Below are 51,576 nucleotides of genomic sequence, written 5' to 3' on the forward strand. Positions count from 1 at the left end.
CGTTAAGCTAACCATTACTACTGCCTTCATGGCTCGGGACTTGCACCCTATAGACTGCACCCATGCCGGGCGCACAGTTTAAAGATCAAAGGTCTCCCTTTGATCTTTATAGGTAGCGACTATCAAAATCAGTTTTAAATAAAAAATATTTCAATCCCAATAAACATAATAAATAAAGCTGAACTAGTTAACATACTTAAGACATGCTGTTTAGAGTCCTTCATATACTTTCTTTCAAACAATGCACAAACAAGTAAAATTGCTGATAAAATGACGACAGGATAGTGTGGTTTTAAACCATAATTAAATACAAAGCCAATTAAAAATAAAATTATTAATGCAATTGCAGCAATTGTTATTTCAGTTATTTTATGAGTTGTATTAATGTGTAATTTTCCTTCGTTACTTTTAATATGAAGCTTGTTTTTTAAAATAAAGTACGTAATTAAGTAGGCTAGAAATACTAACACTGTGTAAACATACATGTTAAAATCTCCCCCAACTGTATTTCTGCCTGTTTCAATAAAAATGCTGTCTATTGGTATCTGAAATTTGTTGAAACTTTAGTCCTTTTCCTTTTTTAGGAGAATAGCGATTATTAAAGACGATTGCATAATCACGATTACCATTAGTCCTAATATATATGCGCTATCAAGTGAAGCGTCAAAAGTAAATAAGAAAAATAAAATTGCAGATATTACTAATACTATAATAAAGTTAATGACAATTTGTTTCATGTCTTTATCCACTCCCTTCTTTTACAACATCAGGTTTTATTTCCCATTAATATCAAAGAATTCAATTTAATTCAATGAGTATATATACTTAGATATAAAAGGAGATCCGACAAGATACTCGGACCTCCTTTTAAATTAATAGCTCAAAGTTAACGCATAAGAAGCTGTATCAACCGTGCTTGTAGGAGTAATAGCTAAACCTGCAGGATACACAGAAACTGTTGGACTTCCAGAAATTCTTTTATGTCCATATTCAATTTTTATGTTAATTGTTCCGTTTTTAGATGTTGGTACATAAACATACTGGCCCATATAGCCTTTATGCTTTGTATTACTAGTAGAAGCCCTCAAATCGAAATCGCCAGCTACACCTGCACTTGGTTCCCAATCGCTTGGAGAATAATCGATAGCATAGTCGATCCAATTCCCATTCCCTTGTTGATCTTGCGAATATCTGTGTTGATGTTGTGTTACCTTACCGCTGCTAGTAGGTAAGTATAATCCTGAGCTTGATGGGAATCCAAAAGTCATCTTATCTACTAAATTAAAAGATGGGGTTTTTAGCCAGTTAAAATTACCATAGATATAAAACTTATCGTTATTTGCTTTATCACTAGTAACTTTATATACAGTACCTGCTAATTTCATTGTTGAAGAAGAGATAGAACCCATTGTTGAAATTTGGCCAGGCTTAATATTGACACCTTCTATAAACTCTACTATTTCTGAACCCTTATCAGTTATTACGGCTTTCTCTTTCACTAGCTGTTTTGCTACTTCTACTGGCAAACTTTCAATTTCTTCTGCAGTATGTCCAGCATCAAGTAAATAACTTTTCTCCTCTTCCGTTAAAGAAGTTGAATTACCTTCTTCAGCAAAAGCTACCCCTCCTATACCAATTAACAATAAGAACAGAATACTACTAAACAATTTCTTCATTTGCCAACCTCCATTCGATAGAATAATTACTAAAAATACCATCTTTAGTATACATGGGAATATAATTTAAAAAATGGAAATTATCTGATTTTCTATTTCTTGAACTACTTTCGTGATTTTGAATAAATATTTATGGAAAAAACCGCATGGAGTTCATCTTTTTTCTTAATTACAGTGTCGGTATAATAAAAACCCTGACCAATGTCAGGGTTAAAACGTAAAATATATTTGGAATTAGGGTCAGTATCTAAGCATTTATTATATTGACTTCTTTAACCCGCAATTTGAACATTCTCTAATAAATTTACCTTCACCCACTGAACTCTTGAAGTGAGCACTATTGCAGTTGTCGCATCGACCGCTATTCTTATCTGGCATTTATTTATAGTCATAAATTTTGTCGAAATCAAAGTCTATAAAAACTTCAGATGTTTTTTCCATGGTTGCCCCCTGTATATATGCCTCTAGATTTAATGCCCTTAGACAATAACTCCAATTATACTTAAAAATTTGAAGAATTTCTTCACTTTTATTATTGGGGAGTCAATAGATGTTTTGAACCAAATGTGAATGTTAGAACACTAATTAGCATTAACCAAATAAAATATCACCATTAATGTAAACAAGGTCATTATTAGTATGCTTCCTATCTTTTCTATACTTGTTTGCTTAGAGGAAATATAGTCGATTAGACTCGAATTGATAATAATATCAGTGTTTTTACTTAGAGCCACTTTGAAAAAATCCTTAGATTTCTTCGTTGTAAAGAGGTAGGAAGGAATACAGAATTGATTACCATCAGTCAAGATTACATCAATCCAAAATTTTCTTAAATTATTGTTACCATAGTGCTTGTCTACCCTTAAGAATATTTTATTTATTTCCTGGTACTGAACACGTTTCCGCGAAAAATCTTTGTAAATAAAATGTTCATCTTTAACAATGATTTTGTGTTGTAGCATCAAATATAATATACCAGCAAAAATTGCTCCCATAGCCAGCCCTATAATAAGGTGTAGTGTAAGTAATTTATAAAATAATAATGCGAAAACAACGATTAACCAGCCTGTAAACAAAGGCTCTCTTCTTATTACCATTGGATAATTCATAATTTCATCTACCTCTATAAGCTATTTAGTTCTTTCCTAAGAATTCTATGTATTGATTTGATTTTATTACAAGTTCTGACGTATTTTTCCCCTTATACTCATTCTTTTTTAATCGGGAACCGTAAGCTAAAACTTTTCTTCCTATAAGTTGTTCATCTTTATAAGTGAAGTGTTTAAAGTATTTTGAGAATATCACCAAACTAAAAACCACCCCATTAATTGGCTCGAAGTTAATATAATACACTGACTCTCTTCTTACAACATTCTGGATAACCCCGTATACAAAATAACTAAGGTTAGGGTCTGCTCGGTCGGACCATGCTAATTCATGTGCTTTATCATGGCTTATTACAATCTGGGAAAGAGGAATTTTTCGCCCATTAATGCTAACCAATATTGTTGCCAGAGTATCTGGTTCATATGAAGTAATGAGTTTAACTATAGCCTTTAAAGTACCAATACTGTTAGGCGTCTTGCTTTCCTGCTTTACTTTTACCTCATTTGGATCTTTCGCCTTTTTTTCACTCTCCTCTTTTTCAACTGTTCTTGCAACATAATCAGGATCTAATTTTTTTAAATTTAGCCGAATTAGGGTTTCTTTTATGCCTTTCTCCATTAAGTCAGATTGATATTCTTCTACCTTTTTTATACTTTCCTCAAAAGTTAATATTCTATAAAATCCGCATTTTTCATTGTGTTTTGAATGATCATTCTTGCCGGTTGTTTTAAAGTAAGGCACAGATGAATCTGTTCCAGGAACAAAAATTAGGTCGGTATGACAACTTTTATCAATGCATCTAATTCGTTGGCCATTCTTATCTGGATTGTACTCAGCTGCGGTAATAATTTGGCCATTGTGAAGCAGGGCTGAATTCATTTTTATTCCTCCTATTCTCTTTATTGCGGAAATTTAAATATAAGTTTGTTTTTATCCTCATCCCAAGCTAAAAAGGCTTCGAACATTTTATCTGGTTTCTTCTGACTTTTAAATCCCTTTATTAAAGAGGTTTGACCAGTAGTAAACAATTTCTTTATGTTCTCCTTACTGATCTGTTTTCCCGCGACAACCTTGCTTATTCTAAAATCACAGTTTGTCTTTTTAAAGTTGCTACAACTGTAAAACGTTTCACGCTCTAAAACTGGTGCACCGCACTTTTTACATAGACCTACTTCTTCAGCTTTTCGAATAACTTTGGCATATTCAACAAAATTCCAAGAAGCGGCATCCTTAATAAGTTTTTCAACTATTTCTTTCGTTATGTCTTCCGTTCTCTTAACGAAGGAGGAAACAGAACCTTCTCCTTTTTGGATTTGTTTTAGATAACGATCCATCCTACCGCTGGTTAATACAGAAGTTAGATAGTTGTTTTCCCCTAATGCTTCAATTAAGACACGGCCCTCGGGCAGCATATAAACTAGGTTTTTGCTTGCATTTACATACCGCTTGGTGATAATAGATACGATGCCGCTCCTGGTTGCTTCCGTTCCCAGCTGCAACTCAGAGTTCTTAAAATCTTCTTTATCAGCGCAATATGGGGCAGGGTTACACATAATTTTGATCAAGTCTCCTAGTGAAAAACGAGAAGGGGGATTTGTTGATCCAGCTTTAATTTGACCTGAAAGCATTGTTCCGACTTCCCCTTCTTTTATATCTGGCAATTGAATCTCTTCCTCCGCCGAATTTGTGGAAAGCCCCTTATATATCTTTTTCCACCCCTCTTCTTTAACTAGAGTACCACTGCTTCTAAAACCAAACTTTTCTGCAACCGTAATAATGATTCCAGTAGTATCGTATATGTAGTCTTGATAGTGTGCGGCAATAATGGATTTAGCAATTAGGTCATATATTTGTTGTTCCCCTTTTGGCAAAGTAAGCGGGTTTACCTTTTCTTCCGTCAATATGATTGCATAATGATCACTTACTTTATCAGAATCCACATATCTTTTATCTTGAGAAATATCTCGAGTTGCCCCCTTTATTAAATCTTGGTAGGACTCCAGCTCTCCCAAATTTTTTATTATGACTGGCATCCAAGATGCTTCCCCAGGAGTTAAGTGCTGACTGTCGGAACGTGGATATGTAATCAGGGATTTATCATATAATGCTTGAGCAAAACCTAAAACATTAGCGGGAGTCATTCCATATAAACGATTAGCATGCATTTGAAGGGAAGATAAGTTGTAGAACATAGGAGGTCTATTCTTTTTTTCTTCTTTTTTAATGGTATTTACAATAGCTGGTTGACTTTGACAATACTTAGAAAAGGCTTCAAGCATATCTTCATCCATGTCAAAGATGTGCTCTGATTCATTACTAAACCATTTGGCATTTAATTTGGCCTCTCCAAATTGAAATTCACCGATTAGGTCGAAATATGGTTTACTAATAAAGTTCTCAATTTCCTTTTCACGCTGATAAATAATACTCATTAAGGCGGTCTGTACTCGTCCCGCACTAAATGTTTTTTCAATTCCTTTTTGATTAAGCAGACAAGTTAAGGCTCGGCTAGAAGACATGCCCACTAACCAATCGGCTCTTTGTCGGGCTAATCCCGCATAATAATAATGCTGATAATGCCTATTGTCCTTCATGCTACGAAATGCTTCAACCACACTATCTTTGGTCAGGCTACTAGTCCACAATCTTTTTACTGGCTTTCTATTATTCAAATAGTAGAAAATCTCATCTAATAATAAACATCCCTCAATTCCAGGATCAGCAGCATGTATGATGACTGAAATGTCGGGGTCCTTTAAGAACTTCTTAAAATTATTGAAAATGCTTCTTTTACTTTCAATAACCTTTAACTTGTACTCGTTTGGAATAATAGGCAAATGTTCTAAACTCCATTCCTGGTGCTCCTTTGAGTAGTCCTCAGGACGATAAAGTTCTAGAATATGTCCCACAGCCCAAATAACCACTGCACCTTCGGGGAACATGACACAAGGTGCAATGGCTATATGTGTTTTCATATTTTTATTAGGAAATGGAGCAGCAAGCGCTTTTGCTTGGCTGGGCTTTTCAGCGCAAATGAGTGCTTTCCCCATTAGACCCTTCCTTCCTTCCTAAAAAGAAATTGATTATTACTCCTTTTTGGCCTGGAAATAAGGGATTCTTTTTTAACTGTTTCTTCTTCAGCCGGCTTTTTTAGGTTTCCATATTCCTCTCTTATAATTTTCTTTTGATACTGAAGCTGATCCAATTTCTCTCCCCCCCTAATATACGAAGAATAAGCTATATTTTATTCAGTTAAGCCATATTTAAAAATGCTTCATGGTTATCATTAAATTCTGTTCCAGGCACAATTTTTTGACTACTACATCCGGTAATGATTAAAGCTCCTAAGAGAACCCCTAAAACTATGTAAGCCTTTTTCCCACCTTTAACAGACATTTTGAAATCCTCCGGTTAATCATTTATTCAACAAATGCCTTTAAGTTTTTCTGCAGCTATATTTAACAAGCAATTCTTGATATTGATTGATTGAACATCACAACAGGCGCGAACCAGCTCATCAGGATCTTCAAGATTCCGCAAAGTTTCAATCAACAATAATTCTCCTTGAGTTAGCTCTTTAACATTTACTGAAATCATACTAGTCATGTCTCCTCTTAAGCTGCGGTGTTGAAGTGTTCTACACACCTTTGAATAGCGCCAGAAGCACCAAACCCATTATGATAAAGCACATCTTTACCAAGATCTTTACAAACTTCTTTTACAATATCCATACTTACGTGTCCAACAGCACCTAGTAATACGACTACACAATCTGCCTTCTTTACTACCGTTTTGAACTCCTTTTTGTTACCTCCGTTTCTTGTTTTACCACTATGGAAGATAATGTTTACGTTATTTTTTTGTCCTATTCGCTTGTACGTAGCCTCTTGAGATCCTCCGAAAATTGCGACAGTTTTTTTCATTAAAAATCCCTCATCTCTAGTGTTTGAATTACAAATAAATATAACATATATTACACTAAAAACAAGTGTTTTCTTATATATTTTTCCAATTTAATTATGCATTTATTAACTTCTTCAAAAATATATCACCAAAGTCTGGATGCACATAGCTTTCTTTATAATCCAGTATATCTTCCATGACTTTCAGCATTTCTGAAGTACGCATATTCTTAACAAGAAACGCGTTAAAAAGGTTTAACTCTAATTCAGTTATTTCTGAAGCATCTAAAGTAACTAATATTAATTTGGACCCCATATTCTTCATTTTGATTAGAAACTCAACTGTCTTTGGATTAATTACTTTTTCAAGAATAATTAGTTTGGGAACACAACCATTTTCATAAAGTTGTAATTTACTAGTCTCCGTTTTAATAACTTTGAACAAATGTCCAAACTTCAGATCAATTAGCTTAACCAACCCATCCTGAAACGGTGACTTTTCATGTATCACCATAATGGTATCTCTGTTCACTATCTCCCCTCCTACATAAAAAAACCCTGCTGTAAAAGTGCTTACAAGTAGATGTATGCATTTACAACAGGGTGGTCCCTTTATATATTTTGTTTGATTTAATTATATCAATACTTTTGCATAATTATCAATATCACTTCGTCCAATTTAACGGTTTAGGAGAGGAAATTGAAGAAATTTGGCCGTTAATTAGTAATCCATACTGCCCGTATCCTTCTGCGTCTATTATCCACGCGACTTTGGAGGCCAAAGTGAGAGAAGATTTGTGATCGTGCAGTGGAATTGGGGACTTATATACTTTTGAAGTCCAGCCTTTTACTGCATTTTCAAGGCTTTTTGGATGTAGCAATGGTTTTTTGCACAAATTGACTATCCAGCAACCGTAAGTACCACAAGAAGATACATACCATCTAGCGTCTTCTCTTTGAGCTGGAAAGTCAGGCTTATTTGGATATGTGTACTTTTCCTTTTGTACCGGCTTTCCGATTAATTCATGAAACACATTCGGATCGTCCAATAAATAATCAGCTTCTTCTTCTATTAGTGAGAATTTAAAGCCAATATGATTATTGTTTAGCGGGGGAGAGGCCATTATATCTCTAGATAAGAAAAAGCCGCACCTGGCTGCCTCGTAAGAACTATCGACATTTACGTTTTGACTGATCGAACAAGTTTCTGTAAGTTCATCAAATAGGTCACACGATGTCCGGCATGTTACCGCTGCAGGATTTACTTGCTTTTTACTATTATCTATTACAAGTTTTAACATGGCATTCACCCTTTTCCTAATAGCTTGTTATACAGCACCTAATACAATTGGAGAAATAAACGTCAATAAGGTTAATCCGCCAGCAAAGACCCACATTCTTTTGCTCCACCTGCCGAATTCAGGATGTTTTATCAAGTGATAAAATAGATAAAATACTAATCCAATTGATATCATCCAATCAACAGTAGAGTGACTGGCAGCAGAGATTAACTGAATAAAATCACTTGCGAGTAGTGTAACATTTTCACTATTTGTTGTAAATAATAATAGTATTAAAATTCTAATGAAAAAGAAAGTGATTGGAACCCAGATTAAAAGTCCGGTGGATCCTTTCATCACCTGGCCAGTCTTAGTAACAATTGAGTAACCTAGCCTAACCACTCCAAATAGAAACATTATTGTAAATATGGCAGAGAACAAAAAGGATATTTTTGGTGCAGTATTATTTAGATTTGTAGACCAAACATTGAGCTGTTCATTTAATGTGATACCGTTACCCTGCTGCAACGGACTTGCGCTTGCAGCAGAGGGTATCAAAATCACTAAAGCTAAGAGTAGTAATAGGTAACGAAATTTTAAGACCATCTTCTTTTCCCTTTTCCATCAAAGCGGAAGCAAAGGCCCGTTTCAAAAGTTGCTGTACTAATTCGGCCATTAATGATTGGAAGGTCCACTAAGTGCTTGTACCTTCCTTGATTGTAATCCAGCACTTGAGAAAGAGAAGATAGCCATTGACCAAGAACCTGTGTGTTAACAGTTTGCTCATTGCTTAAAATGGTATTAACCTTTTTACCATCCAAGTTCAACTTAAATCGAATATTGCTTAATCGGTAATTATGCCATCCAAATTCAATCTGGGTAAGAAACGCTCTAAATGGAATTAGTTTCTTAAACAGTGGCGTAACATAACTTAGTATTCTATGATTATCTTGAACTTCACTTGGAAGAGCTGTATGTAATTCTAAATCAATACTATTATGTTCAAAGGATCCATCTGGGTTAACTGCTATAGAAGCATCCAGGTTTACATTTAAATGGTTACTTAGTGGGGTCAACCAGGCCAAATCTACATAGGTTAGGTTATCTTCAATTGATTCATAATATTCTTCTGTTTGAGGTATTCCTTCTACCCCCATCGCATTGATGTATAACTCCCCTTTGACAAACCTGAAATTGATATGCAGTTTATTTAGTCCAATTTGTTTTTTCTTAATTTCTTGCTTTATTTCTAAAATTTGCTTTTCGCCTAACCTTTGAATTATCATAGGATAAATCTCCTCTCATTTATTGTAGCTAAGCCTTAATTTAAAATCCTTTATAAATCTCCATATATTCTCAATCTCTATATTTTGGATAAAAAAAGCTGTTAATGAAAACATTTCCAGGTAAAACTAAAACTGCCATTATTATATTACAATAGACTCATCCTCTCTGTCGAAAAGTGTCGAAAATCTGATTATCTTATCTAAAAATGTAAAATATGAGGGTCTTTATTACCAAAAGAATTATTCTTTTGGTCCAAACCAAGGTTTTGCACCCGGGCTTGGACCAAAAGGCGACTAAAGTCGCTCTTTTGAAATTCTTTACATTGCTAGTGCTCTATCGTATTGAATAAGATGCTCTTCATCTGGAATCATGTATTCCTCTGACACAGATGCTTCAACTCTTACTAGGTTTTGTACACTGATTTCCTTACCAGCCCTTACTACATCTAGAATGAGAATATCCCCATTGCCTATTTTTTTTGCTTTTTCCCCCACATTTACCCATAGCCTTTTTCCATCTGAAATATGGATATAGTTTTCTTCTATACCAACTACAGAAACTACCCATTGTTGAGCACCTTCTAAGCAGTCCATAATTTTTGCAGAGGCAAATGATTCAAAACCATTTTGAGAGGGTGTTGTCTGTTCAATCATTAAGTCATTCATATGAATACAATCTTCATCCTGGTCATCATCCTCTATCCATTCAGAAACGAAAATTTCTTCTTGATCCGATTCTTGGCGGAGACCATCTAATAGTAATTCACCAGTTTTATAACTGTGGTGATAAATATCACCTTCTTCAGCAGCTGTTATCTCTTTTTCAATCTGCATAAATAATTCTTCTGATTCCTCATTTAGTGCTGATTTTAAAATTAATGGTTCCTCTTCCGCATTCACTCTATGCTTCGCAGCACTTATAGGAATAACTTCTGCAAAGTTTGTACAATCCTCGCCAGAATATGAATAGTCATCATCCACGGGGTAATGTAAAACTTTAATTTCCTCTACCCGTACATAAAAATAACTTTCAAGAAACCAATAAAAATAAACAGCCCAATCCCAAGTTATTAAAATTGTCATAACTGTCTCCTCCTAAAAAAGTTCAAACGCGAGTTGCCCGCTTACCGCTGCTGTTCGCTTCTTCTTTGTTTTTGTAGTCGTATCAACTTCAACTTCGAATATCGATATTTGCTCAGCTGTTTCTGCAAATTTTGCTCTTTCATATTCCGTTAAGTAAGCCACGATTTCCCCATCTTGAATACAATCGAATCCAAAAGCTTTTACTAAATCTACTTCCAGGATTTGATTGGTAAACATAAACCCATTGACCTTTCCATCTGCAATATGGCTTGTAATGGTTGCCGCTTTCCGGATAAGGACGTTTTTAGAGGAATCCGCGGAAACTTGCTGATTAACCCAGGCAATAAATTGTTCTTTTGGTGAGTTGCCCATTTTCTTTTTCTTTCCGATACTTGCTAAGATTTCTCTTGCACGATCAGAAGCTTCTGCCGTCCATTCCTCGGTAGATCCCTTAAGCACTTTTCCTTTTTTAATGGACTCAATCAGCATGGACTGCAGGTCTCCTTCATCTCCCAACATTGCATTAAGCCCATCTGAACTTACTTCTCCGTTTATGGCACCGGCAGCTTTATTCTTCTGAGCTATCAAGGTAGCCATTTGTTCTTGGAAAGTTTCTTTATAGGCTAAGTAATAAAGACGACACTCTTCCGTTTGTCCGATCCGCCATGCTCTTCTAGCAGCTTGATTAATCGTGAATAAGCTCCAACTAAATTGGTAGAAAATGAGGGTAGGTGTACATAATAGGTCAAGACCTACCTGTACAAGCTCCTGTGACACAATACAAACATCGTATCCCTCTTTTTCTATCTTCTTTTTTAGCCATTCACTACGCTTATTTGTGGCCGTGGTAGAAGTGTCTAAGATACAAACCTTTGCTCCAACCTGCTCAAGAATGTGTTGTAAACGCGGCCTTACATCTCTGCCTTCTACACTGGAACCTGTATCTCGAACATAGACAATACTTTTCCTGCCTTCCTCTATCTCACCCTTAATGATTTCCTGGAGCTTCTTTTCCTTGTTAAGTATTCGCTCTTTAGGAAATTCATCTGGGCTCCAAATTAAATCTCGGTCCCCATCTTCTGTTTTGATAGAGAATGGGGGATAGGTGAAAGGGTTATCTGGATATGCGATGCCTGTTTGAGTCAATGGAAGATAAAGCTTATGCCCGTCATCTCGTCCATCGATAGCTGATTCAAATGTAGATACCATGTTGTTATAATGCTCCTTTAAATCCTCGTTTAAATCTACAAGAATTGTAGGAACATTGATCAACTCCACAGGGTCTGGCCATACATCTGTTAAGCGGACAAGCACACTGTTTTGGACAAGAAACTTTGAGAACACAAATGGTGATATACCGGGAAGAACCTTTTCTGTTCTCCTGGTGCCTCCTCGCGATTGCTTGTTGCTGTACTCGCCTTTATCGTCCTGATTGTAAATAGTCGTTTCAATGTTTCCATACTCTTCATTCCACTTCCGAACTTCATTGAAAGCGTATCCGTTCTCAACCATAAGGTGTGGGAATAAGCGCCAAAGTGTATAGTAGATATCCTCGGCCTTGCCTCCAAAAAGGGTTCCTGTACCACCTATAAGCTTCTTTGAAGCAGCTGCAAGGCTCCCTAGTGAATTTCCCTGGGCTGACATGCCAGATTTCAGCATATGGATTTCATCACAGATAGTAATATCAAAAAACCATCTCATTTTCCTTCGGATGTATTCAATAGAAGCGATTCTCCTTGGATTCCCGACTTTCTTAGGAATCTCAGGTTGAGAGAGCTGAATTTGTTGGACCAAAGGCTGATTCTGCTTTAAAGCATGTTTAATCTGCCTTTCGTACTTAAACCAGTCTTTTATTGATTGGTATCTAGTAGGTACCTTCTTGGTCCATAAACTTTCACCGCATTCAGAACAAAAAGCATTGGCTGGATTTTTTGAATTGTGAAGTCGCCTGCTTGTTCCAAATTCATCTTCATCCATCGTCCGTTTATTCTGAACCTCTTCTTCCTCTCCATCCTCATTGGTTTCCACTGCAGTAGATTCAATAACCTGGTGTGCATTACCGCAGCTTGGACAATAGTATCCAAAACGATATGGTAAGGAGTTTGACTCACTTTGAAGTACCGTTTTCTTATAATCAAAACGAACTGCAGGAACCATCGCACAATCGCCCCTCATTGTTGTAAAGGAAATGACAAAGAATGTTGGTTTCAATGGCTTAGGCCTTCCTTGACTGGTCCATTTACGATGAAACTCAATGAGTTGCTCTGTCCGTTCAATAACTCTTACATCAGCATGAGGTAAAATTTCTTTTATTTCCTCCGGCCATTTTTTTGTTAGGCTTGGGGGACACATTAGACAAGCAAAATACCCTTTTTTATTTGACATAGCAGCAACTACATCAGGAATTGCTGTCATCATGGTTGATTTACCCGTGCTCATTTCACCTTGTATTAAAGCTACCTTCTGCTTTTTCAAAACTTTAGCGATAGCGGTAGTTACATGAGATTGGACAGGAAAAAGTTCCCGCTTATAAATTGAGATTTGCGGGTGTATAGCGTCTGTCATTGGGTCATGGCCTGGAGTAACTTTATTGCTTACCTTTGTGACCATATCATCCATGAAGGTTGTCATATACTGTGTCAAATCTTCTATGGATTCCACTGCCTGACCAGTTCCTGTCTTAGGAAACTTCAGCATCCCACTTGAAATCATTCCAGAAATAATATCATCCGCTTCCTGCTCTCCAGTTTCCTCACTAAAATTCAGTTTATAGATGGAAAATCCGTCAGGAAAAAGGGCGGAATCATAATAAAATTTGAATTCCTCAATACAACCTCTTCTTAAGAACTCATTTAGAATAATATCTTTCCATTCAGGTAGAATATTAAGCCCATACTTTCCGCCACCTAAAATTTGTCGTAGCCCTTCTCCAGGATCTGCATCGAACGAAAGAATATAATCCCCGTTTCCAAGCAGGTCATCATGAACAATTGCGACCGCTTTTCGGTTTTGATTAATGGTGATTGGGAACTTTGAGTACTTCCCTTTATCAGAGTACATACGGAATTCTTGGGAAAATTTATAGTCAGTTAAATCTTTCTTCCCTTGCCCAAAGGACAAACCACCACTCCCGGTATCAACTGCAGCTTTCATAGCCTGTAAAGTAGAATCATTACCAGCAATAATGGTCATGAGTAATTTAGCTCCTTGCCATTCATGCTTTGGTTCCTCTACCGCTAATGCGTAACAAAAAGCACTTTGCCATGCCTGCTCCAGGTAAATTTCAATCATCTTTGGGTTTTCATCTGTCTCAATCACTTTATTTAATTCCATGCTGCTGACTCCCTGCATCAAATTGAATAAGGTATGCCAGCTGGCGATCCCTATCTCAAATGAGGCAGGGATACACCTCCCTATATAGTTTTCTTAATGAACATACTCTTTAAGCTGTTTGTGGATCTTTAAGAGTGATCGATCAATAGCTCCTCCTACTGTATCCTGAAAAGTCGTTTGGATAGATAGAGGGCTCACAAGAGCTTTAAACTTTCCATTGTGGTCACCTTCGTTGATATAGTAGACTTTTATCGAAAAATCTTCATACTCAGTCTCCAATATGAATATCATCCGTATTAATGCTCCCATCTAAAAATTCTTTAAATGCCGTAATAACTTCTTGCCTTGCCTTTTCAATTGAGTCATAACAGCCGGTAGTCAGATTATGAATTACACCATTACTCATATGGATTCTGAACAAGCTTCCGAGAGGCAGGGAATCAACATACTCCACGAAAAACTTCTGGCCGGCGTACTCCTCTAATTGAAAAGAAGAAACCTGGTGCATTGGTTCTGCACTTCCTTTCTCAGAAAAAACTAAGCTGTTTGAAGATTTTTTTCCTCTTTATTCGCTTCCATTAAAGTTCTAAACTCATTTATGATTCGTCCTGAAATATCACAAATCATAGATCCGTAATTTAAAAGAGAATCGGGGTCATGTTTGCTCCATGAGTTAACATATCGGAAGGAATAATCTGATGTGTCTAAGCCGAAGAACGAACAAACAATAAAGGCTGTTCCTTCTGCAACAACTTCCTTCTCCGATGTAGAAGACTTAGTATCATATCGATGCACCTTTGAATGCACCAATTCATGTACTAATGTCTTGCATTTATGATTAACACTTAAAGTGTCACTAACGACGATTTCATGGTTTGCTCGGCTATAGTAACCATTGGCTCCTTGCGCGTCTCCATATGTGATTGGACAATTATCTTTTTCAGCAATCTGTTCAGCATATTCAATAATCTCTCTAGCTGCCTGAGAATCGCCTTCAAGCTTTATAATCACCTTATCAATAGGAAGCGGATCGCCTTCCGTCTGTTCAAGCGCGAAAACTGGAACAGTTATGAAACCACCTAGCTGTGTTTCACCGGTTTCATTGCCATGTTCATCTTTCACCTTTATGAATTTCGGCTTGAAGATTCTAATGGCTTTAGAACCTAGTTTGATATTGCGGCCTAACTCATTCCAACGTTTGAAGCTCGCTATATAGCTGGCATTTGGAAATTGAGTTTTAGCAACCATAATGTTTTTAAAAGAGTAATTCGGCATCAGTGCTTTCATTTCTAAAAGAGCTTTGAATTCTTCTGGAGAATATTCAAAGTTTCTTACACCTTCATCCAGGACAGAAACAAGTTCTTTTACTCTTTCTTCAACGCTTGGACCTCCTTTGCTCCATCTCTTGCTCTTACCTTGACGATTTGCCATGTACAACAGCCCCTATCTTTTAGTGTGTATATATAAAAAAGAGAATAGGAAACCCATTCTCTTTGAATACGACCATCTTCAATTGCTTTGAAACACAAAAAAGCCATTGAAGTTTCTGAAAAAATAGCAATAAAAAAGCTATTTATCCATCAACCGCAAAGGCTGCTAATGATTAAAAATACCCGCTAATCCTCATAGGATTGCCATAAAATGAAAAAATGAAATGAATATATTGGTATTATATCCTTTGTTTTCTATTTAGACAAGAATGATAAGTGACTCATCTCAAATTATTCCACAATACTACCTATCAAGGAATGACACCTACCCATCATAAGATGACAGGCGGACCCATCATGAAATGACCCCCACCCGTCAGGAAATGACGGGCTACGCCTATCAGGAAATGACGGGCGGACTTATCCACAAGAAATCTTTATTTTGTTAATAAAACTGCCTGTCAGGAGATGACACCCTAGCCCGTCAAGAAATGATAGGCGGATTTTCCGGGCGTCATTTCCTGACCCACCCCCCCATCATAAGATGATGCCGAATAATATAAATCTTTAAAAAGACTTTAATAAATATATTTATATAAAAAAAGAGTAGAGGAAATCATCCCTCTACTCTTCAATAGAAATAATTTTGATATCTAAGAAATTAATATTTAAATCATTCAACGCCTGTGTAATTAAATCTATATGTCTATCATTAATCCAGCTAGCCGCAAATTTATTTTGTGCATAGAGTGTAATCACGGATTCACGGTTTTTAAATAAAGAATCTTTAAACCAGGTATCGAAAGATGGTTTTGAAATTTTAGCTTGTATGTATTCCAATACCTGTTTTGTAAGATTCAAGTCATCAGTGGTCATTGATTCTTTGATATCTAGTTTATATTTTTGTGCCGCGGCATTTCTCTTTCTTACCGGTTTATGGAACGTTTCTCCCTGTTCAATAAAGTCCTCAAAAATCCCTTCATAATTAACGACATTCCCAAGGTTGTCTGGGCTATAAACAGACATATACTTTTCCATAAAGTCATCATGCCTTCTCTTTAGTTCCTCTGGAAGCTCTTCATACAGTTCCTTCGGAAGAAATGGCACCCTTCTTCTCACTTTATAAATTGGAGTTTCATCCATATTTTTTTTCTTCTCATCTGCAGACATGCAGTTAAATCTGAAAACAAATCCGTATTTTTCTAACAGACTTAACCTGCTTTTAACAGTATTTACAGAACCAAAAGAACATTGAAGCTGCAGAGTCTTTAATGCTGGCCAGCAATAGTCTTTCTCAATACAATAGCTTTTAAGTGTGATAAACAGTGCTAAACCATCAGCTTTAAGAAAGTGCTGCCAAAAATGAATAAGGTAGTTATGTATGATTGTAAAATTCCGATCTTCGAATTCAATGTTTTGACCATAACCATCTAAGCTAAATTCTTTAACCTTCTCTTCATTAAAAAGGATTTTATTAACTACAGGGTCATGATAAAAGAATTCTTTAAATTGACCTGTTTTGTCTATTAACCACCTGGACTTTTCTATTTTAAGATCTTCTTTGACAGGACGGTAATAGATAAGGGGATAATTTTCACCCTTTAGATTAGGACGAGCATCTTTCAAAATTAAGACCTCCAAATCATTTACCCTTAAGGCTCTGAACGGAGATTCCTTCTTGAAATAAGTAATTCAAACTGTTAAAATATGAATTAAATTATCAAGTATCAGAAATCCCGCCTATTGAATTTCATTTAATCTTTCAGCGGCCAAACTGGAAGAGATTAAATGAAAGCCTCTGGTGGGTTTTTTTTGCCATTTTATAGTGAATTAACACTATTATGTCTATAGATGCTATATTTTCTATCATAACAAAACTAGACAGGTAATTCTAATATACTTTGGCCTTTTAACCAGATAAATGTTGAATAGACGACAAAAAGCCCCCTACAAAGAAACCGAAGGTATTTCGGCTTGTTTGATAGGGGGCTTCCCTTTTGGTTATCCGGTTGTTGTACCTAAATTAAAACATGACTAGTGGAAATATTCAACACCTAGGGAAGATATTGTTAAGTTTCTATTTAAGGCGGACTCCCGAGGTAAGTAACCTAGTAGAAGATTCTATTATTTCTTTTAGCTTGTTATATTCTTTTTCGATTTTGTCTTTCTCTGCTGATAGTTTTTGGTTTTCCTCTTTCAAAAATAAAAATTGTTTTTTAAGATTATCAACTTGGTTATGTGGTTCCACTTCTTCAAAAGCTTTCTTATACAATAGTTCAATATTATTGAGAAGTATTTGAAGCTCTATAATATCTTTATATGGTGATTGCTCCTTACTAACAATCTGTCCTATTGTCTTTGTATTATTTTCTGCCTGGGTTGGAGCTAGCTCTTTCCTTTGGGTTTTCGCTTGTAAAATCTCCTCTTTATATTGTCTTCTAACACAAGCATTCCACCTAAAGCCACAGGCAGAAGCGGTTCTTGATAGTTGTTTACCTACCTCTTCAAATGCCTTTAATTGTGTTCCCCCAGTTCGAATATTAGAAAGTACTACATTTGCTAATAACTCATCCTCTTCCCCTGTCCAAGCATCTTGTCTTGTTTTAGTCACGGCCCTTCCCTCCCAAAATTTTTATATAAATATAAATATGAATGGATTTACAAATGTAGAAGGCGATATAGCATGAATTAAAACTAAAAACATCATTAGGTTAAAAATTCAAACGATAGGCTGGTTCCATATGTATAATTAAGAATATACGTAATAGGTTATAGGGGATGATGTTTTGAAAACAAAAGATTATTTTTTCGATCTCTTTAAGACTACTAAAGCAAGAGAGTTGGCAAGAGAAGTTGATGAGTATCTATATAGTAAAAGTGCATATAGGGAGGAAGTTGAGGATTATCATGATCGCTATAAGCAAGGCGAACGAACGGATTGTATAGGTTATATTAGTAAAAAAGGCTCCTTTAAATTTTTGTCTTTAACCGCTGCAAGACATGTATGTCTGGTTCTACACCTGGGTAAAAAGCTTCATACCCAATCTGCAATCTCTATGCAGCACGAGATTGATGAATTATTGCAGAGGAAATACCAAGATACAGATGGTACAAAGCTTACTCCTGGGGAGGCTTATATACGATTAGAATGGGTTGATAATTTGGAGGAGATAATTCCTTTCATTGATAAAGCCTATGAATTAAGGTTGTTAAAGTAAACTGACGATTAAAAGAGTATGTTTTGGGAAATTAGTCAAAACATACTCTAACATTCTAGTATTAGTGAAAAATTGTCTTATGTATTTTACTTACTATTTTCTAATTTACTTTTTTCTTTTGGTTTAGAAGCAATAATTATTTTCCCATCATGTGTTATAGTACCGGAACATCCATACACGGTTCTAGCGCCACCTGTTGTAGTTATAGTTCCAGAAACACATGCACGATACTGGCCAGCTTTATTTGGTACCCATGTACGCTCATTTTCTTCTGTTTTACCTAATCCGCCAGAGTAACTGAATAGATGAGAAGCATATTGGTCCCAGGTTAAATCAAGCCAACTCGTTCTATAATTAAGTTTCATAGTCAAATATACCTATGTAATAGTATCCGTATCACCATAATTCCATTGAGCTAAAAGTGAGCCTCCAGACAGTTTTTTTAGAGTTACATAGAATTCGGTGGTCCCATATGGAGTAATAACATTATCTTCTTTTTTATTGTTATCAATTTCTTCAACAATCGAAAAGGGTTCAGTACCATTTAATAGAGACTCATCAACTGTAATGTCTATTGAATTACCTTTACTTTCTGAAGATTGGGCATAGACATTATTTAGTGGTGTTGCCAATGAAAAAGCAATAGTTAAGACAACAATAAACGAAATTAATTTTTTCATAGAAACATCTCCCTTAATAAATTTATTAACAAGATAAATTGTAACATTTTTACATTGGTAAAATATACATATTTTTTTATAATATGGATTTTTTGTATTTTCAAATCCGATAGTTCGTTTTTTTTGACGACTATCAGTAGGGATTCCATAACGTAGGCAAATTAACCCGAATAATAAATAGAAGAAGGAAGTAAATGTCCCAAAGATGAATTATTAAAAGACGTGATATGATTTAGGAAAATATAAGGCATTATTAGGGGGTTAAATAAATGAGTAAAACAGTAACTTTTGCATTTAGTAGTACAGAATATGAAGATATTGAAGCGAAAGAGACCTTCACTTTTGAAAAATTAGGTATAGAAGAGGATATGGATGATAAAGCATTAAAAAAGGTAATAGATGATATATTTCATGCATGGGTTTGGGACAAACTTAATATATCTCATAGTATTGTTATCAACGAGGACAAACAAGCATAGTAGGTACAAAGGGTATTTTTGTAGGTGGATTCAGCTACCCATTTGTATATAAAAAATAATTGTAATAACTTCTGCTGATAATTCTGAATTTAAATTTGCTCTCCTAATAAATTAGGAGAGCAAAAGTTCAAGCTGACCACAATTACTAACACTGTAGCTCTGAACATGCTTCTTTAATGTTTCAGTAGCAGTTGCTGCTTTAGTTTTAACCTTCATAAAAGTATATGCTAACCGATTTGCTATAGCTTTAATAACCCTTCCATCAATACTTTGACCAAGCATTTCATACTTTCTTATTTTTTGTATATTTTCCGTGAAACTAAAACGCTCCGGAATCCCCATTATTCTCTTTATTTCATCAATTGAAAAAAATCGGAAATTCTCACCATTGTCACTTAAAACATGACTATTTGAAGCACACTGACTTGTATACCGTTTCGGAATGCATTGTATCCTTTCTGCATCCTTATCAACAAAAGTTAGATCCAAGCTTCTATCCTTCCAGGCTTCACGACTGTTAAAAGAATCCATAAATTTTCTTACACTCTTCCATTCATGCTGCACACTTGAGCGGTCAAGAAAATCTTTTAATTTTTTCCTTCTGAGTTTAGGAGCAGCTGGGAAGTCAAATGACAGGAATCTCTTTTCATCTTTAAATGCTACAGCATACGTCCTTTTCCTTGTGGCAAGGGATCCAAAATCCCATGCTTCCAGTTCTTTTTGACCCCAGAATGGATAATCATCCTTTAATAGGTTTTTTAGCGATTCCCAGGCATTACTTTTATAGTATTGAGGAACATTTTCAAAGAATAAAACTTCAGCTTTTGAGGATTGAATGATCTTTGCAGTTGCAAGGACTAAATCATTCATTACATTACCCTCTTGGAAGCCTAAACTACTATGTTCGCTGCATGGCGCTGTAATGAATGCCATATCAACTTCTGCTATATCTTGACAATCACGAAGATCACCACAGAAAACCGTCGAATTAGGAAAATTATGAAGTAATACTTCAGCCGAATCATCCTCTAATTCTATTTCTTGAACAGGGGTAAAGTAACCTGTATCTTCCAAAACGCTAGTTCCCACACCTGCTCCAGCACATATAGATAATAATTTGATCCGCTCGTTTCTCGGAGTTGGTATTGTGCTGTTTTCAAATAACTTATATTCAAGGGGACGTATAATTACCTGTCCTTTATTGCCTTGTTTATAAACATTAACTTCTATTTTTTGATTAATATCAAGAAAAGAACAATATTTATCTCCGGCAGTATCAACTAGAGGCCGTTCTTTTCCGCTTATCTTGCTCTTTCTACAAGCCACATGAACAGTATGAACATCTTCTCCATCTTCAAACGGAAAATTTTGCAATACTACCTCTTCAGTTAACTCATTTATTTTAATATACACTTCACCTTTCACCTTAAAACCGGCAGCTTCACATACAAGATGTTGAAGGAAAAGTCGAGGTTTCTCTGGCTTCCCTTTTTTTGATACGGTATATACTTTCTTTAACTTTAAATTCATTTGTTATCCCTCCAGTTTAAATTATCCCTGTAATAAAAAAGCAAGGTTCCAACAAAAGAACCTTGCCTTTATTCCTGTATTTAGATGATAGAGTCCATATCCTCTTGATAAAAAACTCTACGTTTTTCAGAATAATAACCAGGGTTTAATTTTTCCAATGCATCTCCATATGGTTCAATAACGTACAAAGGAGATACCTTAATTTCTGACTTAACTATACTATCCATAGAGTTTATAAATTTCTGTTTGGTTTGGGGTATAGGTAAGTTGGCAGCGGCCTCAATAGTTTCCTCAATCACTTGAGAGTTATAGATATCTGACCAGTAAATATCTATTAATTCTTTTACAACTTTTCCTGTGTTAGAAGGTAATTGGTTAGCACTATTTTTTAACATAATTTTTCCCCCTAATTTAAAGATTACTTACTTGGAGGCTTTACGATATTCTTCCTCCATGATCGGATCATCAAGTACATAGCCATTAAATATGATTTTTAATGCATCTTCACATGAATGATTCCTATTGATTGTCATATCTTTATACACTAATTTTAGTAGTGCATCCTTTGCTACGAGCTTCTTCATTTGCTCTTCCATGAATACTATTTCGTTATGGGTATCCATATTCTTTCCTCCCAAAAAAAAGGTTGATCTTTAGGTTCAGTCTTTCAGAAGGTTTTTGGTTCAGTGTCTCTAAACGAGCTTCAAAATTTTCCCCTGAGGCGTGATTACCTTAACGCTGACTTCACGTCGCGTACGAATTTTTGTAATCGTCGTTACACTGCCATTATCGTGCACTTTCTTTTCCTCATTCGGAATTTTTTTCACAAGCTCTAGCCCCTGTACAAGGTGATAATTATCTCCCTCTCCAATTTCTCCATTAACGGCTCCAGAGGCTAGTAGGAGAGCCAGTTGGCCAACATTTAAGGGTAGAATAGGGTTACCGCCAATCTCTAGCTGGCGTGGTTTAGAACGGTTTTTAAAGGCCTGAAACCCTTTACTGTTTCGAATCCCTTCAACAAAATCTGATTTATTTGCTAACTTGGTATAGAATGTCCTTAATTTTTCTACTCCTGCAGGAACACTCCACTTTTTATTGGCAGCAACGAAGCGGTCTACCGGTGTAACATTTTCCATCACAAATTCATCAGATTCCATTTGAATAAGGAAGTCAAACAGCTTTTGATTAAATTCCTTATGCTTACCTGTCTTTTTATTACCGATAAATATACATTGACGGAAATCATCATAATCATCATCCGAAAATCTCATCATGCCTACATTATAAAAATGTGTGGCCAAAAACCTAGCGATCCGCTTATCGGAATAACGATAAGAAGGAATCACATACATTATGAGACCTTGTTCCTTAAGATATTTGGTGTTTCTGTAAAGCTCAGTCCACTCTTTTCTGTCAGCTGATTCATCATCTATCCCTTTCATTGTGAAATCGTATGGGGGATTTAAGTATAAAAATGATACAGCTTCATTTTGATAGCGATAGGTAAGGTTTTGATCCTATCTCCACCTTTTCCCCCGCTCCACACCGTACGTGAGATTTTCACCTCATACGGCGTTCCACCTAGTTTAGAATCTAATTGGTTTTAGATTACAAGCCTTGCGATATTGGTTAACTTTCTGAATTTGCCTTGCCTTCAGATTTAGTAACATAAGGTATCGCCCAATAGTGTCTTCGTCAGAAGCGTGAATCAGTCTATGCACGTTTTTATGGATGATCCTCAGATTGTCTAAGGAATCATTACCTCCTTCTTTTCTAGGGGTAAGATGGTGACAATGAACATCATCCGCATACAAAAATTCTCCTGTAATATCACAACAACCCATTTGCATTGAATAACGTGATAGACGGTTGTCTAGGTATTCTGCGGTACCCTCAGGGATATGGGATTTCATCAATTTAAGAATTTCACCCATGATTTCGGGTTTCAATTTCTTAGAAATTAGCAATCTCCCTTTTTCCGTGAATGGTGTTAGTTCCTGTGAGAAATTCAGGTTTGTTTTGGTCTTAATAGCTTGCATAGGATAAAGGTAGATACCGTTTATTACCCATGCTCTGTATCTGGACCAGCCATAGAATTTTTTGTATGTTGGTGGTGCATTACTTGTATAAACCCGCTTTCCAACTTTTGAGAACCTATTGTATATCAGTCGGGATAATCTGTGGGACAGGTCGGTAAAGTCGTTACTAACATGAGTCGCATATTTAAAGTAGTTATGGATTCCTAAAATGAAGCTGTTCCAATTCATAAGGTTTTCTCGGGAAGGGTTTTTGCGAATATTCAAGATATGCTTTCTGGCACGTCTCAAAATTTGCTCCTTCTTTTCACTCTTTATATTACTTTTTGAAAAGTAACTGCTAGTAATTCCGTCAGTTCCTGGAGTTTTAGACCCTGAATTTGACTTGATAGTTCTATATGCTAAAAGGATGTTGTCTCGACTGGTAATTATCTCGTAAAGTTTATTAAACTTTTCACCGTTCTTACTTTTCTCATATAACTCAGAAAAGGTCGGTGTTAGTCCGTAATACTCCCACTGTCGCAATCTCGTCTGCACTGTGGCAACTCCACCTTTCTTTGAGTTGTCCCCACATTCATACTCGACCGATGCAGTTCATCTATTAAACCAGTTTTTAGTTCTATCCTAGACTTAGGCCTATCCCTCCACTATGTTTCCATAGTTTCATAGGTACTGTGGCCCTCCTTTCACGACAACGAATGCATTTCGATACAAGGTATCTTATAGCAACCTTCCCAGTAGTGACTGTTATATAGAAGTTTGTCGCTTACGACGTTCCGAATTAATTAGCTATACATATAAACTTAGGTGCTGACTCTGAGCCTGTGAGCTTAATATCCTCATAGTTGGATATATCGGTTTTCATAGTCATCTGCTTACTAGCCGACACTCACCTCGCTGTTGCGAGCAGAATACTTTCGCATTCCTATCATATAGACCCGTTCATTCGCCAGTTCGTCAGTTCTTTTTGGAACATTCTCACCATATTTATTTTGTAGCCCCCCGACTTATCATCATCCATATTCGAAGAACTTAGGTTGACTTCAGCCGACTTCGCCTGGCTTCAAACATCTCTGATTCACTATTAGTAGATGCTTGCAGGAGTCTTAGGGAAAGAGTTTCAGCTCAACATGAAGGCTTTCATTCCTCTTTATCATTAATTCAGTTGTAACTATTCCTATTACGAATAGCCCCTTCTTTTCCTAGATTTTTTCTCTAGTTATAGAAGAACGCCTCGCACAATGACCATAGATTCAATAGGTGCATTAATTGTATGGTCTAATACAGATTTTGCTTTATCCGCTCTTCCCTTATCCAACTCCACACCGTATGTAGTAATCCTACAATCCTCTTTCTGAAAGGCAGCTGATAGTTGTTTAAGGATTTCACCTTCACCGCATGTGGGATCTAGCCACACTCCGCTCCCTTCAACTTCTAATAACTGAGGGAAATACTCACCTTGTCGTTCAGGAGTGGCAAAGAAGCCAGCCCTAATTTTATTTCCTACATGACTCATTTAATAATCCTCCTAGAATATTATTCTTAGTATCTGTCCAAGTCCGAAATCCAGCCTTTTCGTAAAAGTCCTGATAAGGATCGCGAAAAGTATCTAAGTATTCTATAAGCTCATTGAGTTGGTCCCTTGATACCTCACCTTTTTTGTAATGATTCCGTAGGTGGGTCAAAGCAACCACTTTGAACATCTTATCTTTCTCTGCAAACGCACTTTGAATCGCGAAGTAAGCTAAAAAGGGAATGTACTCCTTGGCCTTTTTAAAAAACGGTTCGGTCACTGCTGAATCGAGATAACAATCTGGCAGATTCAAAAGAATTCCTCCTTCATAATTAAAAAGAAAGGGAAACACAAAACCCTTTCTTCATTTTGGAGATCTATTAATTTTCAATCCGAAGCCCTAAGATTGAACAAATGGCTTTTAAGGAGTCAGACTCCGTGATATCCATTTCTTCGAGTTTAGTAAGCTCCTGATCCTCCAAAATTTCATAAGTATCAGTATGGAGGTAAATTTCTAAATAACCTTCATCTTCCGATTCCTGAAACATAGGAAGAAATCCAAACTTTTCTCCAAAACTTACTTCTAGGTATTCTCGTATCTCCTCAGCACTAGCAGAAAATATATTAGACTCATCTAGTACACGATATTTTTTCATTCTATGCCTCCAAATTCTTTCTTAAAAAGGAAAAGCGCTCATTCACAAAGGAACGAACGCTTTATTCTCTCCAATCTTAAAATGGCCATTCCTCATGGGTTTCAACGCTACCAGGGAACGGGTCGTCATCATGGGATTGGTTATATTGATGATGATCTCCATTACTATTTTCATTGATACTTTTCTTTGTATCGAGAAAACGTACATCTTCTGCTACAACTTCCATAGTATAAATCTTCTTATTGTCTTTCATATAAGATCCAGTACGAATAGAAGCAGTAACACTAACTAAACTACCCTTGTCCAGGTATTTATAACAATTGTTAGCAGTCTTTTTAAACGTTTTTATCTGAATAAAATCAGCTTCACGTTCACCGTTTTGGTTTGTATAATTACGATTAACAGCTAATGTGAATAGGCAAACTTTCTGTTCATCACCTTTAATAATAGGCTTTTTTGTAAGTCGCCCCACTAGGTTAAGGCTATTCATTAACAATACCCCTTTTCTTTTAATGAAGTAAAATTACCGTGATGACCAATAATAATGTGATCTAATAAATCGATCCCCACTAGCTTCCCTGCCTCAGATAATCTTTTGGTGACTTCGATATCTTCCCTTGAAGGATACGGGTCTCCGCTGGGATGGTTATGACCAGCTATTATTGATGCTGCGCTGAGTTTTACTGCCTCACGAAAGATTTCTCTAGGGTGTACGATACTTGCATTTAAAGAGCCTTTAAATATTGTCTTACGCCCAATAACCACATTTTTTGAGTTAAGAAAAAGCACCTCAAAATGTTCTTGATCTAGTGTAGACATATCAGCCATATATTTAGCAGCGTCTTCTGGACTTCTGACAATATAGCATTCCTCAAACTTAAATTTGTTGAGTAGACCAGCAAGTCCAATACAGGCAATAATTCGATCCGCAGTTGTTTCGCCAATACCTTCATATTGGAGTAACTCTTCTTTAGATAAGGAAGAGAGCCTTTTTACTCCTAATGAAGACAACTGGCCGGTTACAACTGGATTTGCTTTTGGTCCAATTAATACTGCTAACAAATTTTGTAGAGAAGTATTTTCAAAACCATAAAAGCCTAGCTCCTCTTTCGCAATTGCAAAATGATTTTTCAATGTTTCCAACAACCTTTCTTAAAGTCTCTTAAATGCTTTCTTAAACTAATTGCTCTTACTCTTCGATGTCGAAGAAGTACCCTAGAATGGCTTTTTTGGTGCGCTGAATAAAAGAAGGGCTTACCTCATAATTAGTGCTCATATGATAAGTTTTCGCTCCCTTTAATCTCCACATTACTGTTTCCCCAGTTGCATTCTCGACAGCTGCAATAAACAAGAGTACCTCTTGTGTAGCAGACTTCCTATCAATAGACTTTGCTCGAAAATAGTGACGCTCTCCATTTCTAAGAACTATCTCTGCAGAAATGCGATACCTGTCATTTGAGGGTAAAAGCCTGATTTCCTTTCTACAATCCTCAATAACATCTCCTGGTTTTCCTAATAACTGTGACATTGTAACAGCCATTTTCTTTTCCACCTTTCTGGTATATTTTTTATTAAAACGCAAAAAAGCGTCCTCCAGAATGACTCTAATAAACACAGAAAAATGTGTAAAAGAATCGTTCCAAAGAACGCATACGTTTAATAAACATAGCCCGCTAACCAAAGATTGGTTGCTAAAAATAATAAAATAATAAAATGTTACAAATTTATTTTACTATTATTTGGATTTATAGGCAATATTTAATTATATAGCCCATATGATTCTTTTGGCTATTCGATACCGTTGAAATCGTGTTTCCCTACTTCCATTTTATTTAGCGATGATAGTATATCTATAGAAGTAAAAATATAGTCGATATGAAATGGTCTTGCATATTCTTTTCGAAAATAGTGGGTAGGCTGTGACTCATCACCATGCTCTTCGTTATAAAAATGATGGTATGTACTAGTTATACCCTTACTTTTCAATAGATTGACAACATCCGTGTGCGTACCAACCCTCCTGATATGATCAAAGTTCTTATTGCTGTTCCAATCCCCAGCAATAACACAGGGTTCCTTCAACAAAGTGTCATAATATTTTAGGGCTAAATATATTTGACCAATGTAACTTTCAAATTTTGTTTTTGTATTTTGTGACCATACCGCAAAGAGAATAAAATTCCGTTTTCCAGTTACCAACAACGGAATAATATAGCGGAAGTCCTTGTTATATAAAGGATGAAGTTCAATTCTATAATGTGCATTTAATGTAAATATACCAATCCCTTTATTAACTTTCTCACCAAACCAAAGGAATTGATTAACGTCCTGAAGTTTAGTTTGTCCCCATTTTTCCGGAGATTCGGATTCTGGAACAATTAAAATATCTGCATGATATGATTTTAAGTGTTCCAATTTATCTCTAAAACGCATTGCAGCATTCCAAACAATTAGTTTCATTCTGATACTCCTATATAATAATAGTATTTAAGTACTTATATTTTGGGAATCCTGGTTACTTACTTTCGATAAGAACACTTAATTTCCTTTAAGTACCCAAGAGCAAATGTAGAACGATAATAAAGTTTTTACTTTCGCTTTAATAAACAAAAGCCTCACTACATTTGATATGTAATAAGGCTCTAAGAGTTGTTAAAATTGAAGTGATTTAATAGAATATTGTTGTTTAAAAAAATATTAAAGTTGTTTCATTCTTGTACAACTAACGCACCCTATAGTTTAAGTGCAAACCTTCACAATCTAATCCTAATTATTCTCAATTAACTTTTTTTATTGCACAGACTACCACTTCCCTCAAACAAAATTACGTTAATATTCCGAAATCATTCCTTTCTCACTGTATTGTGAGAGGTGAGTAACTTGATTAAAATCCCTAATATTCCAGGTGTCTTGCGAAAAGTTAATATTACTTATACACGCATTTTTTAACTTTGTTTTACCGGAGCCAACTTTCCCATTTGATAACTGCGCCAATATAGCATTAATTACAGCTCCGTGAGCTACGAGTATAACTCTTCTACATTTGTAACTTTGAATGATTTTCTCTAATCCAATCATAACCCGTTTATTTAAGGAATTTCTGTTCTCTTGGTTTGGGTAGTTTTTATCTGGAAATGCAACAGTTCTTTCTTTTACAGTCATTCCTTCTGCATCACCATAGTCTCTCTCTAAAAAATCAGCCATTTCATAGATCGGTATATTAATTAAACTGCTGATTATTTCTGCTGATTGTTTCGCTCTCTGCAAGGGACTTGTAACTATTAAATCCCAATTAGCTGAAGCTAAAAATTTTCCGCATTCCCGCGCTTGATTAATTCCATTACTATTTAAAGGTATATCAGTTCTTCCTTGAAGTTTACCAAATGAGTTCCAATCCGTTTCACCGTGTCTTACCAAGCATATCTCGGTAATCATAATCACCTACTCTCCCCTGTTATTTTAATAAGTTGGAGTTATGTATACATATAAAATAAAATATTATAGCCTACAAAAATAAGAAAAAAAGCAATTCCAACAATCCATAGCTGAAAATAAATTGTCCACTGGAAAACACTTCGATGACTTTTAACTTGATGTACCTCTTTTGCCGCATTTATATTTGTATAAACTAGTCCCAACGAAAATAACAATGCAGAAAAGAACGGAAATAAAATAGGTGTAGCTAAAGGGAGAGTATTAACAAAGAAAAAAAGAGGAAAACCTAACCATACAAACACAGTAAGGAGACTAACAACAAAAATTGCTATAAGCAAAAATAAATCCTTCTTCATAGCTTTTCTATATATTGAAAATACTTCACCCATAGAAACACTCCTTACTTTCCAGTAAAATCCATCTAAATTATACCATATTAATTAGTTTCTATTATTTAACTAAACTACCCATTCTGCACAAAAAGAAAAGCTGCCTAAAATGACAACTCCACTCTTTGACTTATTCAAGTTGGTTCCAAGTTATTGTTTCTACATTTTTTATCTCAACGTCACCAATACTAAATAAATGTGGAATGAAAGGGAACAAACCAAATCTGTTACCTCTTTCATTTTGAATTTTGTAATATTCAAATGTTTCTCTTGGTATTCCTTTAAGTTCATTATAAATTTCAATTTCCATAACTTAATTTCGTCATCCTCTATATCTTCAGCAGGACCTCTGTATTTTTCTTTTGTGTAAAGGTAATAAGCATTGAGTTTCTCAATGGGGATTTTGAAAAAGAGTTGATCCTCTAGATCCCTTGGTACTTCCAAGATATGACTTCCCTTTAGGTGCAAATGCTTTATATTCATTGTTTCTTTCATAGTTATTAAATATAAACTCTTCTTCTTCCCAAACCATAAAATCCTCCTTTTTTATTGCCAAAAAAATTATAATTTACAAGCTTTGCGAATGCCTATTTTCTTTAAATAACCTAGTCCCAGCCCATTTAATTGAACAGTAAATAAGACTATTCTATGCAACCTTTTTTCACTTCCTTAAGTATCAAGAATGGACAACGTTTTTTTCTCAAAGCCTAAATAAAAAAACAGCATCGATACTTTCGATACTGTTTAGTTCTAGTATGAAATCAAATAAAGTCAATCAGTCTTGTTTTATACGCTTTTCTTAGCCAAGATCGTATCAGAAAATGAATTTGCCTCAAAGAATTTACCTCTGACATCCTCTTTAATAAATGTTTTCTCATAAAGCTGATTTGCTTCATTGATCATAAAATCAATGTCTTCACTTTTTGTAGAATCTAATTTAAGTGGTCTGCCGAGAGTAGGAGAAATTCTGCACAAGTTACCTCCTATTAAATAATTTGAGATGTATGTCGCTGATTTTGATTGGACTTGAAAAGCTAGTTCAATGATATTTGTCTTCCATGATAGAAAGCCGCTTTTTTTGGCGATTTCATTATTAACATTATAAATGGAATCTCCAGTCCCTAAAGAAAATACCTTGATTTGATTCAATGGAAATCCGAGCTTTTGTCCTTCTGTTATCCCGACAAGAGATGGATTGTTTGCCCAAAGCCCTCCATCAATTTTGCATTCTCCTTCACCTATTTCAGCTGCAGGAAAAAATGTCGGTGCTGCAGAAGTCGCCAGTGCCACTTCCCACATATACCTTTTTCCATCCAAAATATAGTCCCGATGATGAGGAGTTTTATAAACCTTAGGCTCAGCTTTATGATGTTCAATGGAAGGAATACAAAGCATAGTAAGAGCATCTTCGATTTTTATATCTCCAAATGTCTCTTTCAAAAGCGACAATAGCTGCTTATTGGTGTATTTCGCAGATAAAAAGCTATTGGAAAATTTATTTTTGAAAAAAATCCGCTTACCTTCTTTGATGTATAAATCAGAAATCTCTGATGCGCTTAACCCAGCAGTAAGTCCTAATGCGATTATGCCGCCTGTTGATGTGCCTGTAATTAAATCAAAATATTTATAAATGGGCTCTCCTAATTGCTGTTCAATGCGCCTTAAATATACCACTGGGAGAACCCCCTTCATTCCGCCGCCATCAATTGAAAGGATCCTAAGTTCATTTTCGTGCTTTGTCGGTATATTACCGTTTTTGTGCTGTGTCCAATCCAAATATATCTTCTCCTATTCTGAAAAATTTGGTGTAGGGCTGTGGGGAGCTTCTTTTCCCCACCAAACCCCGTCTTTTATCCACGCTTCATAAAAATACAGCCACTCGCTTGTCCAGGGAATGAGTGTGTCAGCGATTAATGTTTCCCCGTCAAAATTCTTATCGTTGGGATGGTACAAGCATAAAGATTTATCTGAATAACGATGTGGGGCAAAGGAGATGATCTCAGGTTCTAGAATAAATACTTTTGACTGATAAGGATGATACTCAATTTTTACGGTGTAACGTTTTGAATCCTGTGTTGGCTGCAAATAGCCAATCCAATAAATCGCTTTTCCATCTTTTATTAACTGAAAATCTGGAAATTTGCGTTTGATGTGAAAATCCTGCATCCCTAGATTCAAGGACTTAGGGTTTTTTGGTGGCTTTGGCGGCAGTCTCGTCATTTTGTGTCTGTTCCATAAAATCTATGGTCTTTTATCGGTATGCCACTGTCTTTATTTAGTACACCTGTAGAGCTGACGAAAGCAGAGCCTTTTTGGATGGTGTTTGCCATAGCTTTTGCTTCACCCAGTTCTGAAGGAAAATAGTTCTTCCCAAAGATATCTTGCCATTTTTCAATTGATTTATCTTTATCCGATTCATCTAATGCTTCCTTGCAGCTTTCTTTTAGGCTTTTAAGTTTATTTAAATAGCGCTGAGCTTTAAGCTTTGTCCAGTTTCTTGCCAGGTTTTCATCCTGTAAGGAAGGGTTTCTCACAAATGGAACGTCATCATCTTCTGACAGCCAAAACAGAAGGTCATCGATATCCTGAATCATAATATCCAGAGTTTCTACAAGTGTTTCAGCAATGGAAGGTTTTTTTGTAAAAGCATTTCCAGCGAGCGTGGTCAGAAGAATGGACTTTGGAGCTGTATCTTTTCCAACATTGTCATCCCGCCAATGTTTTAATATCTTCACAACCTGTGAGAAGTAGTGATCTGACTCTTTATTTATATCGTTACACCAATCTTTAAATCCTGATGGGTTGGTTTTGGTCCACTCTTTTTCTTTTTTCGAGGGAATCTTGATGCAGGAATCAAATTCAAATGCTGGCACAACATCTACGTGGAATTCCTTAGCGTACTCTATTCTTACACATCGGTCTTTTACTTTTACGCGGTCTTCAAATTCTTTGTGGCTTTTAATCCGAACTTTAATATGATGCAAAATGTCTTTTGGGTCAGCTTCTTCGTCAATATCCATAACTAAAACGACATCCACATCAAATTCTTCGCCTGATTTTGGTCTGACGCCAGTGTCTGTGCTGTAAGACCCTTGGGTGTAATAATCAACGAAGATATCTTTAATCTCATCGTCATCCTTGAATTTTTTCTCCCAATTACGTACAGCACTTTCAATCTTTTCAATACGAGTTGGGTTCAGTGAAATGTTAGCCACAAATTGCTTAAAATGATCATTCAACTTCAAAAAATCTTCTCCTTTTCCAAAATATGTACTTCATTAAGGATATTATACTATGACATTTCTAATATATCAATATATAGTACAGAATATTTGTTCTTATACGTATATATAGTATGTTTTTAGTCGGGACAATCTTTTTTCTAAATAAAAAACGAGAGCACATGATCTCGTTTTAATGCATACCGACCGGTCTTCTATCTCTATTATTTATCTCATTTTGTCTTTAAAGTAAACCAAAGAACGGTTACAATACCACCAATTCCACCGCCAATAAAAGGTAAAAATACTTGAAAGAAAAGAATACGGTAAATGCTTGATGGTATTTCTTTAGGGGGTTGGATTACATAAAAATGCGTTAATCCTTCTTAAGGTTAAATATGATATAATTAAAAAAATGCCAAACCCTTATATAACATGGGTTTGAACACCTTCTTAACAAAATTTTTGAAAGTGTTTTTTGCGTCATACGTATATTCGTTCGTACACCGGAGGTGGGAACCTCCTCTATTATTTTTAAGTGAGGTGTCCCTCTTGGCAATAACAAAACAACATGAGTATTATGAAAAGCGCTTAGAAGTCCTTTTAAAAGAAATGCCAGAGTTCGTCGAAAAATATGTTGATGACAAATTAGACATTCGCTCCCCTCTAACCCTTTTTAATTATGTTAGAGATTTTAAGGAGTTTTTCGGCTGGTTAATTGCTGAAGGAATCGACACATGCGATTCAATTAAGGATATATCCGTTGGTACATTAGAGTTCCTTTCGCTTGACGATGCTAATAACTACTTTAAGTTTATATCCAGGAAAAAGTACAAGGTTTCTAAAAAGGACAATGAGACGAAGAAAATAGACACAAAGACGGTAAATCGGCATAAATCATCCCTTAGATCATTATTTAAATACCTGACAGTTGAAGCTGAGGTCTCTGCTGGAAAGCCATATTTTGAAAGAAATGTGATGGAGAAGATTCCGATTAAGAAGGTATCAGAGACATTGAATGAACGGGCAAAGAAAATTACAGATAAGATTTTTATTGAGGACAAGGATGTAGATTTTCTAGAATATGTTCAAAATGAGTATGCAGCTTCCCTATCCCCTGCTCAAATGAGGTATTTCAAGCGGGACAAAGAAAGAGATTTCGCAATCCTTTCTCTATTTTTGGGTAGTGGAATTCGTGTAAATGAACTTACAAATTTGAGAATTAAGGATATAGACTTTAGTGCTAAAGAGATTAGCGTTATTAGAAAAGGAGGGAAAAAAGATACTGTATCTATTACTCCATCCTCTCTTGAAGATGTCGAGGCATATTTAGAGGTTAGAAAAGAAAAATATAAAGCTGGCGACGGTGAAAATGAATATATTTTTGTGAAAAACTTAAAGGGTACTCCACAACCGCTTACAAACCGTGCAGTTGAAGATATCGTTTATAAATACACTAAGTCTTTTGATAAGCGTATGTCCCCACATAAACTTAGACATACGTATGCGACTAATTTAGCGGAGCAAACCGGCGGTGACATCCCTTTAATCATGAATCAGTTAGGCCACACTCAATCTGATATTTCTCTTTTGTATATAAACACAACAAGGGAAAAACAAAGGTTAGCTTCAGAGTTGTTGGATAAGCGAAGAAAGAACAAATAGATATCCATTTTGGGGATTAAATAATGTAAACTAGTCAAACGATGGAGATATTCCTACTAGTGTGAAAAAAGCCTCATAAAATACAAAATGTATTTATGGGGCTTTTTTTTCTTTTTTTAAATTATTCTGGTTGGCAGCAGAGCTCACCTTCACCTTTTTCAAGAGAAGATTTTAAACTGCTTAATACACCGGACCAGGCCATCTCATGCCATTTATATGCTTGATCCCACTCTTCTCCATTTTTCCAACCAGTGTGGTTTACTTTTACTTCTGTTGTATTTTCATCAACTTCTTTGAAGCTTACTTGTACCAGTGTCAATTCACCATGGTTCATAAATTCATCGAATTGATCAGGACCCTTCCATTGAAAGTTTAATTCTTGTTGAGGAATGAGTTTCTCTATTTTACAACCTTTTGTACACATACCAGTAGTGTTACCTGGTTCAAAGTAAAGTTCAAATGCTCCGCCTTCTTTAGGTTCTACGATTGCATCACTGGCAAACCACTTAGAAACACGATCTGATATAGTCCATGCATGCCAAACCAAAGATAATGGTGCATTAATTACAACATCTTTTGATAGAACCTTATTTTGAGATGTAGTAGACAAAAAAATCCCTCCTAATGGTAGATAAACACTAACTTATTTTACCATTTCAGGAGGGAGGTTGCTATAAAGAATTTTTAGAATTTTACAAAAGGTACTATTTTACTACGATAATCAATGTTGGTGATTATGCTGATGTCCTGCTTCTTTTTCTTCTTCGGAATGGCCTTTGCAGAAGTCTCCAATGTGTGTCTTTACCTTTTTTAAATAAGCAACCGGTTCGCCATCCGGATCTTCCACATTAAACAATGGAATTCTGACATTACCTGTGCCTCCTCCCTGTCCAACTGGAGGGACATGAGTAATTGTATGCTTTAATTCGATAGGCTCTTTATTGAACGCGGTTAATCCCAAATCTGGTAGATTAAACTTTGCAAAGTTATTCATTTCACACAATTTTGCGCCACCTGTTGGGATATCTGTAAAGGCTGTCCCCTTCTGGACTCTTCCTTGCGACTGTTGAAATTCATTATTTGTAGAAACTTCAACTCTACCAAGTCTTTCACTAACACCTTTTACATCTAATTTTTTCATTTTAATGTCGATTTCTGCTTCATTCCAATCGGAAGAAGTTGGATGCTGCCTTTCAATCTGATAAGTTCCTTTCAGCTCAATGGTTTCTTCTCCTACACCTGGAACCTCGATTGTATCCCATGCCATAAATTCCAGAAGATCTTCACCACCAACTGGCATACTGAAAGGCTTCAATTCTGAAATGTTTTTCGCTGAAGAGCAGCACCCATCTGGAGCACCATTATTGCTTTTAATTTGCTGCAGATCCACGCCAGAAATATCTGCAAGAGACTGTACAAAATCATCCCATCCTACTACAGGTTCAACGTTTGGATGTTCTCCAGTAACAATACACCAAGGAACAACTTTTTTAATTAGATCTTGAGGATTCTCTGTATCAATTACAAGTGTTGCTGCTCTATTTCCGGCATTAACATACCCTACTTCAACATCTTTAGTGAATTCTACAAGCGAAGTAATGAGCTGAGTGGCTTCTTGAGAATTAAGTGTGTGACCAACAAAAGGAGTCATTGTTAAGTGAAGAGTGTATTTCATTTTTCATTCCTCCAAATAAAGATTTTTGTACCAATCGCGATTTGGTAATTTAAGTTTATCAACTGGATAAAACCTTTGTTTCTTCAAAATTGCTATCTTTCATGATTTCAATAATTTTTTCATATATATGTGGTAAAGATGCAAGTAGAGGAGGATCTGTCTCCTGTTCAGAACGCAATTCCAAACCGTACTCTAGAGATATTTTTTGCTTCTTAGTTATCTGTATGGATTTAAAGTATCCAGCTCTTAAAAAGTTTTGGGAAGCTAGAACACTATCAGCAAGAACTTGATGATTAAACCCAGCTGCAAATATATAGTAATTCCCGATCGGTAAATCTTGAAGTAAGAACTCTGTATTTGAATCTGTATTAATTACACAGCATGAAGAAGGTATACCTGAAGGAAGTGCTGAAGTGAAGGCACCTAAGAAAATAGTTCCTGAGAAATTCTCAGGAACTATTATTTGACCTTGAACGCTTCCATAACGACCTTCCCCATAACTAATACCTTCGAAGGAAGAAGACTTATTGTCCTTTTTCTTTCTAAAGTTATTAGGAGAAACAGCTACCTCTTTAGAGAATTTGGAAGTGAAAGTACCTAAGCTGTTATAGCCTACTTCAAAACAGATATCCGTTGAGGTCCAATCAGACTCCAATAATAGCTTTTTACTTTCAATTAATCTAAGAGCCATTAAATACTTTTTTGGAGGGATACCTACCATTTGTTTAAACACTCTATTAAAATGCCATGGACTTAAATTAGCAGATTCTGCAATTCGTGTGAGGTCTAAACTATCATCATAGAAATTCTCTTTCATATTTCTAATACTATGAGTTATTGCTTCTGTTTTTGGGTTGGTTATAGAAGTGGAATTCAAGGTTTATCATCCTTCTTTATTAAAATTTAACGGCACAAGTACATTTCATATTTGCTCGTACTTTCTTGGAAGGAAACATATGTGTCAGCATCGCGATAACCATCGGAACAGTCACGATGGAGTTATAGAATAAATGTAACTCTACTCTTGGGATGATTAATTGCAGAACACTAGTAGGACTATCATATCCAAAGAAACTAATGCCAGTAATAGCTTGGAACGATAGTAAACTATGTTCAACCACATGCCAGGCTTGTATGGTTAGCGATAAAATCCACCAACTTTTTGAAAGTCCCATAAATCCTTTTCTTAATATGATTAAACCGATAATCATTAACCAGGCATACCCAGTATGCAGCCACTCAGATTTTACTAACCAAGGGGCATACATTCCTAAAAATCCATTTGCGTGATGAGTCTCCATATGAAAGGAGTGTATTTGAACGACTTGAAAAATATGTTCTAGCCAATGTCCCAAAACAATAATTGCATAGAGATAAAGAGATCGCTTATGCCAATCCGTATTGCATTTTTCAATGAAATTTTTCATTATTTTTTCACCTCGAATTTTTTTAAAGCCTTGTAAAAAGTGTCAGGGACCGCAATAGGCGTTAAGGTGCCATTATCCTGTTTCTGCAAACACGCAATCTCTTGTTCTCCCCTGCAGACCAATTCCGTAAGTTTAGAATTCTCGTCCATCTTCCAATACTCAAATTTCATTTTTACCTTATTGTGAAATGTACCACCTGAGTACATACGAATCTGTACACGATCAAAGGCAAATAGTTCTGATAAATATTCACAAGAAACCTTGGTAGTGACTAGATACAAGCCTTCACTCAGCCGCTTTAAAACATCTGGAGAATACTCTTTAAGAAACATCTCCCGACATTTGCCCTGCCAACGAACATAATTGGCATAATACACATTTCCAACTAAGTTCGTTTCCTCAAAACTAACAATATGTTCAAGATTGAAAGAGTTCATATTTATACCTCCGCTGCAATAGTGATTACAACTGGTTCGTTGACAGTTCTGATTTCTACCAAAGTGGTAGCTATAGTAACTGAACCGGACTCCAACTCTACCATGTTCCCGCTTACCCTCTTAACTACAATTGGTTGATGATCTGGCAAACCTAGCTTCTTAATAGACTCAAATATCGTCCAAGCCCTAGTGGCAGTTGTATTTAAATCTTCATTTAATGTTTTTGATAAATAGCTTGCTAGTTGAAGATGTTTTTTACCCAACATATCTTCCCATATCTCATTTGGCAGCTTTTGAACCTTTTCAACATCACATCCAATATTCTTAGTGTTAGAAACGGCCAAAACTAAATGATCCATAGTAGAAACGGATAAGGAGAGGTCATCTGAAACAATAGGTTTTCCATCTAAACGCTTCCTTACTTCTTTAGCATTAGACACCATTTGTTTAGCGAACATACTTTGTTGTTTTTTTAAGGAATTAGAATCCAAAAACACCTGGATATTTCCTTCAGGAATCATCTCATCTAGCTTTCTTTCTAAATAAGGGCCTAGAAGAAATGGATTCCATGTCTTAATGCCGATTTCATTACCTACAACTTTAAGCTTTAATGAATCCCAAGTTTCTATTACGGTGCCATCTAAAGAACTGACTTGAATATTAAAGGTTAATATGTCATCTTTCTTTTCAATTTCATTTCCAACTACTTTAATATGCTTATGAAGTTCCATTCCCGGCTTAATTTTTATCTCCTTAACCGAAAGTGGTATGAGGTGCTGATAAGGATATGATGCCTGCAATGAATGAATAATAGAGTCTCTTGTTCCTATATTTTTTGTAATCAAGTTATTAGGTAGGAATCCACCAAACCACTTCTCTCTCTTAACATTTTTAATAAGCGACATATTCTTCTTTGAAGAGAGGTAGTTGATTTCTTCAATATTTTTAAATACACCTTTTTGGAATAATACGTGTTTATATAAGTCTTCAGATGGTCTTGGTCGGTAGTCTTTTAGGAGAATAACCTTATCAAGACTCTTCTCTTCTGTAAGTTGAACGTTTCTTACAAATTGACATATACCTTCGACATGATTAACTGAGTAATTTGTGTCTTCAGATCTAATGGCCACTTTTACCCTATTGATTCCATCTACCAGGCCGCAGATTCTAATTTTAGATCCGATATCATTTACTACAATTGGATGATTGAACCTTACATTTTTAAAGGTCGGAACCATTCCCTTTTTCCCTAAAAGCGCATTAGCGATTTGAGACATTGCTTCTAAAGCCATTACACCCGGGAATATTTTCTGATGTTCAAGTATATGATCATTCAAATACTTGTCAGTTTCAGGATCAAGTATTGCTTGTGTAATAAGTTCCACTCCATCAATTTCTATTAGTGGGTCTTCTAAAAATCGCCCAAACTGAATATCCTCGGAGCGTCCGAGTGAGATTGTAGGCAACCCACCTAATCTGCTGGCACTAACTACACTGGATGAATTTACTTCGTGATTAACTAAATGCATAAAATATTTAGTACCTTGATCAATTGTTAATGGCTGGATTCCTTTTCTCTTTAACTGATCTAAAGTTCCAATTCGATTTCCCATCCCTAAACCTTCCCATATAGACCATTCAATACAGAAAGCCTTTACATGTGGGAACTCCTTAGAAAACATATCTGTTTCTTTCCTAAGCAACTCATTTGCTATCGCATAATGAGCATCTCCTTGCATCCCGGATTGACCAATAATCGATCCAAACGTAATTAACAGTTTTAAATTGTCCTTGTTTGGGATGCTGCTTAAAACATTCTTCAAACCTAAAACTTTCGTATCAATCGTAATCTCTAAATCTTCATAATTTAAATCTGAAATGGCTTTAGGTTTATTAATCCCTGCAGCATGGACTACTCCTCTGATTGTTCCCAGGTTTTTTTCAATATCTAAAACAGCTTCTGAAACAGAGTCTGGGTTTGTAATATCAGCACTTATATATTTGAATTCAATATCTTGTTGAACGAGTAGACTTAAGTTCTTGGCTATTTCACTGTCATTTGTAACTTTTGACCTTCCTAAGATGGCTAATTTAACTCTTTTTTCTTTAGCAAGGTGTCTCACACATTCAGCTGTAATTCCCTTGGCTCCACCGGTTACTAAGAGTACATCTCCTTCATTTAATGTAGTGTTCTTTTCTTTCCGTGTTACCGGTTTAACCTTTAGATATGGAACTCTTCTTTCATTTTTCGAAGTGTATTTCACCTCGACAAAACCATCAGATGATTGAATTTCTTTTAATATAAGCGGAAGGTTCTTCTCAGTTAGTTTTGCATCAATAATACAAACAGTTGAATTGGGATTTTCAAGGTAAAATGACTTCCCAAAAGACTTTAATCCATCCCCATTTTGTATAATGACAAGCCTTTGTTGTTCTTTACTTTTTTGGAGCTCTTTTACAAGCTTCCAAACCATCGTTTTATCATTTGGATCTTCGAAATATGCTAAAATTCCTCTTCCGATGTTGGTTTTATTTAGTTGCTTTGAAAGCTTAATCGCCAATTCGTTATTTGTTACAGAGGTCCATTTTCCTTTTCCCTTTTTTATCACCATGTCTATTAGCGACTCGGCTTTCCATTTCACTTGAAATGATTGGATCCAAGAATCAACACCTGGATATTGATCGAGGTTGCTTTCTTCATGGTTATTACTATCATTGTCAAAGTAAGTACTTATCTCTTTTACGGTAGAATTTGCGAAATCAGTTGGCGAAACTGGTGCAACCTTGCCTAGGATTTTGGCAGTTTCCACAATAATTTGGCTTACAGAAATTGAGTTAAGATGCAAATCATCAAGCATACGAGCGTTTTCTTTTATCGCATTAATTGGTAACTCAGTCTTCTCAGAGATAATTTGAATTAATATATCAATTGATGTTTCACGGTCTTTGTTTATAACCAAGGTGCTAGTTTCAACAGTCTCATCTTCTTGATTTTTGTCTGCCACCACTAGAGATGCCTCTTGGACCGTTTCACATGGATTTACAAAAAAGCTCGTTGCCTTTTCATAAGCCTTTACTTTTCTCCCGTTAAGGAATGTAGAAAGATTAATTTCCTTACCTATTGCAATCGAAGCAGCCAAAATATTGAGTATATTACGTACACTATTAGTTCCAATATTTAGCGATAAAACAGGTTTCTTGGTTATCCGATTAACAATACTGGTTAATGTCGATCCAGCACCTATCTCTACAAATAAATCCACTTGGTTTTCAATTGAATTTACAGCGTCTTGAAACATTACTGGATCTGTTAGTTGCTTTTTTAATAATGAACGAATTTCTGCTGGTTCCTTTATAAACTCACCAGAAACTGTTGAGACGACTTTCTTCTTTGGCTGCTTTATCTCTGTCCTCTTCAAGATATACTCAAATTTTTCTCTTATCCCCTTCATTAAACTTGAATGGAATGCTTTGGTTACTTTAAGTACAGTGTTGGAATACCCTTTGCTTTCAAGTTTTTTCAAAACTCGTTTTCCACTATCTTCGTCTCCAGATAAGATAATCTGTTCGGAATGATTAACAGCCGCTATGTCTATATGTTCATTCTTAATTGCTATATCGATTACCTCGAGCGGCGCATTAGTGGAAAACATAATGCCTTGAGGTGTACTCTCCATTAACTTTCCTCTTTCCTTGGATAGCTGGTAAAGAGTGTCAGTAGAAATACTTTGTCCCCAAGCCAATGCAGTCAGTTCCCCTAAGCTATGTCCTAATCCAAAGTCACCCTCTATTCCCAGGTTATTTAGAAAACGAGTACCCTCTATTCCCATCGCAGTGATTAGCGGTTGTGCTAAATGAGTATTTTCCCTAGCTTTAGGTAGAAAATCTTCCTCTAGGTCCTCAAATTTTAAGCTAGAATCAAGATCACCAATAACCCCTAAGTTTTTTGCTATTGGTGAACCCTGCCCAGGATATAAAAATGCCATTTTTTGATTTAACATTAATTTTGAACCAAAATATATCTCTTTCTCTGGTGATAGAAAAATATCTTTTTGTTTTATTTTTTCAATTGCCAATTTCAGTTTTTCGTACAAATCTTCGGGATCCTTTGCAACGATTGTAAGAAGGTAATCTCTATTTCGGTTGTTTCGTAATAAATGACTAGAAAAATCCGCAAATTCCCCTAAGGACATATATTCTATCTCATTCATTAAAGAAGAGATTTCATCTATTAATCCATTTATATCGGAATTGCCAAAAACAAAAATCTCATGATCAAAAGTTAAACCTACATTCTGGTAATCCATCTCTTTTCTTCTTAAGCCGGTTTGATTTTCCAATGTGATGTGGGTATTAATCCCACCAAATCCCATTGCACTTACACCAGCACGTAAAGGCAGATTTTGTGGCCATAGAATAGGAACTGAGGTTGTCTGTAATTTAGACTTTTCATTTAAGAACTCAGGATTTGGATTCTCACAGCCTGTAGCCGGTGGAATAACCTGATGAGAAAGTGCCATAACTGTTTTAATTAAACCAGCAACACCCGAAGCTGCTTTGGTATGGCCAATATTCCCTTTTACTGAACCAATATAGGATAAATGTTTGTTATTCTTTTTTAATGTAGAGACCGTCCTTAGTTCAGTTTCATCACCATATTTTGTGCCCGTTCCATGCCCTTCAATATAAGGAACACTATCTAGGTCATAACCTGCTTTCTCATAAGCTCTACTTAATGCTAGGACCTGTCCGTCAACTTCTGGTCTAGTAATGCCGCCTTTACCATCGGAGGAGATTCCCCAGCCCTTAATAACTGCATAAGGATTGAACCCCCCATTAATTGCATCTTCAACTCTCATTAAAACAACAATCCCACATCCCTCACCGGGCCAAAAACCATTTGAATCTTTGTCATAGATAAGCATATTGTCTTTAGCTAAGGCACCATTTCGCGCAAAACCTAATACCTCAAAAGGATCGATACTTAAGTCAACTCCACCAGCAATAGCCAAATCTAATTCGTTATTTTCCAGAGCTGAACATGCTTTTGTAATAGCTAATAAAGAAGAACTACAAGCACCATCTACTGTATATCCTCCACCTTTTAAATCGAAATAATTACAAATCCGGCCTGCTATTGTATTGGAAAGGCCACCTGCAAGAGTATCCTCATTAATTGTTGGAAATGCTTTTAAATATTCCTTTTTTATATATCCAAGTACTTCATCTAAACGATCTTCAAAAGCATTCTCTTTTTCTAATATGCTTTCAACCACTCTTTGAACATAAGGCCATCGAAGTCCCATGATATTGGCTCTTGAAAATTCTCCTGTCAAAGAGTTCCCTATTAAAACCCCTGTTCTGTCTTTAGGTATATTTAAGTCATTAAATCCTGCATCTCTAATAGCTCGCTCAGAGACATCAAGGGCCAGCCAGTGTGTAAGATCGGTATTTTTATATGTTGGACCTGATATTTTAAATTTCACTCTATCAAATGAATAATTTTTGATTAGTGCAGCCTTATTAGAGTATGTTTTGTCTATTTGACTCCTATCTGTTGAAAAGTAATCCTTCAAGTTCAAGCGTTCTTTAGGAATTTTACGGAAAGATCTTCTTCTAGAAATGACATTCTCCCATAACTCTTTTGGATTACTGGCATCTGGATACTCACATGCCATGCCTACAATTGCAATTCCTTTGCACATACCCTACACTCCTCTACTTTTTGGTTTTTATGACTTATTAAAGATCTAATGAAGTGATAACAACCTCTCACCAGGCAAACAATAAATAATGAAAAGAAAAGCGTAAATACAACATCAAAACACATGAGGACACCGTATACTGCAGCAACTGAGAAACCAAATACTATTTGATTCCTTCTTTCGAAAGGCGTAGTCCCAGGGTCTGTTACCATATAAAAGGTGAACAAAAGGAATGCAAGACCTGTCATTGGCAGTAAAGCACTAATTAAAGAAATATCAGTAAAGATACTTCGGATTAGGGCTTGAAGAACAAATCCACCAAGCCACGCAGCAATAAGAGGTCCTTTTTTAGTTAAACGAATATTTAGCATGGATCCTAAAATCAATATAATTAAAGGGAAAATAATGTCCCATTCATCCTTTAGATTTTCAGTGAAATGATAGGGAGGCGCGATTGATATCCATGGAAACAGCAGTAACGTTAACGCTATGCCTGTATTAGATGGATTTAGAAAATGTTTTTTCTTTCCTTGAATACTAACTTGGAAAATTGTTTTTGTTACTATAGCTATTGATGCTGCAAAAGCAAATGGCAAGACTTCATTATTCGCATACACAAGCATACCTATAGCAAGGCCTGAAATATGTGCAGGTATTAGAAAATCGATTTTATTACTTAACCCTCCATGGTAAGCCGGTTTTCTATTATTCACCTTTGAATCTGCAAACTCAATAATTACTTCTACTAAATAAGCTGTGAGTACAGCTGTAAGAAGCTGAATAAAGGATTGCTCAAATCCCAATACTGTATGCCCTAAGATATTTAAGACTGTTATGGCTGTTCCAAAGGCTCGCAACGCTTTTATACGTGGACTCATTTATTTTCCCCCCTTTTCCATAGGTAGCCATATCGTTTGCCATCCTGGTGTTACTTCTATGTTTTTTTCTTGAAGCACACCATTTACATCTCTCCATTTAATGCGAGCAGGATACTTTTTCTTCTTAATGTCTCCTATCCCAAAATGAATTTCATGACTTCTTTTACCGGAATGTCCGCTTCCCCCATCGACCTCAGCTAGAAGTATTTCATTATTGGGTAGGTACACTTCTATAGAAGCACCAACTGCATGTCGCTTTTTAGTCGATTCTTTACCTTCTGTGATTTTTAGGGAATCTTGATTTTGATATGTTGAATATGCAATTTCTAAACCTATAAAATTACCTGAATTTTTTGATTTATTAAGGTAAAAAGAAGATTGATCCCATTGATTAGCTAAAGCAAAGTCCAATAATCCATCACCATTTACATCAGCTATTGCAATTCCGCGACCTACTTTCTTTTCACTACTGCCAAAGACATCAGAGCGATTACCATACCTGCCTTTGGTATTCTGAACAAAGAAGGCATTTTCAGTTTTTCCACTTATATCTGTACCAGGTAAAAACTTTGGCCATGAGTTTGGGTATTTTAAAAGCTCATCATTGATCGTTGCTAATTCCTGTAGCTCATGCCATTTTTCCTTCTCTCCCCGGATAAAACCAGTTGCTTGTATGACTTCATTTTTACCATCATTGTTAAAATCACCAGATTTAATATCCCATCCCCAAGAACTCTTATTTAGACCTAACTCAACACTTTGATTTTCAAATGGAGCAATCCCTTTCTCAGCTTGTTCCCACTCTCCAGTGTTGATAAAGGCAAAGTGAGATTCCATTAGAGCATATTCTTCTGCTATGTTACTTACCAAGATATCTAACCAACCATCTCGATTTAGGTCTACAAATTCAACCCCCATGCCTTTAAAGGAATCCAAACCTAATATTTCTGATCTAGGTGTTTTCCAATCTTTCTTCCCTGTCAATGATTTGAAATCAATATTGCCAGGCTGTGATTTGTTCAATAGTAATCTATCCGGGCCAAAATCGTTGGCAGCATAAATATCCGGTAACCCATCCTTATTAAGGTCAGCTGCACCTATTCCTAATGTCCAACCACTTAATAGTTCATCTGGGACTTGGCTTGAAACATCTTTATACAAATAATCACCTTGATTTTCTGACCATAAATAAATCCGATTCTTGCCCCCGTTAAATGCTTGTGACATTGAATCCTGCATTAATGGCTTTTTAACACTATTTTTATTTAGTACCTCTGAAGAATCTGGAAAATAGTTTCCTACCACCATATCTAAGTGACCATCACCGTCAATATCAGAAAAAGTAAGAGCGTTTGAGTACATTTCAACATTTTCAACAATTTCTTTTGGTTGAAAGGATTCACTTGAAAGTGGAGCAGTTGTCTCTTTTTGAATAAATGCTATGGGTGACCTTCCCCAATAGTAAACAACTATATCCTGATGCCCATCCTCGTTTATATCTGCAGGTACACACCCCATTGGTGCAACAGTTTGATTAGTTGTACTCTCAAGCTGAAATTTCTCATAGTCACCTTTTAAAGATTGAACTGTGACGTTGTTAAAACGTGGATCAACCATGCACAAATCATTAGAAAAACCATCCCCATTAATGTCATTTATAGCTACTGCAGCACCAACTGACGAAATCCAGGATTGAATATTGCGATAATTAGGATTGACTTCTCGAATTAACTTTTTATCTTCGTGTCCTAAATCTCCATTTATCACCATTTCTTTAAATTCAATTTGATTTTCAACAGCCTCGCTATCCCTAGAAAAGTAGACAGCAAGTAATAACATGGTGCTGATCATAATTGCTATAAACTTTTTTATGGTTGAATTTATTGTGAGCATTTAACTGGTACTCCTTTCGCTAAATGTTGCTGTAAAATAGCCCTCCAATTTTGATAAATTGGAGTTTGATTATTAAGTTTTTTTGCTTCCTCAAGTGCTAAATAAGTTAAACTGGATATTTGAACTGGATTCATGTTACACATGGCTAAACTAGTAATGGCTGTATGGGCTGCTGGAGTAGAAGCTTCTATACGTGCTGTGTTTGCAAATGCTACCCCTTGCATATAAGCGTTCAAATTGTCACCCGCAAGCTTTCTGATATCACTGTAGCTTGCATGCTTTAAGCCCCCGGCATAAGCTGATGCCAGTCCTACTCCACTCCATAAATCGTTGTGTAAATTGGTTGGAAAACTGTTTATTGTAGCAGACACCGCTTCTATATTGGCTCCAAATACAAACCATAAACTTCTGCCCACTCCTTGAAAAAAAGCATTTTCTATATACGAGCCGCTTTTTATCTTTCCAGGAGCTTTCATTCCATTTTTAAGCTTATCCCAGTGAAAATAACCAAAATAAAATCCCATCCCATCTACAATGAGCCATTTATAAATTGGATGTTGTTTTTGAAAATCTCTTTTGGGAAACATAGGAAGCTTAGCATAACTCCAGCCCGCTCCAACATGAAGCATATATGAATGGGCAGCTCCCTCATGTTTGGCGAAATCTTGGAATCTTCCTTTATTAAAATAAAAAAAATCTAATAGTTTTAATGCCATACCTGCTCCCTCATATGCAAAACCTTTAAACTCTGAAGGAAATACTTCTAATTTATTTGTGAAATTTACCGGATCTTCTACTACTGCATGGTATCCATCTAAAAAGGTCTCTCCTATTTGTTCAAGTATGTCTTTTACACGGTTCTCTTTTACTTGAAATCCCCTATTCTTGACTAAAACGTTGTCATAAGAAATTTTCAAAAGTTGACTGAACATATAACTAACCTCCCCCAATTATGCATTTTTCACCAACCCAATAAGCTCTGTCCTCAATGATTGAACTGCCTCCTCTCTAGGTATTCTTAAAAAACTAGATAAATGTTGGATTTCATCATCGAAAAGAAAAATAATACTCTCCATTGCACTTTTATCACCTTGTCTAGCTTGTTTTAAGAGTCTATTAAATGGCATATGTGTTCCTTCATGTCTTTGATAGCTTTCCTTTTGCATTTGTTCACCGCCTGTTGACTAATATTTAGTTCACTAGCTACTTCTTTTTCTGTATATCCCTCTAAGATAATTTTTCTAATGATGCTTCTGTTTCTTAGATTTGGTATTGAACTTAGTAACTCTTCAATAAAAATTCGTGATATTACTTCATCTTCAAAATTTGGAGTAATACCTAATGGGATACTATCCTCCATTTCGATTTCTTTGTTTTTAACAGTCTTTATTTTGTATTGAATCCTCCAAGCTGCTCTTTTTAGGAGTCTGGAAAAAGTTTCTTTATCCGTTGTTTCAAGACAACAAGTCATTCTAACACCCCTCAAGACTTTCTATTAATCTAGGAAAATTTCATTTTCAAAATACAACCAATTTTTCCAATTATTTAAAAACGGTTGTTTTTCAGTAGCGTTTTTTTCCCTATTGATAAGAGAGGAGGTGCACAAAATGGAAGATATTCAGGCTTGGATCACCATGATGGGTAACTTTGGATTTCCGGTAGTTGTTTCCATCTATTTGTTAGTTAGGTTTGAGAAAAAGATAGAAACCTTAGGATCAACCATTCAAGAATTAGGGGAAATCATAAGAAGTACCAAAACTTAGTATTTTTTACGAACGTGCGTTCCTATATTTTACAAAAAAAATAGAACATGTTCTAGAAAAATATTAAAAAAGTTTGGATAGGGGTCTAATGTAGTGGTTCAATTGCATTAAGCCCTTACACCAAACTTAAGCCTCCAAATATCTTTAAGTCGCACAAACTCTCTATTTTCTAAGGTCGTACTGAAAAAGGTTATTAAAAAGCAGGATGTAGACTTTATCAACATCCTGCTTTTTAAATTTATTATTTTCTAGAGGTTTCACTAAAACATCGAATTAGCAATGGATTCAGAAGGTTCAAGAATACAGATACACTTTCCCTCCTCCCTTCACGTTATTTTAATCACAAGTAAAGTTTAGGGATGCTATTCGACCAAAACAACGAAATTAATCATTATTCAACTTTATAAACTGTTTTATATTTTTCTTCTAAATTTTATGTATAAATTTAGAAATCAGTTCAAGATTTTGAATAACATCAATATTTTTTGAACTTTTTCCTTCAATTAGGTTGTATTTTTTACTCTCTTTTTTCCTAATAAATATAACGGTAAAAAGGGAGGATTATTTATGCATGGAACAATGTCTAAGTGTGATGAGTTTGTAATTAAAGCATTACAGGAACAAAATGATTTAAATGAAAAGGTTAAGCTGCTAATTGAGGTGAAAATTGAGGAATCAGAAGACGCAAAGCACTTTTTAGTAAGTTGTGGTTGTGATGTAAAAAAACACTTTAGTGCAATTAACACTTATCTTATTGAGACCGATTTAAATTCCTTAACAGACTTAATCAATAGCCATTCAATAGTAAGGATTACTTATGATAGAGATGTGTGGGCATTGTTAGATGTAGCAGTGAATGCCATTGGAGTACAAAGAGATTTAGGCGCGAATGAAACAGAACATACTGGTGCAGGTGTGACAATTGGAATCTTGGATACAGGTGTTTATCCTCATAAAGACTTAGTAACTCCCAAAAATAGAATAATTGCTTTTAAAGATTTTATTAATGGCCAGGAAGATCCCTACGATGATAATGGACATGGAACTCACGTAGCAGGTTGCGCTCTTGGAAATGGGACATCAAGCGATGGAAAATACCAGGGAGCTGCCCCACAAGCGAATTTAGTTGCTGCAAAAGTACTTGATTCAATGGGAAGAGGAAGTGCGTCAAATATTATCTCTGCGGTTCAATGGATGATTGACAATAAAGACCATTACAATATAGGGGTAATTTCTCTTTCGTTAGGTTCATACCCTGTAAAGTCTTATAAAGAAGATCCGCTTTGTTTAATTCTTGAAAAGGCTTGGGATTTAGGAATGACCGTATTGGTAGCAGCCGGAAATAGTGGTCCTAGCAAACAGACAATAGGAAGCCCCGCAGTCCATCCTAAATTGATTGCTGTTGGTGCAATTGATGATAAGGATACCATTGATAATATAGATGATTCGGTTGCAGACTTTTCTAGTAGAGGTCCAACAATTGAAGGCATTGATAAACCGGATATTGTTGCCCCAGGCACAAATATTATTGCTCTCCGTGCCCCAAACTCTTATACAGATAGACTCAAACCAGACTACCGTATAGGGGAAGATTACTTTACGTTATCAGGCACTTCAATGGCTACTCCTATTGCTGCTGGGATGGCTGCGTTACTTCTTGAACAAAGGAATAATTTGAAACCGGACGAAATAAAGCAATTAATGATGGAAGGGGCATTAAAGCTAAATGAAGATAAATATTCATACGGAAAAGGTTTAATAAATTATAAACAGTCCTTAAATCTGTTAGATGGAAATGAAGAAAAACCTGACAGCGGCAAAGTTCCTGGAGAACATTCATTAGTGATTAATTGGGGATCTGATATACCTAAACTCCTTGAAAATGAAATTATGCAATTAAATAAAAACGTTTATATTGCTACCCCAGTCATTACAGATGTTAACTTAATAACTTTACTTTGTGAGGCAAGCCTAAAGAATATATCAGTAAATATTGCTTTAGACTTACATGTGAAAGAAAATGTGCACATAGCTCAATATTTAACTAATTATGGCGTAAATGTCTTTCAATTAGGGCAATCTGCTTCTCCAGAATTGCAAGGTGATACTTCCTTTGCGATTATTGATAATAAAAAAGTTTTGTTGTCTAGCGCCGCCTGGAGGTATTTATCCTATTCCGGACAGAGGGAGTTTGTAATAAACATTGAAAATAATAAAGTAGTTTCCTATTTCATGGAGCTTTTCCAACAATTAAGTGGAGTTAATGTAGATGCCGTCTAATTTAGTCATTCTTTATATTTTAGGAATATGTTTCACAGTGGCAAATTCCTATTTGTTTATAATAAATAGTTTTTTTCTCCAAAAAACAATAAGCTTAGTTTCGATGATTGTCTTAGCCTTTGCCTGGGTGGTTACAATAGAGTTTAATCCATTATTTAGAGAGTTAGTTGCTAAGTGGAAAAAATAATTTTTGGCAAAACAAAAGATATTTCTTTATTTATTTCAACTAATATCTAATATGAGTACTGATAGAACTCCCATAACTATATTTAGGTAGAAAAAGTTCTTATCTAAAAATGAAGGGGATAATTCCCCTTCATTCAGTTTGTAGACAAAAAGAGTTCGGAATAGTCTCATTCCGAACTCTTTTTGTCATTTTTTGTAGGACTTCAAGTAATTACAGAGAATTGCAGACCTCTCCGAGGTTATCATTTAGGCCATTTCTGGACCTTGCCAAGTCCAGTTGGCCATTTTCTTCAAATTCATGGCAGCGAAAGTAAGCATCGCCTGCATCGACATTTTTTTAAGTCCCCTGAGGGTTGTCCAACGCATGCCATGCTTTTCTTTTGCATCTGCGAATACTCGTTCAATTGTTTCTTTGCGTTTTTCATAGATCGGTTTGACGTCTTGATGGTGGCGAAGATGATCTGCTTCTTCCACATGTTCCTCCCACACATGACGTTGAATCAGTTTTTGATGTGCTTGACTCTGTGTGCATTGAGACAAGAAAGGGCATCCAGTACAAATTCGAGGATCTGATTTATATTGACGATACCCTTCCTTTGTAGTTGTAGTATATTTTAATATCTCACCAGTTGGGCAAATGTAACAGTCAAAATGCTCATCATAAACATACTCATGTTTTCTGAAGAAACCCTCTTTTGTGCGAGGTCGTGTGTAAGGTAAAGCAGGTGTGATGTCGTTTTTCAATAAGTAGCTCGTGATAGCAGGTGTTTTATAGGCTGCGTCTGCCGCAACAGCTTTTGGTTTACTAACTTTCTCAATGACTTGTTCTACCAATGGCTCTAAAATATGACTATCATGCGTGTTACCCGGGGTTACAATTGCGCCTAACACGAAGCCGTTGCGGTCTGCGGCCGCATGGAAAGAATAAGCGAACTGTTTTGTACGCTCATCTTTTACATAGTAGCCACTCTCTGGATCTGTTGTACTTTCCTTGATTTCTTTGTATTCTTCTTTATCAAACTTATCTGGTGGAAACGGCTTTTTTCCATGATCCTCGCGGTCTTGGTTAATCTCCTCTTGAAGGCGTTCTTGATAAGCACGGGTTTCTTTTCGAACAACTTTCTTTTCAAATTTGCGTTTATTTGCACTCGCTTTTACATGAGTAGAATCTACAAAAACGTGTTCAGCACTAATTAAATTCTTTTCAGCTGCAGTTTTTAAGATTCGGTAAAATATTTGTTCAAAGAGATCGCTGTCTTTAAATCGGCGCTCATAATTTTTACCGAAAGTTGAGAAGTGAGGAACTTTATCGTGAAAGCCATATCCTAAAAACCATCGATAAGCCATATTCGTTTTCAATTCTTCAATTGTTTGACGCATGGAGCGAATACCGAAGGTATATTGAATAAATGT

At 35.8% G+C, this 51,576-nt stretch carries 58 protein-coding genes and 1 pseudogene; 5 read left to right on the top strand and 54 right to left on the bottom strand.

Annotated elements, in window-relative coordinates:
• Positions 1-134 precede the first annotated feature (134 nt).
• The 21 genes from AC3WTL_RS22490 to AC3WTL_RS22590 all read right to left on the bottom strand — a co-directional run bounded on the left by AC3WTL_RS22490 (position 135) and on the right by AC3WTL_RS22590 (position 17,708).
• Complete coding sequence (locus tag AC3WTL_RS22490; RefSeq protein ID WP_492370067.1) at positions 135-485, bottom strand: DUF4181 domain-containing protein; 351 nt, start codon at positions 483-485, stop codon at positions 135-137.
• Positions 486-872: 387 nt separating this feature from the next.
• Complete coding sequence (locus AC3WTL_RS22495; protein ID WP_492370068.1) at positions 873-1,676, bottom strand: hypothetical protein; 804 nt, start codon at positions 1,674-1,676, stop codon at positions 873-875.
• Between the two features lie 258 nt (positions 1,677-1,934).
• On the bottom strand, positions 1,935-2,054 hold the full coding sequence (locus AC3WTL_RS22500; protein WP_492370069.1) for a DUF8096 family protein: 120 nt from the start codon (positions 2,052-2,054) through the stop codon (positions 1,935-1,937).
• Positions 2,055-2,257: 203 nt separating this feature from the next.
• Positions 2,258-2,785 (bottom strand): hypothetical protein, encoded by a 528-nt coding sequence (locus tag AC3WTL_RS22505; RefSeq protein WP_492370070.1) that lies wholly within the window; start codon positions 2,783-2,785, stop codon positions 2,258-2,260.
• Positions 2,786-2,810: 25 nt separating this feature from the next.
• Positions 2,811-3,662 (bottom strand): DUF7828 domain-containing protein, encoded by an 852-nt coding sequence (locus AC3WTL_RS22510; protein WP_492370071.1) that lies wholly within the window; start codon positions 3,660-3,662, stop codon positions 2,811-2,813.
• 20 nt (positions 3,663-3,682) lie between these two features.
• Complete coding sequence (locus tag AC3WTL_RS22515) at positions 3,683-5,833, bottom strand: type IA DNA topoisomerase (RefSeq protein WP_492370072.1); 2,151 nt, start codon at positions 5,831-5,833, stop codon at positions 3,683-3,685.
• A complete protein-coding gene (locus tag AC3WTL_RS22520; RefSeq protein WP_492370073.1) occupies positions 5,833-5,988 on the bottom strand; it encodes a hypothetical protein in 156 nt (51 codons plus the stop codon). The genes AC3WTL_RS22515 and AC3WTL_RS22520 overlap by 1 nt, the downstream gene beginning before the upstream one ends.
• 47 nt (positions 5,989-6,035) lie before the next feature.
• Positions 6,036-6,179: a hypothetical protein gene (locus AC3WTL_RS22525; RefSeq protein WP_492370074.1), complete on the bottom strand. Its 144-nt coding sequence runs from the start codon at positions 6,177-6,179 to the stop codon at positions 6,036-6,038.
• Between the two features lie 27 nt (positions 6,180-6,206).
• The gene (locus AC3WTL_RS22530; RefSeq protein WP_019379900.1) at positions 6,207-6,380 is read right to left on the bottom strand and encodes a hypothetical protein; all 174 of its coding nucleotides are present in this window, start codon (positions 6,378-6,380) and stop codon (positions 6,207-6,209) included.
• 17 nt (positions 6,381-6,397) lie between these two features.
• Positions 6,398-6,706 carry a DUF2325 domain-containing protein gene (locus AC3WTL_RS22535; RefSeq protein WP_492370075.1) on the bottom strand — a complete coding sequence of 103 codons (309 nt, stop codon included), beginning with the start codon at positions 6,704-6,706 and terminating at the stop codon, positions 6,398-6,400.
• 94 nt (positions 6,707-6,800) lie between these two features.
• Positions 6,801-7,217 (bottom strand): hypothetical protein, encoded by a 417-nt coding sequence (locus tag AC3WTL_RS22540; RefSeq protein ID WP_492370076.1) that lies wholly within the window; start codon positions 7,215-7,217, stop codon positions 6,801-6,803.
• A gap of 133 nt (positions 7,218-7,350) precedes the next feature.
• The gene (locus tag AC3WTL_RS22545; protein WP_492370077.1) at positions 7,351-7,986 is read right to left on the bottom strand and encodes a hypothetical protein; all 636 of its coding nucleotides are present in this window, start codon (positions 7,984-7,986) and stop codon (positions 7,351-7,353) included.
• Between the two features lie 27 nt (positions 7,987-8,013).
• Complete coding sequence (locus AC3WTL_RS22550; RefSeq protein ID WP_252222849.1) at positions 8,014-8,571, bottom strand: hypothetical protein; 558 nt, start codon at positions 8,569-8,571, stop codon at positions 8,014-8,016.
• Positions 8,562-9,251 (bottom strand): hypothetical protein, encoded by a 690-nt coding sequence (locus tag AC3WTL_RS22555; RefSeq protein WP_009336449.1) that lies wholly within the window; start codon positions 9,249-9,251, stop codon positions 8,562-8,564. Before AC3WTL_RS22555 ends, AC3WTL_RS22550 begins: the two co-directional genes overlap by 10 nt.
• A 318-nt stretch (positions 9,252-9,569) precedes the next feature.
• Positions 9,570-10,334: a hypothetical protein gene (locus tag AC3WTL_RS22560; protein ID WP_492370078.1), complete on the bottom strand. Its 765-nt coding sequence runs from the start codon at positions 10,332-10,334 to the stop codon at positions 9,570-9,572.
• A gap of 12 nt (positions 10,335-10,346) precedes the next feature.
• Entirely contained in the window at positions 10,347-13,667 is a 3,321-nt protein-coding gene (locus AC3WTL_RS22565; protein ID WP_492370079.1) for a helicase-related protein, read from the bottom strand.
• A gap of 93 nt (positions 13,668-13,760) precedes the next feature.
• Positions 13,761-13,946, bottom strand: coding sequence for a hypothetical protein (locus AC3WTL_RS22570; protein WP_492370080.1), 186 nt, complete (start codon positions 13,944-13,946; stop codon positions 13,761-13,763).
• Positions 13,936-14,175, bottom strand: coding sequence for a hypothetical protein (locus AC3WTL_RS22575; protein ID WP_159866689.1), 240 nt, complete (start codon positions 14,173-14,175; stop codon positions 13,936-13,938). The genes AC3WTL_RS22570 and AC3WTL_RS22575 overlap by 11 nt, the downstream gene beginning before the upstream one ends.
• Before the next feature lie 29 nt (positions 14,176-14,204).
• On the bottom strand, positions 14,205-15,098 hold the full coding sequence (locus AC3WTL_RS22580) for an ArdC-like ssDNA-binding domain-containing protein (RefSeq protein ID WP_492370081.1): 894 nt from the start codon (positions 15,096-15,098) through the stop codon (positions 14,205-14,207).
• 623 nt (positions 15,099-15,721) lie between these two features.
• Complete coding sequence (locus AC3WTL_RS22585; RefSeq protein WP_157380304.1) at positions 15,722-16,723, bottom strand: DnaA N-terminal domain-containing protein; 1,002 nt, start codon at positions 16,721-16,723, stop codon at positions 15,722-15,724.
• A 451-nt stretch (positions 16,724-17,174) separates the two neighbouring features.
• Positions 17,175-17,708 carry an RsfA family transcriptional regulator gene (locus AC3WTL_RS22590; protein ID WP_492370082.1) on the bottom strand — a complete coding sequence of 178 codons (534 nt, stop codon included), beginning with the start codon at positions 17,706-17,708 and terminating at the stop codon, positions 17,175-17,177.
• Positions 17,709-17,883: 175 nt separating this feature from the next.
• On the opposite strand from AC3WTL_RS22590, the gene AC3WTL_RS22595 reads away from it, so the two are divergent.
• The gene (locus tag AC3WTL_RS22595; protein ID WP_492370083.1) at positions 17,884-18,315 is read left to right on the top strand and encodes a hypothetical protein; all 432 of its coding nucleotides are present in this window, start codon (positions 17,884-17,886) and stop codon (positions 18,313-18,315) included.
• A gap of 86 nt (positions 18,316-18,401) precedes the next feature.
• Here the strand turns inward: AC3WTL_RS22595 and AC3WTL_RS22600 are convergent, their stop codons facing one another.
• Together AC3WTL_RS22600 and AC3WTL_RS22605 are read right to left on the bottom strand one after the other, a co-directional pair.
• On the bottom strand, positions 18,402-18,680 hold the full coding sequence (locus AC3WTL_RS22600; RefSeq protein ID WP_492370084.1) for a hypothetical protein: 279 nt from the start codon (positions 18,678-18,680) through the stop codon (positions 18,402-18,404).
• Between the two features lie 12 nt (positions 18,681-18,692).
• Entirely contained in the window at positions 18,693-18,995 is a 303-nt protein-coding gene (locus AC3WTL_RS22605; RefSeq protein ID WP_492370085.1) for a hypothetical protein, read from the bottom strand.
• Between the two features lie 269 nt (positions 18,996-19,264).
• Here AC3WTL_RS22605 and AC3WTL_RS22610 point away from each other — a divergent pair, with 269 nt between their 5' ends.
• The gene (locus tag AC3WTL_RS22610; RefSeq protein ID WP_492370086.1) at positions 19,265-19,474 is read left to right on the top strand and encodes a hypothetical protein; all 210 of its coding nucleotides are present in this window, start codon (positions 19,265-19,267) and stop codon (positions 19,472-19,474) included.
• A gap of 111 nt (positions 19,475-19,585) precedes the next feature.
• On the opposite strand, the gene AC3WTL_RS22615 is transcribed toward AC3WTL_RS22610, so the two are convergent.
• The 19 genes and pseudogenes from AC3WTL_RS22615 to AC3WTL_RS22705 form a co-directional block, all read right to left on the bottom strand.
• Complete coding sequence (locus tag AC3WTL_RS22615; protein WP_492370087.1) at positions 19,586-21,004, bottom strand: DNA cytosine methyltransferase; 1,419 nt, start codon at positions 21,002-21,004, stop codon at positions 19,586-19,588.
• Positions 21,005-21,084: 80 nt separating this feature from the next.
• Positions 21,085-21,399, bottom strand: a complete 315-nt coding sequence (locus AC3WTL_RS22620; RefSeq protein WP_492370088.1) for a hypothetical protein — start codon at positions 21,397-21,399, stop codon at positions 21,085-21,087.
• Positions 21,400-21,426: 27 nt separating this feature from the next.
• A complete protein-coding gene (locus AC3WTL_RS22625) occupies positions 21,427-21,627 on the bottom strand; it encodes a hypothetical protein (RefSeq protein WP_251170973.1) in 201 nt (66 codons plus the stop codon).
• A 69-nt stretch (positions 21,628-21,696) separates the two neighbouring features.
• Positions 21,697-22,491: pseudogene (locus AC3WTL_RS22630) on the bottom strand (DUF6094 domain-containing protein); the annotation flags it as partial.
• Positions 22,492-22,590: 99 nt separating this feature from the next.
• Positions 22,591-23,577 carry an HNH endonuclease signature motif containing protein gene (locus tag AC3WTL_RS22635; protein ID WP_492370089.1) on the bottom strand — a complete coding sequence of 329 codons (987 nt, stop codon included), beginning with the start codon at positions 23,575-23,577 and terminating at the stop codon, positions 22,591-22,593.
• 682 nt (positions 23,578-24,259) lie between these two features.
• Entirely contained in the window at positions 24,260-24,556 is a 297-nt protein-coding gene (locus AC3WTL_RS22640; protein WP_492370090.1) for a DUF6094 domain-containing protein, read from the bottom strand.
• Entirely contained in the window at positions 24,537-24,866 is a 330-nt protein-coding gene (locus AC3WTL_RS22645; protein WP_019379596.1) for a hypothetical protein, read from the bottom strand. The genes AC3WTL_RS22640 and AC3WTL_RS22645 overlap by 20 nt, the downstream gene beginning before the upstream one ends.
• Positions 24,867-24,933: 67 nt before the next feature.
• Complete coding sequence (locus AC3WTL_RS22650; protein WP_009336504.1) at positions 24,934-25,209, bottom strand: hypothetical protein; 276 nt, start codon at positions 25,207-25,209, stop codon at positions 24,934-24,936.
• Between the two features lie 76 nt (positions 25,210-25,285).
• Complete coding sequence (locus tag AC3WTL_RS22655; RefSeq protein ID WP_019379597.1) at positions 25,286-25,699, bottom strand: single-stranded DNA-binding protein; 414 nt, start codon at positions 25,697-25,699, stop codon at positions 25,286-25,288.
• The gene (gene radC / locus AC3WTL_RS22660; RefSeq protein ID WP_019379598.1) at positions 25,699-26,355 is read right to left on the bottom strand and encodes a RadC family protein; all 657 of its coding nucleotides are present in this window, start codon (positions 26,353-26,355) and stop codon (positions 25,699-25,701) included. Before radC ends, AC3WTL_RS22655 begins: the two co-directional genes overlap by 1 nt.
• 43 nt (positions 26,356-26,398) lie before the next feature.
• Entirely contained in the window at positions 26,399-26,749 is a 351-nt protein-coding gene (locus AC3WTL_RS22665; protein WP_492370091.1) for a DUF6018 family natural product bioysynthesis protein, read from the bottom strand.
• 248 nt (positions 26,750-26,997) lie between these two features.
• The gene (locus tag AC3WTL_RS22670; RefSeq protein WP_492370092.1) at positions 26,998-27,669 is read right to left on the bottom strand and encodes an endonuclease/exonuclease/phosphatase family protein; all 672 of its coding nucleotides are present in this window, start codon (positions 27,667-27,669) and stop codon (positions 26,998-27,000) included.
• A 369-nt stretch (positions 27,670-28,038) separates the two neighbouring features.
• Complete coding sequence (locus tag AC3WTL_RS22675; RefSeq protein WP_034298169.1) at positions 28,039-28,641, bottom strand: histidine phosphatase family protein; 603 nt, start codon at positions 28,639-28,641, stop codon at positions 28,039-28,041.
• 41 nt (positions 28,642-28,682) lie between these two features.
• Positions 28,683-29,033, bottom strand: a complete 351-nt coding sequence (locus tag AC3WTL_RS22680; RefSeq protein WP_034298165.1) for a hypothetical protein — start codon at positions 29,031-29,033, stop codon at positions 28,683-28,685.
• A 130-nt stretch (positions 29,034-29,163) separates the two neighbouring features.
• The gene (locus AC3WTL_RS22685; RefSeq protein WP_009336711.1) at positions 29,164-29,343 is read right to left on the bottom strand and encodes a hypothetical protein; all 180 of its coding nucleotides are present in this window, start codon (positions 29,341-29,343) and stop codon (positions 29,164-29,166) included.
• Positions 29,344-29,424: 81 nt separating this feature from the next.
• Complete coding sequence (locus tag AC3WTL_RS22690; protein ID WP_157380308.1) at positions 29,425-29,565, bottom strand: hypothetical protein; 141 nt, start codon at positions 29,563-29,565, stop codon at positions 29,425-29,427.
• A gap of 254 nt (positions 29,566-29,819) precedes the next feature.
• The gene (locus AC3WTL_RS22695) at positions 29,820-30,809 is read right to left on the bottom strand and encodes a CBASS cGAMP-activated phospholipase (protein ID WP_009336715.1); all 990 of its coding nucleotides are present in this window, start codon (positions 30,807-30,809) and stop codon (positions 29,820-29,822) included.
• A 12-nt stretch (positions 30,810-30,821) separates the two neighbouring features.
• A complete protein-coding gene (locus AC3WTL_RS22700) occupies positions 30,822-31,253 on the bottom strand; it encodes a type II CBASS E2 protein (RefSeq protein WP_009336717.1) in 432 nt (143 codons plus the stop codon).
• Positions 31,250-32,278 (bottom strand): SMODS domain-containing nucleotidyltransferase, encoded by a 1,029-nt coding sequence (locus AC3WTL_RS22705; protein WP_198286758.1) that lies wholly within the window; start codon positions 32,276-32,278, stop codon positions 31,250-31,252. The genes AC3WTL_RS22700 and AC3WTL_RS22705 overlap by 4 nt, the downstream gene beginning before the upstream one ends.
• A gap of 519 nt (positions 32,279-32,797) precedes the next feature.
• Here AC3WTL_RS22705 and xerS point away from each other — a divergent pair.
• Positions 32,798-33,919 carry a tyrosine recombinase XerS gene (gene xerS / locus AC3WTL_RS22710; protein WP_445293110.1) on the top strand — a complete coding sequence of 374 codons (1,122 nt, stop codon included), beginning with the start codon at positions 32,798-32,800 and terminating at the stop codon, positions 33,917-33,919.
• A gap of 121 nt (positions 33,920-34,040) precedes the next feature.
• On the opposite strand, the gene AC3WTL_RS22715 is transcribed toward xerS, so the two are convergent.
• From AC3WTL_RS22715 to AC3WTL_RS22765, 11 genes are all read right to left on the bottom strand, one after another.
• Positions 34,041-34,529 (bottom strand): SRPBCC family protein, encoded by a 489-nt coding sequence (locus AC3WTL_RS22715; RefSeq protein WP_009336721.1) that lies wholly within the window; start codon positions 34,527-34,529, stop codon positions 34,041-34,043.
• A gap of 111 nt (positions 34,530-34,640) precedes the next feature.
• Positions 34,641-35,594, bottom strand: a complete 954-nt coding sequence (locus AC3WTL_RS22720; RefSeq protein ID WP_034298167.1) for a DUF6073 family protein — start codon at positions 35,592-35,594, stop codon at positions 34,641-34,643.
• Between the two features lie 58 nt (positions 35,595-35,652).
• Positions 35,653-36,471 carry a helix-turn-helix domain-containing protein gene (locus AC3WTL_RS22725; protein ID WP_050807857.1) on the bottom strand — a complete coding sequence of 273 codons (819 nt, stop codon included), beginning with the start codon at positions 36,469-36,471 and terminating at the stop codon, positions 35,653-35,655.
• A gap of 19 nt (positions 36,472-36,490) precedes the next feature.
• Positions 36,491-37,021: a hypothetical protein gene (locus AC3WTL_RS22730; protein WP_009336724.1), complete on the bottom strand. Its 531-nt coding sequence runs from the start codon at positions 37,019-37,021 to the stop codon at positions 36,491-36,493.
• A complete protein-coding gene (locus tag AC3WTL_RS22735; protein WP_009336725.1) occupies positions 37,021-37,458 on the bottom strand; it encodes an acyl-CoA thioesterase in 438 nt (145 codons plus the stop codon). The genes AC3WTL_RS22730 and AC3WTL_RS22735 overlap by 1 nt, the downstream gene beginning before the upstream one ends.
• Positions 37,459-37,460: 2 nt before the next feature.
• On the bottom strand, positions 37,461-43,163 hold the full coding sequence (locus AC3WTL_RS22740; protein ID WP_492370093.1) for an SDR family NAD(P)-dependent oxidoreductase: 5,703 nt from the start codon (positions 43,161-43,163) through the stop codon (positions 37,461-37,463).
• Positions 43,139-44,041, bottom strand: a complete 903-nt coding sequence (locus AC3WTL_RS22745; RefSeq protein ID WP_009336727.1) for an RnfABCDGE type electron transport complex subunit D — start codon at positions 44,039-44,041, stop codon at positions 43,139-43,141. Before AC3WTL_RS22745 ends, AC3WTL_RS22740 begins: the two co-directional genes overlap by 25 nt.
• A complete protein-coding gene (locus AC3WTL_RS22750; RefSeq protein ID WP_009336728.1) occupies positions 44,042-45,934 on the bottom strand; it encodes a CRTAC1 family protein in 1,893 nt (630 codons plus the stop codon).
• A complete protein-coding gene (locus AC3WTL_RS22755) occupies positions 45,922-46,866 on the bottom strand; it encodes a DUF1702 family protein (protein ID WP_009336729.1) in 945 nt (314 codons plus the stop codon). The genes AC3WTL_RS22750 and AC3WTL_RS22755 overlap by 13 nt, the downstream gene beginning before the upstream one ends.
• A gap of 18 nt (positions 46,867-46,884) precedes the next feature.
• A complete protein-coding gene (locus AC3WTL_RS22760; RefSeq protein ID WP_009336730.1) occupies positions 46,885-47,100 on the bottom strand; it encodes a helix-turn-helix domain-containing protein in 216 nt (71 codons plus the stop codon).
• Positions 47,040-47,405 (bottom strand): RNA polymerase sigma factor, encoded by a 366-nt coding sequence (locus tag AC3WTL_RS22765; protein ID WP_009336731.1) that lies wholly within the window; start codon positions 47,403-47,405, stop codon positions 47,040-47,042. The genes AC3WTL_RS22760 and AC3WTL_RS22765 overlap by 61 nt, the downstream gene beginning before the upstream one ends.
• Before the next feature lie 136 nt (positions 47,406-47,541).
• Between AC3WTL_RS22765 and AC3WTL_RS22770 the strand changes: the two genes are divergently transcribed.
• Together AC3WTL_RS22770 and AC3WTL_RS22775 are read left to right on the top strand one after the other, a co-directional pair.
• Positions 47,542-47,697 carry a YvrJ family protein gene (locus AC3WTL_RS22770; protein ID WP_083390537.1) on the top strand — a complete coding sequence of 52 codons (156 nt, stop codon included), beginning with the start codon at positions 47,542-47,544 and terminating at the stop codon, positions 47,695-47,697.
• Positions 47,698-48,264: 567 nt separating this feature from the next.
• Entirely contained in the window at positions 48,265-49,977 is a 1,713-nt protein-coding gene (locus AC3WTL_RS22775) for a S8 family serine peptidase (RefSeq protein ID WP_009336732.1), read from the top strand.
• A gap of 432 nt (positions 49,978-50,409) precedes the next feature.
• On the opposite strand, the gene AC3WTL_RS22780 is transcribed toward AC3WTL_RS22775, so the two are convergent.
• Positions 50,410-51,576: IS1182 family transposase (locus tag AC3WTL_RS22780; protein ID WP_492370094.1), on the bottom strand; the 1,167-nt coding region annotated here is incomplete at its 5' end.

The sequence above is a fragment of the Cytobacillus sp. EB106-05-05-XG126 genome (assembly GCF_058791715.1).

Coding starts and splice junctions, on each gene's coding strand:
- AC3WTL_RS22755 (WP_009336729.1), bottom strand. CDS start 46,866: ATGTTCAGTCAACTTTTGAAAATTTCTTATGACAACGTTTTAGTCAAG.
- AC3WTL_RS22535 (WP_492370075.1), bottom strand. CDS start 6,706: ATGAAAAAAACTGTCGCAATTTTCGGAGGATCTCAAGAGGCTACGTAC.
- AC3WTL_RS22490 (WP_492370067.1), bottom strand. CDS start 485: ATGTATGTTTACACAGTGTTAGTATTTCTAGCCTACTTAATTACGTAC.
- AC3WTL_RS22670 (WP_492370092.1), bottom strand. CDS start 27,669: ATGAAACTAATTGTTTGGAATGCTGCAATGCGTTTTAGAGATAAATTG.
- AC3WTL_RS22565 (WP_492370079.1), bottom strand. CDS start 13,667: ATGGAATTAAATAAAGTGATTGAGACAGATGAAAACCCAAAGATGATT.
- AC3WTL_RS22545 (WP_492370077.1), bottom strand. CDS start 7,986: ATGTTAAAACTTGTAATAGATAATAGTAAAAAGCAAGTAAATCCTGCA.
- AC3WTL_RS22510 (WP_492370071.1), bottom strand. CDS start 3,662: ATGAATTCAGCCCTGCTTCACAATGGCCAAATTATTACCGCAGCTGAG.
- AC3WTL_RS22560 (WP_492370078.1), bottom strand. CDS start 10,334: ATGACAATTTTAATAACTTGGGATTGGGCTGTTTATTTTTATTGGTTT.
- AC3WTL_RS22690 (WP_157380308.1), bottom strand. CDS start 29,565: ATGGTTTGGGAAGAAGAAGAGTTTATATTTAATAACTATGAAAGAAAC.
- AC3WTL_RS22605 (WP_492370085.1), bottom strand. CDS start 18,995: ATGAAAAAATTAATTTCGTTTATTGTTGTCTTAACTATTGCTTTTTCA.
- AC3WTL_RS22555 (WP_009336449.1), bottom strand. CDS start 9,251: ATGATAATTCAAAGGTTAGGCGAAAAGCAAATTTTAGAAATAAAGCAA.
- AC3WTL_RS22745 (WP_009336727.1), bottom strand. CDS start 44,041: ATGAGTCCACGTATAAAAGCGTTGCGAGCCTTTGGAACAGCCATAACA.
- AC3WTL_RS22600 (WP_492370084.1), bottom strand. CDS start 18,680: ATGAAACTTAATTATAGAACGAGTTGGCTTGATTTAACCTGGGACCAA.
- AC3WTL_RS22650 (WP_009336504.1), bottom strand. CDS start 25,209: ATGAAAAAATATCGTGTACTAGATGAGTCTAATATATTTTCTGCTAGT.
- AC3WTL_RS22760 (WP_009336730.1), bottom strand. CDS start 47,100: ATGCAAAAGGAAAGCTATCAAAGACATGAAGGAACACATATGCCATTT.
- AC3WTL_RS22640 (WP_492370090.1), bottom strand. CDS start 24,556: ATGAGTCATGTAGGAAATAAAATTAGGGCTGGCTTCTTTGCCACTCCT.
- AC3WTL_RS22735 (WP_009336725.1), bottom strand. CDS start 37,458: ATGAACTCTTTCAATCTTGAACATATTGTTAGTTTTGAGGAAACGAAC.
- AC3WTL_RS22550 (WP_252222849.1), bottom strand. CDS start 8,571: ATGGTCTTAAAATTTCGTTACCTATTACTACTCTTAGCTTTAGTGATT.
- AC3WTL_RS22625 (WP_251170973.1), bottom strand. CDS start 21,627: ATGGATACCCATAACGAAATAGTATTCATGGAAGAGCAAATGAAGAAG.
- AC3WTL_RS22580 (WP_492370081.1), bottom strand. CDS start 15,098: ATGGCAAATCGTCAAGGTAAGAGCAAGAGATGGAGCAAAGGAGGTCCA.
- AC3WTL_RS22765 (WP_009336731.1), bottom strand. CDS start 47,405: ATGACTTGTTGTCTTGAAACAACGGATAAAGAAACTTTTTCCAGACTC.
- AC3WTL_RS22615 (WP_492370087.1), bottom strand. CDS start 21,004: ATGAATTTAAAGTTAAAGAAAGTATATACCGTATCAAAAAAAGGGAAG.
- AC3WTL_RS22515 (WP_492370072.1), bottom strand. CDS start 5,833: ATGGGGAAAGCACTCATTTGCGCTGAAAAGCCCAGCCAAGCAAAAGCG.
- AC3WTL_RS22750 (WP_009336728.1), bottom strand. CDS start 45,934: ATGCTCACAATAAATTCAACCATAAAAAAGTTTATAGCAATTATGATC.
- AC3WTL_RS22665 (WP_492370091.1), bottom strand. CDS start 26,749: ATGGCTGTTACAATGTCACAGTTATTAGGAAAACCAGGAGATGTTATT.
- AC3WTL_RS22500 (WP_492370069.1), bottom strand. CDS start 2,054: ATGCCAGATAAGAATAGCGGTCGATGCGACAACTGCAATAGTGCTCAC.
- AC3WTL_RS22775 (WP_009336732.1), top strand. CDS start 48,265: ATGCATGGAACAATGTCTAAGTGTGATGAGTTTGTAATTAAAGCATTA.
- AC3WTL_RS22770 (WP_083390537.1), top strand. CDS start 47,542: ATGGAAGATATTCAGGCTTGGATCACCATGATGGGTAACTTTGGATTT.
- AC3WTL_RS22680 (WP_034298165.1), bottom strand. CDS start 29,033: ATGGGTGAAGTATTTTCAATATATAGAAAAGCTATGAAGAAGGATTTA.
- AC3WTL_RS22740 (WP_492370093.1), bottom strand. CDS start 43,163: ATGTGCAAAGGAATTGCAATTGTAGGCATGGCATGTGAGTATCCAGAT.
- AC3WTL_RS22610 (WP_492370086.1), top strand. CDS start 19,265: ATGAGTAAAACAGTAACTTTTGCATTTAGTAGTACAGAATATGAAGAT.
- AC3WTL_RS22700 (WP_009336717.1), bottom strand. CDS start 31,253: ATGACGAGACTGCCGCCAAAGCCACCAAAAAACCCTAAGTCCTTGAAT.
- AC3WTL_RS22575 (WP_159866689.1), bottom strand. CDS start 14,175: ATGCACCAGGTTTCTTCTTTTCAATTAGAGGAGTACGCCGGCCAGAAG.
- AC3WTL_RS22685 (WP_009336711.1), bottom strand. CDS start 29,343: ATGGAAATTGAAATTTATAATGAACTTAAAGGAATACCAAGAGAAACA.
- AC3WTL_RS22655 (WP_019379597.1), bottom strand. CDS start 25,699: ATGAATAGCCTTAACCTAGTGGGGCGACTTACAAAAAAGCCTATTATT.
- AC3WTL_RS22495 (WP_492370068.1), bottom strand. CDS start 1,676: ATGAAGAAATTGTTTAGTAGTATTCTGTTCTTATTGTTAATTGGTATA.
- AC3WTL_RS22530 (WP_019379900.1), bottom strand. CDS start 6,380: ATGATTTCAGTAAATGTTAAAGAGCTAACTCAAGGAGAATTATTGTTG.
- AC3WTL_RS22620 (WP_492370088.1), bottom strand. CDS start 21,399: ATGTTAAAAAATAGTGCTAACCAATTACCTTCTAACACAGGAAAAGTT.
- AC3WTL_RS22720 (WP_034298167.1), bottom strand. CDS start 35,594: ATGAAATACACTCTTCACTTAACAATGACTCCTTTTGTTGGTCACACA.
- AC3WTL_RS22525 (WP_492370074.1), bottom strand. CDS start 6,179: ATGTCTGTTAAAGGTGGGAAAAAGGCTTACATAGTTTTAGGGGTTCTC.
- AC3WTL_RS22505 (WP_492370070.1), bottom strand. CDS start 2,785: ATGAATTATCCAATGGTAATAAGAAGAGAGCCTTTGTTTACAGGCTGG.
- AC3WTL_RS22730 (WP_009336724.1), bottom strand. CDS start 37,021: ATGAAAAATTTCATTGAAAAATGCAATACGGATTGGCATAAGCGATCT.